The organism is Kibdelosporangium persicum, assembly GCF_013280595.1.
Taxonomy (GTDB): Bacteria; Actinomycetota; Actinomycetes; order Mycobacteriales; family Pseudonocardiaceae; genus Kibdelosporangium; species Kibdelosporangium persicum.
Genome location: NZ_JAAATY010000001.1, coordinates 606590 through 664260 on the forward strand (window position 1 = coordinate 606590; position 57671 = coordinate 664260).

Here is a 57671-nt window from a genome sequence, read left to right on the forward strand (position 1 = left end):
CCATCAGCGCGACCATCCCGCCGTGCACGACGAACACCTGGCCGTTGATCTTCTCCGCCTCAGGTGAGGCCAGGTAGGCGACGAACTCGCCGACGTGGTCCGGGGACAACGGGTCGTCGCCGTCCGGGGCCTCGCCGAAGACGTTGGCGGTCATCGATGTTCTGGCACGCGGGCAGATCGCGTTCGCGCGGACGCCGTACTTGGCCAGCGATCGGGCACTGGTCAGCGTCAACGCGGTGATCCCGCCTTTGGCGGCGGCGTAGTTCGGCTGGCCTTCCGAGCCGAGCAGGAAGGCCTCCGACGCGGTGTTGACGATCCGCGCGTACACCGGCGCACCGGCCTCTTTGGACTGGGCACGCCAGTACGCGGCGGCGTTGCGCGACAGCAGGAAGTGCCCGCGCAGGTGGACCTTGATGACCAGATCCCATTCGTCGTCGGACATGCCGAACAGCATCCGGTCCCTGAGCACGCCCGCGTTGTTGACCAGGATGTGCAGTCCGCCGAACCGTTCGACGGCGGTGTTCGTCAACGCGTCCGCGATGTCCCTTTCGGACACGTCACCCCGCACGAACGCCGCTTTGCCGCCGAGTTCCTCGATCTCCACCAGCACATCGGAGTCGGCGACGTCCCCGAGCACCAGGTCCGCGCCCGCCTTCGCGAGCGCGATCGCCTCGGCGCGGCCGAGTCCGGCGGCGGCGCCGGTGACCACCGCGACCTTTCCCTCCAGTGGCCTAGTCAAAGGTCACGACCTGCCTGATCAGGGTTCCGCCGCGGAGCGCCTGCAGGCCGTCGTTGATGTCGGCCAGCGTGATCCGGCGGCTGATCATGCCTTCGATGTCCAGCCTGCCCGCCTTCCACAGGTCGAGCATCCGCCGGTAGTCCCGGCGGATGGTGGCCGAGCCGTAGAACGAGCCCAGAATCCGTTTCTCGTGCAGGAACAGCTCCTGCGCGCTGAACTGGACCATCTGGTCGGCGCGGCCGGCGCCGACGACGACCACCGTGCCGCCCCGGCGGGCGACGTCGAAGGCGTTGCGGATCGTGACCGGAGCACCCACCACGTCGAAGGCGTAGTCGAAGCCCTCGCTGGCGGTCAGTTGCGCGTTGAGTTCCTGCAGGCCCTCCGGCGTGGTCGCGTGGGTGGCGCCGAAACGCTTTGCCACGTCGTGCTTTTCCACCAACGGGTCGACCGCCACGATGGTCGACGCGCCGGCGACTCGTGCGCCCTGGATGGTGGAGATGCCGACGCCACCGCATCCGATCACCACGACCCGTGCGCCCGGTTCCACCCTGGCGGTGTTGATCACGGCGCCGACACCGGTCAGCACCCCGCAGGCGACCAGCGCGGCGATCTCGAACGGCACGTCGTCGTCGATCTTGACGGCGCCCTCGCGGGGCACGACGAGTTCCTCGGCGAACGTGCCGAGCCCGGCGAACCCGAACAACGGCTGTTCGCCCGCTTTGAACCGGGGCTCCATGAACGCCTTGATCGCGTGCACACCGCACAGGTGCGGCTGGCCGCGGAAGCACGCCGGGCAGTTGCCGCACGGCGGGACGAACGAGACGACAACGTGGTCACCTGGCGCCAGATCTGTGACGGCGGAACCCACCTCGACGACTTCCCCCGCGCCTTCGTGCCCGACGATCCCCGGGGCCAGCGCGGGCAGCGTGCCGTTCATGGCCGACAGGTCGCTGTGGCAGATTCCCGTTGCCCTGACCCGAATCCGTACCTGGTGCGGCTCCGGATCGATGGTCGTGACGTCGTCGCGGAGTTCGAGCTTGTCGTCCCCGATCGCGTTCAGCACGGCTGCCTTCACGGCTCACTCCTCATCGAGCGCGGGTGCGTTGCCGCTCACACTAGAATAGGTTCTCAAAGGTGACAAGGCCGTCAACCAGGCGAATCAGCCGAAGTTCGGTAACAGGTTCTAAGTGGAATGACCGTCGCGTTCACCCGGTTAACGACATTCCCGCGGGCAAGGTGACGGCCAACCTCGGCTACTTGGTCATCACGGCATGGCCGGTCTATGGTGAACTAGAACGTGTTCCACTCCTGGAGGTCGGATGCGCATCACCTACACGCCCGAGCAGGAGGAACTGCGTCGCGAACTGCGCGAGTACTTCTCGGCGTTGATGACGCCCGAACGCAGGCACGCGCTCGCGTCGGACGGCGGCGAGTACGGCGATGGGACCGCGTACAAGGAGGTCGTCCGGCAGATGGGCCAGGACGGCTGGCTGGCGCTGGGCTGGCCGTCGGAGTACGGCGGCCAGGACCGCTCCGCGATGGACCAGCTGATCTTCAACGACGAGGCGGCGATCGCCGGGGCGCCGGTGCCGTTCCTGACCATCAACACCGTCGGCCCGACGATCATGCGCTTCGGCACGCCCGAGCAGCGGGCGCGGTACCTGCCAGGGATCTCCGGCGGGCGGACGCACTTCTCGATCGGTTACTCCGAGCCGGAGGCGGGCACCGACCTGGCGTCGCTGCGCACCCGCGCGGTGCGGGACGGCTCCGACTTCGTGATCAACGGCCAGAAGATGTGGACCAGCCTGATCCAGTACGCCGACTACGTGTGGCTGGCGTGCCGCACCGACCCGGACGCGCCCAAGCACAAGGGCCTGTCGATGATCATCGTGCCGACCAGCGCGCCGGGATTCTCGTGGACACCCGTGCACACCGTCTCGGGCGTGATGACCAGCGCGACCTACTACCAGGACGTGCGGGTCCCGGTGGCCAACCTGGTCGGCACGGAGAACCAGGGCTGGCCGCTGATCACCAACCAGCTCAACCACGAGCGGGTCGCGCTGACCTCGTCCGCGCCGATCCGCAACGCGCTGCGCGACGTGATCGAGTGGGCGCAGAACACCAAGCTGGCCGACGGCAGACGGGTGATCGACCAGGAATGGGTGCAGATGCACCTGGCACGGGTGCACGCCAAGGTCGAGTTCCTCAAGCTGATGAACTGGCGGATCGCCTGGGGCGTGGAGCACTCCCCCAAGCCGGCGGACGCGTCGGCCACCAAGATCTTCGGCACGGAGTTCGCCACCGAGGCGTACCGACTGCTCATGGAAGTGCTCGGAACCAATGCGTACGTGCGCTCCGGATCGCGTGGCGAAATGCTCGGAGGGCGCATCGAGCGATTGCACCGAAGTGCTCTGATCCTGACGTTCGGCGGCGGCACGAACGAGGTGCAGCGCGACATCATCGCGGGCGTCGGCCTGAAACTGCCGCTGGGCAAACGCTGAAAGGGTGCCAGATGGACTTCTCGTTCTCCGAGGCGCAGGTCGAACTGGCCGGGCTGACCCGATCGATCCTCGGCACGCTGACCGGCGAACGGCTGCGTGCCGCCGAGTCCGGCGACGACCGATTCGACCGGGAGCTGTGGGACTCCCTCGGCCAGGCCGGGATTCTCTCGGTGACCGACTTCGGCCTGCTCGAACACTGCAGCGTGCTGGTCGAACTCGGCCGCGCGGTCGCACCCGTCCCGTACCTGCCTTCGATCGTGGCCGCGTCGGCTCTGGCTCGGTTCGGCACGGTGGACAATGCTTCAGCGATCCACACCGCGGCACTGTCCGACGATGAGGTGTACGCGGAGCCGGACGGCGAGACCTGGCGGTTGTCCGGGACCAAATCCTGTGTGCCCGCGGGCGCGATCGCCACGTCGATACTCGTCCCGGCCAGTTCACCGGACGGCGTGAAGGTGTTCGTCGTCGACCCGTCCGAGGTGGCGATCACGCGGCAGCGGATCGTCGACAAGGACAGCGAGGCATGGCTCGACTTCGTGGACGTTCCGGTGGATTCGTCCCGCGTGCTGGGCGGGCCCGAGGTGCTGGACTGGCTGGTCACGCGGATGACGGTCGGACTGTGCGCGCTACAGCTCGGCGTCACCGAACGCGCCCTGGAGTTGACCGCGGAGCACGCGCGTACCCGAGTGCAATTCGACAAGCCGATCGGTGCATTCCAGGCGGTCGCGCAGCGCCTCGCCGACGCCTATGTGGACGTCGAGGCGATCCGGTTGACGTTGTGGCAAGCGGCTTGGCGCGTCAGCGAAGGACTGCCCGCCGACGTCGAGGTGGCCAGTGCGAAGTTCTGGGCCGCCGACGCCGGGCACCGCGTCGCCCACACCGCGGTGCACGTGCACGGCGGCATGGGCATCGACACGGATCACCCACTGCACCGGTATTTCGTCGCGGCCAAACGAAACGAGTTCACGCTCGGCGGCGCCACCGCGCAGCTGCGGAAAATCGGCGCCGCCCTGGCGTCGGCTCCCGTGTGACCCCAACGATCCCGCTCCGGGTGGACAGCGTCACCACTGGGCGGCGTCTGCGGCTGGCCGTGTTCCGGTTGCATCGGTGGCTGCTGACCGTGCTCGTTGGACAGCACGACCGATTCGTGACGCTTGCTTGAAAAGGTGCGCTCCAGGCAACCACGACCGGTCGCTGGAACAAGCACGAAGAGCGAATCCCATGCCCGGGCCGGTCATCGTCGCCCTGCCGAAGCACACCACAAAAGCCAACCACTGCCCCGCAACTCGCCCAGCACCGAAGCCACCCCAAAAACCGCCCCCAAGCATCCCCCACCACTCCCGGGGGGCGACCCCGAACCCAGTCTACCGACGACAAGGCCACAGGGAAGGGCTACTGGTCGGTTGTGGACAACTGGATTTGCGAACGGACCGTTCGTACGGGCAAGGACTCACAGCGCCGAAACTCACAGCACCGAGGACTCACAGCGCCCGAAGCCGCGCCAACGTTTCCTCCGTCTCCTTCAGCAGAGTCGCCATCACCTCGGCCACCGGCCGGATCTCCGACATCCGGCCGACGATCTGACCGACCGGCATCGAAACCACAGCCGGATCATTCGCCTGCTGGATCCGGTTGTGCGCCTCTGCGACCAGCAGGTTCTGCAGTGGCATGGGCAGCGGCTCGGGCGCGTCATCGGCCGTCCACGCCTCTGTCCACTTCGTCTTCAGCAGCCGCGCGGGCTTGCCGGTGTAGATCCGTGTCCGGACCGTGTCACTGGACGTCGCACCGAGCAACGCCTGCTGCATCGCGGACTCGCCCAGCGACTCCGTGTACTCCGCAGTGGTGAGCCAGTACGAGCCCATCCACACACCGTCGGCCCCGAGCGCCATCGCCGCCGCGACCTGCCGACCGCTCCCGATGCCACCGGCCGCGAGCACCGGAACGTCAACAGCGTCGACGATCTCCGGCACGAGCACCATCGTGGCGATCTCGCCAGTGTGCCCACCGGCTTCGTAACCCTGCGCCACAACAATGTCGACACCGTTGGCGACGTGGCTGCGAGCGTGCTCGGCCTTGCCCGCCAGCGCCGCCACCAGCACGCCGTGATCGTGCGCTTGCTCGATGATGTCGACCGGTGGCGAGCCCAGAGCATTGGCGATCAGCTTCACCGGATGCTCGAGTGCGACGTCCACATGCGACCGGGCGACCGAGTGCAACCAGCCGAGAACCCCGGCACGCGTCTCACCACCGATCGGCGGAACACCAAGGCGCTGGAGTGTCCGCTCGACGAAGTCCTTGTGCCCAGGCGGGATCAGCTTGCCGAGGTCGACGGCCGCACCCTCGGTGGGGATCTTGGCGGGCATCACGACGTCGACGCCGTACGGTTTGCCGCCGGTGTTCTCGTCCATCCAGTCGAGTACCTTGGCGAGGTCGGCCGCGTCGTTGAACCGCACGCAGCCGAGCACGCCAAGGCCGCCGGCCCGGCTGATCGCCGCCGCCACGTGTTCGGACGGCGTGAATCCGATGATCGGATGCTCGATACCGAGCTTGTCGCACAGGGAAGTCCGCACTATTTCACCGCTACCGTCGTCTGTTCGGTTGGCTCATGGTCGTTGGCGTACGCCAGCGCCCACCGGTAGTCCGGTTTGCCGCTCGGGGACCGTTTGATCTCGTCGACGATCCACAGGCTGCGTGGCACCTTGTAGCCCGCGATCTCGTTGCGCACGTGGGCGTCCAGTTCGGACAATGTGGGTGTTCTGCCCGGCCGGGGTTGCACGACAGCGGCGACACGTTGCCCGAAGCGCTCGTCCGGCACACCGATGACCAGGGCGTCGAAAACGTCCGGGTGAGACTTCAGCGCGCCTTCCACTTCCTCGGGGAACACCTTCTCCCCGCCGGAGTTGACGCACATGTTGCCGCGACCGAGCAACGTGACCGTGCCGTCTTCCTCGACGCGCGCGAAATCCCCGGGCACGGCGTAGCGCTTTCCGTTGACCTCAGTGAAAAGCGTCTTGGTTTTGGTCTCGTCGTTGTAGTAGCCCAACGGGATGTGGCCGCCTCGCGCGAGCCTGCCGACGACGCCCGGCGGGACCGGCTGGTTGTTGTCGTCGATCACGGTGTTGTCCGCGTCGATCTTGACCCGTGGGCCACCGCGGTGTTCCGCTCCCTTTTGGACGATGCTGAGGCCGGAGAACCCGGTCTCCGAGGACCCGATCGAGTCGGTGATCACCACGTTCGGCAGCGTGGCCAGGTACTGTTCCTTGACCGACGGCGAGAACAACGCCGCTGTGCTGGCGATCGCGACCACGGAGGACGTGTCGTAAGCACGCTCCTGCAACGCTTCGATCATCGGCCGTGCCATCGCGTCGCCGGTGATCAGGATGACCTGCGCCTTGTGTTGCTCGATCGTCCGCCAGACGTCGTGCGGATCGAACTGCGGGACGAAAACGACTGTGCCGCCGGAGAATAGGCTTTGGAACGTCGCCCACTGCGTGGCGCCGTGGATCAACGGCGGGATGGGGAACCGGACCAGGCTGTACTGCAGTCCGGTGTTGGCCTGCTGCCACTCGTCCTCGATCCGGGCACCGGTCATGAAGTCGATGCCGCCGCCGAGCACGCGCCACACGTCCTCCTGCCGCCACACGACGCCTTTGGGATTTCCCGTCGTGCCACCGGTGTAGAGGATGTACGTGTCGTCAGGGCTACGGGCTTCGAAGTCCCGCTCCGGGTGCCCCTGGCTGAGCGCCTGCTCGTACTCGACGCCGGAGTAGTCCATGCCCGAGTCATCATCAACAACAATAACGTGTTTCAGTTTGTCGGTTCGTGCCAGCGCGACCTTGTCGGCGTAACACCGCTCGTGCACGAGCGCGACGAGATCCGCGTCCTCGAAGATGTACCGCAGTTCGCCTGCGACATAGCGGTAGTTGACGTTCACCGCCACGGCCCGGAGCTTGTACGCGGCCAGCATGGCCTCGACCGCCTGGATTGAGTTCCGCGAGTACACACCGACGTGTGCACCCTTGCCGACGCCTTGACCGGCCAGGTAGTGCGCGAGACGATTGGCACGTTCTTCCAGCTGGGTGTACGTGACCCGGCGCTCGCCGCAGATCGCGGCGATCCGCTCGGGCACGACATCGACGGCGTGCTCCACGAGATCGGCGATGTTGAAGGTCACCGACCCAAAGTAGAACATGTTACTGTTCTGGACAATCCCCCGTTCCGGCCGGAAGGAACTCGATGGACTGCCTGGTTGAGCGGCAAGGACACGTGCTCGTCGTGACCATGAACCGCCCCGAAGCGCGCAACGCCCTGTCCGCGGAGATGATGGCGATCATGCGCTCCGCCTGGGACCAGGTGGACGAGGATGAATCGATTCGGGCGTGCGTCCTCACCGGCGCGGGAGGAGCGTTCTGCGCGGGCGCGGACCTGAAGGCGATGACTTCGAGCCATCCCGGCGACACGGCGGCGGACTGGGACCTCTCGGTGATCGAGGCACTGTTGAAAGGCCGCCGGCTGACCAAACCGTTGCTGGCGGCGGTCGAAGGCCCGGCGATAGCGGGTGGAACCGAGATCCTGCAAGCCACGGACATCCGGGTGGCCGGCGAAAGCGCGCGTTTCGGCGTCTCAGAACCGCGCTGGGGCCTGTTCCCGCTGGGCGGTTCGGCGGTCCGCCTGCCCCGGCAGGTCCCGTACACCGTCGCCTGCGATCTCCTGCTGACCGGCAGGCACATCACGGCACCGGAGGCCTTGCAGTTCGGCCTGATCGGTCACGTGGTGCCGGACGGCCAGGCCCTTGCGAAGGCTCTGGAGCTGGCGAACCTGATCGCCGCCAACGGGCCGCTGGCCGTGCGGGCGATCCTGCGCACGATCCGGGAAACCGAGGGAATGGCGGAGAACGACGCCTTCAAGATCGACGCCCGCCTGGGCATGGAAGTCTTCCAGAGCGAGGACGCGAAGGAAGGCCCCCGGGCCTTCGCCGAGAAGCGAACGCCGCGGTTCCGCGGCCGCTGACCGCCGTCGTTCGCCCAAAGAAGGACGCCTGGCACCGGTCGCCCATCGACGAGCAGCCCGACACCAGGTCCCGCACCATCGCTCAGCGCCGCCGCCTCGGATAGCCAGGCACCGGTCTTGCAACACAAGCCCCACCACCCGAGCACACCAACAACCACCGCTCAGAAAACCCAAATCGCCCCCAGACAGCCCCCACCACTCCCGGGGGGCGTCCCCGCTCCAGCCTACCGCCGGGGGAAGATCAACAGGGGTTCGGCCGTGCGCGATGTGGACAACTGGGCGGCTGTGGACAACCTCGCGAGGTGGATCTTCGCGAGGCGGGAACTGTCGGTCCCTTCCGCTACGCTGGATCCCGGGGGGACCCCGGGACCTTTGCACAGGCGGACGTTTCACGCAGGACCATCGCTCCAGACCATCGGCCCTCCGACCTTCACCGCCGCGACTTCACCGTGGAACCTTCAAGCTCACTTACGACAGGTAAGCGTCGCGAAGCTTTCGCTTGTACAGCTTGCCATTGGGGTCACGCGGCAACTCGTCGACATAATCGATCGTGCGAGGCAGCTTGAACTTCGCAAGCCGCGACCGCGCGAACTCCAACAGCTCCGAGGTCAGCGCATCGTCAGGAGTCACACCGGGAGCAGGCTGCACGACGGCCTTGATCTCCTCGCCCCAGTCCGGGTGCGGCAGCCCGAAAACGGCGATGTCGGCGACCTTGGGATGCACCGCCAGTTCGCCCTCGATCTCGGCCGGATAGATGTTCACCCCACCGGAGATGATCATGTCGCTCTTGCGGTCGCAGAGATACAGGTACCCGTCAGCGTCGAGATATCCGATGTCGCCGAGCGTGAACAGGTCGCCGACCCGCGCGGCCAGAGTCTTCGCCTTGTCCTTGTGGTACTCGAAAGTCGAAGCACCCATCTTCATGTACACCAGGCCGGGTTCGCCGACCGGCATGTCGTTGCCGTCCTCGTCCAGCACGCGGACGACCGAACCGGGCCACGCCTTGCCGGCCGATCCCGGCTTGCGGAGCCATTCCTCGGCCGTGATGGAGGTCCCGCCGCCTTCGGTCGCCGCGTAGTACTCGACGACCACCGGCCCCCACCAGTCGAGCATGCGGCGTTTCGTCTCGATTGGACACGGCGCGGCACCGTGGATCATCACGCGCAGCGATGAAACGTCGTACTGGGACCGTACCGGCTCCGGCAGAGCGAGCAAACGGTGAAACTGGGTCGGCACCATGTGACTGTGGGTCACCCGGTGCTCCTGGATCAGCCGGAGCATCTCCTCAGGGTCCCACTTCTCCATCAGGACCACTGTGTGTCCCATTTGGATCGAAATCCCGGCGAAGTTGAGGACTGCCGTGTGGTAGAGCGGGGATCCACAGATGTGCACGTGGTCGTCGAACGGCTTGATCCCGAAGATCCCGAAGAACCACATCGACGCGGCAGGCACTTCGTCCGGGTTGGCCCCGGTCAACGGCCGCCGGACGCCCTTCGGACGCCCGGTCGTGCCGGACGTGTAGACCATCGGCGCGCCCGCCGTCCGGACATCCGGGCGTCCTGATCCTTCGCCCAGTTCGTCCAACGGCCGGAAGCCCGGGATCTCGCCGACCGAGAACTTCGCGTCGACGTCACGGCCGGCCTCGACCGCCATGCCGGTGAACCGCGAGTGGGCGACGAAAACCTTGGCACCGCTGTCCTCGATGATGTACGCGACCTCGGGCCCGACCAGATGCCAGTTCACCGGCACCACGTACAGTCCGGTCTGCAGCACGGCGAAGTACAGCGCCAGCAGGTCCGCCGAGTTGGGCAACGCCATCACGATCGTGTCGCCGGGCTCGAGGCCGCGCGCCTGCAGCCCGCGCCCGAACCTGTTGGCCCGGTCGGCCAGCTCCCGGTAGGTCACCACGGTGCCGTCCGGGTCGACGACAGCCGGATGATCCGGCAGGTCAGCGGCGATGTTCCAGAGCCCTGTCGCGGTCATACCGCAAACTTAGAACGTGTTACAAATCGAGACAACCCCTCGTCGGTCGAACATTGCGACAGTTTCGATAACGTGTTTCACTTCTGACGTGACCACGCTCAGCGCGCCGCTCAACGTCGAATTCGACTACACCCGGTCACTCGGCCCGGTTCTGGGCAGATTCATGACCGGCCTGCGCGACCGGCGGATCGAGGGCATCCGCGGCGACGACGGTCGCGTGCACGTCCCCCCGGTCGAGTACGACCCGGTCACCGCGCGAAAACTCACCGACTGGGTCGAGGTCGCCTCGGCGGGCACCGTGCAGACCTGGGCCTGGGTTCCGGAGCCCGACGAAGGACAACCACTCACGCATCCGTTCGCCTGGGCCCTGATCAAGCTCGACGGCGCGGACACGGCGATGCTGCACGCGGTCGACGTCCCCGGACCGGAGCACATGAGCACCGGAATGCGCGTCCGCGTCCGATGGGCGGCGGAACCGGTGGGGAGCATTCACGACATCGCGTGCTTCGAGCCCGGCGAGGCTGTGGAAACCGAGCCGACACAGGGCGAGCCCGTCACGATGGTGACGACTCCCGTGCGCCTCGGATACACGCACTCCGCGTCCTCGGAGGAAGCACGCTACCTCAACGGCTTACTGGAGGGGCGTCTGCTCGGCCAGCGCTGTCCCGTGTGCCAGAAGGTCTACATCCCGCCCCGCGGCGCCTGCCCGACCGACGGAGTGCCCACAGTGGACGAGGTGGAACTGCCGGACCGAGGCACAGTGACCACGTTCTGCATCGTCAACGTCCCCTTCCTCGGTCAACGCATCACACCGCCTTATGTCGCCGCGTATGTCCTCTTGGACGGGGCGGACATCGCGTTCCAACACCTGATCCTCGGCTGTGACGCCTCAGAGGTGCGGATGGGCATGCGAGTCAAGGCGGCTTGGCGGCCACGCGAGGAATGGCAACGGTCGCTGGCGAACATCGACCACTTCGAACCGAGCGGCGAACCGGACGCGCCGTTCGAGACCTACTCCCAGCACCTGTGAGGCACCGGTGAGAGATGTCGCCGTAGTCGGCTTCGCCCAGGCACCCGCCGTGCGCGAAACGCATGGCACCACCAATGGCGTCGAGATGCTCGTTCCGGTTTTCCACGAGGTGCTCGGCAACCTCGGCCTGGCCAAGTCGGACATCGAGTTCTGGTGCTCAGGCTCGTCGGATTACATCGCGGGGCGCGCTTTCTCGTTCATCGCGGCGGTCGACGCGATCGGCGCGTTCCCGCCGATCAACGAGTCGCATGTGGAGGCCGACGCGGCGTGGGCGTGCTACGAGGCGTGGGTGAAGATCCAGACCGGCGAGGTCGATCTCGCGCTGGTGTACGGGTTCGGCAAGTCGTCAGCGGGCAAACTGCGACGCGTGATGACCATGCAGCTCGACCCGTACACGGTCGGTCCACTGTGGCCCGATTCGGTCAGCGTGGCCGGGCTGCAGGCGCGCGCGGGACTCGACCAGGGCAAATGGACAGAGCAGCAGATGGCCGACGTGGCGGTGCGCAGCCGTGCCGACGCCAAGTCGAACCCGCGGGCGCAGCTGAAGGGCGACTACTCGGCCGAAGACCTGCTCGCCGAGCCTTATCTGGCCGATCCGCTGCGTAAGCACGATTGTGCGCCGATCACCGACGGCGCCGCCGCGGTCGTGCTGGCGGCTTCGGACCGTGCACGGGAGCTTTCCGAGCGACCGGCGTGGATCACCGGCATCGCGCACCGCGTCGATTCGGCGAACCTCGGCGGCCGTGATCTGACCACTTCGCCGTCCACAGTGGGTGCCGCACGGGACGCGGGCTTCGACAAGGTCGACGTCGCGGAACTGCACGCGCCGTTCACCCACCAGGAGCTCCTGCTCAGGCAGGAACTGGGGCTGAACGGGACCAGGATCAACCCGTCCGGTGGCGTGCTGTGCGGCAATCCGATGTTCTCCGCCGGGTTGATCAGGATCGGCGAGGCCGCCCGGCAGATCAGCAGCGGGCAGGCTGACCGTGCGCTCGCGCATGCCACCAGCGGGCCCGCGCTGCAACACAATCTGGTGTGCCTGATGGAGGGACGGGACTGATGGCCGGACAACTGGCCGCGGTGATCGGAACCGGGCAGACAGACCACACCGCCAAACGGCTCGACGTGTCCATGGCCGGGCTGTGCCGTGAGGCGATCGACCGTGCGCTGGCCGACGCGAACGTCGACTGGCCGGACATCGACGCGGTCGTCCTGGGCAAGGCACCGGACATGTTCGAGGGCGTGATGATGCCCGAGTTGTTCCTGGCGGACGCCCTCGGTGCGGTCGGCAAGCCTTTGCTCCGAGTGCACACCGCGGGTTCGGTCGGCGGATCAACCGGCAATGTCGCGGCGAGCCTGGTGCAGAGCGGGGTCCACCGCAGAGTGCTCGCGGTGGCTTTCGAGAAGCAGTCCGAATCCAACGCCATGTGGGCGCTGTCCATCCCGACCCCGTTCACCATGCCGGTGCACGCCGGGGCAGGGGGCTACTTCGCTCCACACGTGCGCTCCTACATTCGTCGGAGCAATGCGCCGGAGCACATCGGAGCAATGGTCGCGGCAAAGGACCGGCGCAACGGAGCATTGAACCCCCATGCGCACCTGAAGCAACCCGACATCACCGTCGAATCAGTCCGCGCGTCCAAGATGCTGTGGGACCCGATCCGGTACGACGAGACGTGCCCGTCGTCCGACGGGGCGTGCGCGATCGTCATCGCCGACGAGAAGTCCGCCGGCGCGAACCCCGCGTGGATCACCGCGACCGCACTGCGCACCGAACCGACCACATTCGCAGGCCGCGACCAGGTCAACCCACGCGCGGGCCGGGACGCGGCGGCCGCGCTGTGGCGGCAGGCGGGCATCGACGACCCGCTCAACCAGGTCGACGCCGCCGAGATCTACGTGCCCTTCTCCTGGTTCGAACCGATGTGGCTGGAGAACCTCGGGTTCACCGCGATCGGCGAAGGCTGGAAGCTCACCGAGGCGGGCGAGACGGAGATCGGCGGCCTGTTGCCCGTCAACCCATCGGGTGGTGTTCTCTCGTCCAACCCCATCGGCGCGTCGGGGCTGATCCGGTTCGCCGAGGCCGCTATGCAGGTGATGGGCCGCGCGGGCGCCCATCAGGTGAGCGACGCGAGGGTGGCTTTGGGTCACGCGTACGGCGGAGGTTCGCAATACTTCGCGATGTGGATAGTGAGCGCGAACAAGCCGAGCTGACCCGAACGGTTCTCGTCACCGGCGGCACGGGTGGCCTGGGCACAGCGGTGACGGCCAAGTTCCTGCACGCCGGGTGGCGTGTCGTGGTGCCGTGGATCGCTCCGGGCGAACTGCCCCGGTTGCCACAGCACACCATGCTTGAGTTGACCGAGACGGACCTGTTCGACGACCAGGCGGTCGCCGCATGCGTCAAACTCGCCGCCAGCCGCGCCGACGCACCGCTGGCCGCCGTGGTCAACCTGGTCGGCGGTTTCCACCAGGCCGGCCGGGTGCACGAGACGTCAATCGACGACTTCACGGCACAGCTGCGCCTCAACCTGCGCCCGACGTATCTGGCGTGTCACCACAGCGTGCCGTACATGCTCGACACCGGCGGGTCGATCGTGTGCGTGTCGAGCCGCTCGGCACTGCGGCCGTTCCCCGGGGCCGCCGGTTACATCACCGCGAAGGCAGGCGTGCTCGCCCTCGTGGACACGCTCGCGGTGGAGTACAAGACCGAGGGCATCCGGGTGAACGCGATCCTGCCGAGCGTGATCGACACCCCGGTGAACCGGGCGAGCATGCCGGACGCCGACTTCAGCCGGTGGGTCCGCCCGGAGAAGATCGCCGACGTGATCCACTTCCTGTGCGGTGACGAGGCAAGCGCCATCACCGGCACCCACCTGGACGTCCCCGGCCGCGTCTGACCCGACTCCCGCGGCCACCCCTCACCTGATCCCCGCGGCCGCCTCCGGCCCGACTCCCACGGCAGCCCGATTCCCACGGCCACCTCCAACCTGACCCCTGCGGCCGCCTGGCCCCCGCGGCCACCCCTCACCTGATTCCGGCGGCGGCCTCCGGCTTGACTCCCGCAACTGCCTCCGGCCTGATCCCCGCGGCCGCCTGAATCCCACGGCCGCCTCCGGCCTGAATCCGGCGGCGGCCTCTGACCCAACCCTGGCGGCCTCCGGCCCCGATTCCAGCCTACCGGCGGAGTCCGACAGTTCTTCGCGCCGAAGATCCACCGGCCCTGAGTTGTCCACATGCGGCAGTTGTCCACAGCCACCGCACCGCCACCCTTCCTCTCCGCCATCCTCCTGTCATAGCCTGAAATCAGGGGTCCCCCTTGCGGGCGGGGAGAGGAGCGGCTTTCGGTGAGAGCGGTTCCAGGGCAACGCGAGGACGCGGTGACGTCGGCGCGTCACTGGCTGCTCAGGCGATGGACGACCACCAGGCGACCGGTCACGCGTAGGTCACCGGGAATTCCTTGATGCCGTTGAGCCAGCCGGACCTCAGGCGCACCGGGTCCGCCGCCTTGGCGATGTTCGGCATGTGGTCGGCGATCGCGTTGAAGATCAGGTCGATCTCCAGGCGCGCGAGGTTCGCGCCGATGCAGTAGTGCGCACCTGTTCCGCCGAAGCCCAGGTGCGGGTTGGGGTCCCGGCCGATGTCGAAGCTGTGCGGGTTGACGAAGACGTCCGGGTCGAAGTTCGCGGAGCTGTAGTAGAGGCCCACTCGTTGGCCCGCCTTGATCTCCGCACCGCCGAGCTCCGTGTCCACTTTGGCGGTTCGCTGGAACACCATCACCGGCGTCGACCACCGGACGATCTCGTCCGCCGCGGTCGCCGGGCGCTCGGCCTTGAATCGCTCCCACTGCTCCGGGTGCTCCAGGAACGCGTGCATGCCGTGCGTGATGGCGTTGCGCGTGGTCTCGTTGCCCGCCACCGCCAGCAGCAGGACGAAGAAGCCGAACTCCTCGGACGTCAGGTCCTCGCCGTCGATGTTGGCGTTCACCAACGTCGTCACGATGTCGTGCGCCGGACAGCGTTTGCGTTCCTCCGCCATGTTCCACGCGTAGCCGAGCAGTTCGGCCGAGGCCATTTCCGGTTGGGAGGCCTCAGGATCGTCGTACGAGATCATCCGGTTCGACCAGTCGAAGAGCCGGTGCCGGTCGTCCTGCGGCACGCCGAGCAGTTCGGCGATCGCCTGCAGCGGAAGCTCGCACGCGACGTCGACGACGAAGTCGCCGGTTCCCTCGGTGAGCGCGGTTTTCACGATCCGTTCCGCGCGGTTGGCCAGCGCGTCGCGCAGGCTGTTGATCGCGCGCGGGGTGAAGCCGCGCTGGACGATCGCGCGGGTCTTGGTGTGCTGCGGCGGATCCATGTTGAGCATGATCATCCGCTGCATCTCGATCTTCTCGCGGGTGATGTCGGGCCCGAACCGGATGATCGCGGTGTTCTCCCAGGTGGAGTACACATCCGAGTTCCGGGACACCTCTTTGACGTCACAGTGCCGGGTGACCACCCAGTAGCCGTCGTCGTCGAATCCGCAGTCCCGCTTCGGCGTCGCGTTCCACCAGACCGGGGCGGATCGGCGCAGTTCGGCGAACTCCTCGTGTGGTAACCGCGTGGCGTAAACGTCGGGATCGGTGAAGTCGAAGCCTTCGGGGATCCTGGGTTCGGCCACGATTGCCTCCTCGGGTCGCCCCCCACAACGGTGTGGAACACGTTCTACGAGCGATTGAAGCATACACCGTTAACTCAACGAAAGACCTGGTTCGCCATCAGTCTTGCTGATGACGGGAACGTGTTCTATTTTTCGATCACGGACAGGCACGGGAGGTGCTCGGCGTGGGGCATGCGGTGATCGTCGAAGCGGTACGGACCCCGATCGGGAAACGCGGAGGTTGGCTGGCAGACCTGCATGCGGCCGAGCTGCTCGGCGCGGCACAGCGCGCCGTGGTCGACCGGGCCGGGATCGATCCGGTGTCGGTGGAACAAGTCGCCGGCGGCTGCGTCACCCAGGCGGGTGAGCAGGCGAACAACATCACCCGCACGGGTTGGTTGCACGCGGGTCTGCCGCACACGACAGGCTGCATGACCGTCGACTGCCAGTGCGGGTCGGCACAGCAGTCGGTTCATCTGATCGCGGGACTGATCGCGACGGGCACCATCGACGTCGGGATCGCGTGCGGTGTCGAGGCGATGAGCCGCGTGCCGCTGCGGTCGAACCTCGGCACGGACGTCGGCAAACCACGCCCCGACGACTGGGACATCGACCTGCCCAACCAGTACGAGGCCGCCGAACGGATCGCGGTGCGCCGCGGCTTCGGCCGCAAGGACGTCGACCAGTTCGGTGTCTGGTCGCAGGCGAAAGCCCGCATCGCCTGGGACTCCGGGCATTTCAACGCCGAAGTCGTTCCGGTCGACGGCGTCACCCAGGACCAGGGGCTGCGCGACACGACACTTGACGGCCTCGCCAAGCTCAAGCCTGTGATGGAAGGCGGCGTGCACACGGCAGGCACGTCCTCCCAGATTTCCGACGGCGCCGCAGCCGTGCTGCTGATGGACGAGGACCGTGCCCGCGCTCTCGGCCTTCGCCCACGCGCCCGTATCCTCGCGCAGACCCTGATCGGCGCCGAGCCGTACTACCACCTCGACGGTCCCGTGCAGGCAACGTCTCGCGTACTCGAACGCAGCGGCATGAAGATCGGCGACCTCGACCTGTTCGAAGTCAACGAGGCCTTCGCATCGGTCGTGATGTCGTGGACCAGCGTGCACAACCCCGACACGGACCGCGTGAACGTCAACGGCGGCGCCATCGCCCTAGGCCACCCCGTCGGCAGCACAGGCGCACGCCTGATCACCACAGCACTGCACGCACTCGAACGCCGCGACGAAACGTGCGCGCTCATCACGATGTGCGCGGGCGGCGCCTTGGCCACGGCCACCATCATCGAACGCCTCTAAACCCCTCGTGAGTGTTTATCAGGGTTAGAACACGGATAAACGCTCACGAGGGTGGGATTGTCGGTGGGGTGTGTCACGGTGTTCGCATGCCCAGCAACGCTCGGTGGTCGGTACCGGACCACCACAAGTCCACATGGGACCTGCTGATCCGTGAGCAGCACGGGGTCCTGTCCATCGACCAGCTACGGAACCACCTCGGCCTCAGCAACGAAGCAGTCGCGGCGAACGTCGCCGCGCGCCGCTGGCGTCGCGTCCTACGAGGCGTCTATGCCACCTTCACTGGTGAACTTCCTCGTGCCGCCAGGCTTTCCGCCGCTCTCCTGTACGGCGGCCCGGAGGCGGTGCTGAGCCACCGCACGGCCGCCGAGGAGTGGGGCATGGTGCCGATCCGGGAAAACCCAGTCGAGATCACCGTGCCCTACAGGTGCTCCGCGACGTCACAACCGCCTCTGGTCGTGGTGCACCGATCCCGGGCGCTGCGCTACACCGTCCGGGAGTACATCCCGCCACGAACCAGTCGAGTTGACACCGTCATCGACCTGGCGACCGCACAGCCGGACTCTGGAAGTGCGGTCGACACGATGATCGATCTGGTCGGCCGGAGCGGCGTCACCGCGACGGAACTGCGCACGGTGCTGGAACGGCGCAGGGCCTACCGCTACCGGAAGGCGTTGGACGAAGCGGTCCAGCTCATCGCCGGTGGCCTGATGTCGGTCCTCGAAGCCGAGTATCTGCGTGAAGTCGAGCTGGCGCACGGAATACCACCGGCCGACCGCCAGGTGCCGTTCACGGTCGACGACCGCGTGCTCTGGGAAGACGCCACGTACGACAGCATCGGCGTTCCGCTGACCGTCCGACTGGACGGCCGGGCGCACCACTCGACCCCTGGTGTGGTCTTCCGGGACCGGCGCCGCGACAACGCCGCCGAACTCGCGGGACGCTCCCGGCTTGTCTACGGCTGGCACGAGGTCCACAAGGACCCCTGTGGTGTGGCGTCCGAGGTGCTGGCGGTGCTCCGAAGGGCGGGCTGGACCGGCGGAAACCCATGTTCCCGCTGCTCAAAGCTCGTGAGTGGTTATGCGGGTTAGAACACGGATAACCACTCACGAGGGGGAGGAGGGGGTGCCGTAGACGGGGAGGGGTGCGGGGGCTTGGGCTAGGAGGTCCTTGACCACGGGGGTGAGTTCCGAGGGGGACCAGCGGGCGGGCTTGGTGGCGGTGGGGCCGGGTTGCCAGCCTGAGGCGAGACAGATTCGGCCACCGTCTACTTCGAACACGCGGCCGGTGACGTCACGGGACTCCACGCTGCCGAGCCAGACCACCAACGGGGAGACGTTCTCCGGGGCCATCGCGTCGAAGCCATCGGCAGGCGCGGCCATTGCCGAAGCGAACGCGCGCTCGGTCATCCGGGTGCGGGCGGCCGGGGCGATGGCGTTGACGGTGACGCCGTAGCGCGCCAGTTCGGCAGCCGCGACCAAGGTCAACGAAGCGATGCCTGCCTTGGCGGCGCTGTAGTTGCCTTGACCGACGCTGCCCAGCAATCCCGCGCCGGAGCTGGTGTTGATCACGCGGGCGTCCGGCGACGGACCCGACTTGGCGACCGAGCGCCAGTACGCGGCGGCGTGCCGCAGCGGGGCGAAGTGACCCTTGAGGTGCACGCGGACGACCGCGTCCCACTCCTCCTCGGCCATGTTCACGAGCATCCGGTCACGCAGGAATCCCGCGTTGTTGACCAGAACGTCCAGCCGGCCGAACGTGTCGACGGCGGTCTGGACAAGGCGGGCGGCGCCGTCCCACGACGCCACGTCGTCGGAGTTGGCGACCGCCGAACCACCGAGAGCCTCGATTTCGGCGACCACGCCGGCGGCGGGGCCGGCGGACGACCCCGTGCCGTCCAGGCCGACGCCGTAGTCGTTCACGACAACGGAAGCGCCCTCCGCGGCGAACGCCAACGCGTGCGCACGGCCGATCCCACGCGCCGCGCCGGTGACGATGACAACGCGGCCGGAACAAAGCTTGCTCAAGGCGTCTCCTTGGTGAAGTAGACGGGCAGTTCACCCCCGCCGTGCACAAGCAGCGTGGCGCCGGTGACATAGGAAGCCAGCGGTGAAGCCAGGAACACCGCGCACGCACCGACCTCGGACGGTTCCGCCAACCGTCCCAACGGGACAGCCGCGGCAGACGAGTCGAGAACGTCCGCGAAGGCCTCGGTGGTGATGTCGGTACGGACCATCCCCACGCCGAGGGAGTTCACGCGGACCTTGGGCGCCCACTCCGCGGCGAGGCTCGCCGCCAGGTTGTTCACCCCGGCCTTCGCGGCGCCGTAGGCGACGGACTGCGGCGCGGGCCGGGAACCGTTGATACTGCTGATCATCACGATCGATCCGCCGCTGTCCTGATTCTGCATCACGGCGTTCACGCGCTGCGACACCACCAGCGGAGCCACCAGGTTCAGCCGGATGACGGCTTCGTGGAAACGCGGGGACGCCGAAGACGTGTCCGCGACCGGCGCACCGCCCGCGTTGTTCACCAGTACGTCCAACTGCCCGTAGCGCTCGACGATCGTGGTGACCATGGCGTCGACCTGCGAGACATCCCGGATGTCACACGGGATGAAGTCCGCGACGAAGGACTCCGGCTCGGTGCGGCCGCAGATGACCACGGTCGCGCCCGCGGACTGGAACGCCCGCGTGATGCCGAGTCCGACCCCGCGCACGCCTCCGGTCACCAGGACGACCGAGCCGTCGAGCGCGAGTTCCACTCCTGACTCCTTCTCATGGGCACCAGGCCCTGATAAGTTACCAAGCAATCGCTAGGTTAGGAAGAAGGTCCATGGGGATCACCAGCAGCCGGGCGGGTCCCGGCGTCACCCAGGTCACCATCGACTTCCCACCGGTGAACGCGCCGCCGGTGCGAGGCTGGTTCGACCTCGCCTCGGCGATCCTGGCCGCGGGTGACGATCCCGGGACCCACGTGGTCATCCTTCGCGCCGAAGGCAAGGGCTTCTGCGCAGGCGTGGACATCAAGGAGATGCAACGCGAGCAGGGACACGAAGCGCTGATCGGCGCCAACCGTGGCTGCGCGGCGGCGTTCGCGGCGGTCTACGACTGCGCGGTGCCCGTGATCGCCGCGGTGCAAGGCTTCTGCCTCGGCGGCGGAGTGGGGCTCGTCGGCAACAGTGACATCGTGATCGCGTCCGATGACGCCTACTTCGGACTGCCTGAAGTGGACAGAGGAGCGCTCGGCGCGGCGACACACCTCGCCCGCCTTGTCCCCCAGCACCTGATGCGAACCCTCTACTACACGGCCAGGAACATCGACGCCCAGCAGCTGCACCACCACGGTTCGGTCTACGAAGTCGTGCCACGCGAAGAACTCGACGAGGCCGCACGCAAGCTGGCCGACGAGATCGCGGCCAAGGACACCCGGGTGATCAGACGCGCCAAGGAGGCGATCAACGGCATCGACCCGCAGCCCGTGCACCGCAGTTACCGCTACGAGCAGGGTTTCACGTTCGAGCTGAACCTGACCGGCGCCTCGGACGAGGCACGCGACGCCTTCATCACCGGAGCGAAAGATGCGTGACAAGCGGATGACGCCCGCCGACGTGGTGGCGGAACTGTCCGACGGGATGACCATCGGGATCGGAGGCTGGGGATCGCGGCGCAAACCGATGGCGCTCGTCCGGGCGATCCTGGACTCCCCGGTGAGGAACCTGACGATCGTCTCCTACGGTGGCCCGGACGTCGGCCTGCTCGCCGCGGCGGGCAAAATCCGCAAGCTGGTCTTCGGTTTTGTCTCCCTCGACACGGTCGCGTACGACCCGTACTTCCAGAAAGTACGGCAACAAGGCGATCTGGACGTCACCGAGCTCGACGAGGGAATGTTCCAGTGTGGACTGCTGGCCGCCGGTCACCGCCTCCCCTTCCTGCCGATCCGCGCCGGACTGGGCTCGGACGTGATGCGGACGAACCCGGAGTTGCGCACGGTTCGATCGCCCTATGACGGTGAAGAACTCGTAGCCATGCCGGCACTGCACCTCGATGTGGCGCTGGTGCACATGAACCGGGCGGACAAGCACGGCAACGCCCAGTACCTCGGCCCGGACCCGTACTTCGACGACCTGTTCTGCCTGGCGGCGAAGCGAAGGTACGTCTCCTGCGAGAAGATCGTGGACACTTTCGAAGGCCCCGTGCAGACCTTGCTGCTGAACAGGATGATGGTCGACGGCGTGGTGGAGACGCCGAACGGCGCTCACTTCACCAGTTGCGCGCCGGACTATCCGCGTGACGAACGGTTCCAGAGGCTTTACGCCGAGGCGAACTGGGATTCCTTCGCCGACCGGTTCCTCACCGGCGGTGAGCCTGGCTACCAGGAGGCGGTGCGGGCATGGCGGTGACCCGAGCGGAAGTGTGCGTCGCGGCCTGCGCGGACCTCTTCGCGGGCGACGGCGAGATCCTGGCCAGCCCCATGGGGTTCATCCCGGGTCTCGGCGCGAAACTGGCCAGGCTGACGTCCGAGCCGGATCTGGTGCTCTCCGACGGCGAAGCGTACCTGCTGACCGCCGACGGCCGGCTCGAAGGCTGGATGCCCTACCGCAAGGTCTTCGACGTGGTGGCGCACGGCACCCGGCACGTGGTGATGGGCGCGAACCAGCTCGACAGGTTCGGCAACCAGAACATCTCGGCGATCGGCGACCACCGCAAGCCGACCAGGCAGTTGCTTGGCTTCCGGGGTGCGCCGGGCAACACCGTCAACAACAAGACCAGTTACTGGATCCCCCGGCACAGCAAGCGAGTCCTGGTGGACGCGGTCGACGTCGTCTCGGGCGTCGGCTACGACAAACCCGCCGGACCGTTCCACCACATCCACCGGGTGGTCACCAACCTGGCGGTGTTCGACTTCGGCACGCCGGATCGCCGGATGCGACTCGTGTCCGTCCACCCGGGCGTCGACGTCCAGGAGGTGTACGACCAGACGGGATTCGACCTGCCGCGGGACGGGGAGCCGGCGATCACCCGCGAGCCGACCGAGCAAGAGCTTGATCTGATCCGGACGGTGCTCGACCCGGACGGCAACCGTGATCGCGAGGTGCGCGGGTGAGAACCGCCCTCACCCGCCTGGCCGGCGTCCAGCACCCGGTGGTCCAGACCGGAATGGGCTGGGTGGCCGGGCCGAGACTGGTCGCGGCGAGCGCGGAGGCGGGCGGCCTCGGCATTCTGGCGTCGGCCACGATGACGTACGAAGAACTCGGCCACGCCATCAAGGAGACCAAAAGCCGCACGGACAAGCCGTTCGGCGTCAACCTCCGGTCCGACGCGGTGGACGCGCCACGGCGGATCGACCTGCTGATCAAGGAGAAGATCCGGGTCGCGTCCTTCGCCCTGGCGCCGAAACCCGATCTGATCAGGAAGTTGAAGGACGCCGGGACACTGGTGATTCCGTCGGTCGGCGCCGTGCGGCACGCCGAGAAAGTCGCGTCCTGGGGCGCGGACGCCGTGATCGCCCAAGGCGGCGAAGCAGGCGGTCACACCGGCTCGGTCGCCTCGACGTTGCTCATCCCGTCCGTTGTGGACGCTGTGGACATTCCCGTCATCGCGGCGGGCGGCTTCTTCGACGGCCGCGGTCTCGCGGCGGCTTTGTCGTACGGCGCCGCGGGAATCGCCATGGGGACCAGATTCCTGCTGACCAAGGAAAGCACGGTCCCCGACGAGGTCAAGCAGCTGTATCTCAGCAAGGGCTTCGATGGGACTGTCGTGACGAAGCGCGTGGACGGCGTCCCGCATCGTGTCCTCAGAACGGAACTCGTCGAGAAGCTGGAGAAGTCCGGGCGGGTGCGAAGCCTGCTGCACGCCGTGGCCAACGCGGCGAAGTTCAGGGCGCTCAGCGGCTTGTCCTGGCGGTCCATGGCCCGCGAAGGCTGGTCGATGCGCCGTGACCTGTCACTGGCCCAGGTGGTCATGGCGGCGAACACGCCGATGCTGCTGCGGGCGGGCCTGGTCCAAGGCCGGACGGACGCGGGTGTGCTGGCCGCGGGACAAGTCGTCGGCAGACTCGACGACCTGCCCACGTGTGCCGAACTGATCACCCGGATCATGGCCGAGGCCGAGGGAATCCTAACCGAGCTCGGGAAGTCTTGTCTGGTGCAGCCAAGCAGTGAATAGGTCGTCCAGCGGTCGCGCCGAGTGGCGTTGCGCGTGTTTCTTGAAGTCCTCGGTGGTCACCGAGCCGTGCCGGTTCTCCGCGGTCCATTCCCGCACCATCGCGAAGAATGCCGCGTCGCCGAGCCGCAACCGCAAGGCGTGCACGGCAAGCGCTCCACGCTTGTAGAGCAGGTCGTCGAACATCCGCTCGACACCGGGGTCGGCGAGCACCAAGTCCTGCGGGAGTTTCGCGAGCCTCGCCCATGCCGCCCTGGCCAGCGCATCGGCGGACTGGCCGCCGGACGCCTGGGACCACAACCATTCCGAGTAGGCGGCGAATCCTTCGTTCAGCCAGATCTGGCGCCAGTCGGCAATGGACACACTGTTGCCGAACCATTGATGGGCCATCTCGTGGGCCACCAAGCGCTCGTAGCCACGGCGGCCGTCGATGTGGTTGGCCCCGAAGATCGACATGCCCTGGGCCTCGATGGGAATGTCCAGGTCGTCGTCGGTGACGACGACGGTGTACGCGGTGAACGGGTACGGCCCGAACATCCGCTCGAACGCGACCATCATGTCCGCCTGTCGCCCGAAGTCGTGCGCGTAGCCGTCCATCAGGCGCAAGGGAAAAGCGGCCCGCAACGGAACCCGGTCATCGGCCCGCTCCAGGTACTCGTACCGTCCTATTTGGACAGATGCGAGATAGGTGGCCATCGGTTCACGCTGGTGATACACCCACGTGGTGGTGGAAGCCGAGACCCGGCCGTCGATCAAGTCACCGTTGGCGACCACGCGGTACGCCGACGGGGCCGTCACCGAGATCCGGTATGTCGCCTTGTCACTGGGATGGTCGTTGCACGGAAACCACGACGGCGCACCGATCGGCTGGCTGGCCACGAGCACACCGTCCTCCAGGTGGTCCCAGCCGAGCTCGCCCCAGTGCCTGGTGTTGATCGGCGACGGATTGCCCACATAACGGACCTCGACGGTGAACTGCCGCCTGGCGGCGACCTTCGCCTGCACGGTCAGCTTGTGCGCGCGATGCGTGAACCGCACCTGCTTGCCGTCCACCAGAACCCGGTTGACCTTGAACGTGCCCAGGTCGAGCGCGAACCGTGTCAGCGCGGTCCGCGCCACCGCGGTGATCTTCGCCCGGCCCGACAGTCTGCCCGCGGCGACCCGGTAGTCCAGCTCGAGGTCGTAGTGCTCAACGTGGTAGCTCGGGTCGCCGTGGCCGGGCAGGTACGGGTCGATCACGACCTGACAGTAGGCCACGCGGAGATCGGATTGCCAAGCCACCTGGTGTCGGCCGGGACACCTTCGCCGCGCATGACCAGCGACGCCGGGCCGATCGTGGTGCGGGCGCCGACCTTCGCGCCGGGCAGGATGATGCCGTGCGGGCCCAGCGTCGAGCCGTCGTCCATGAACACCTCGGACATGCTCATGATCCGGTCGTGGAACAGGTGCGTCTGCAGCACGCAGCCACGGTTGACGCTGACGCCGTCGCCCAGCGCCACCAGGTCCGCCTCGGGCAGCCAGTACGTGTCGAGGTAGACGCCACGGCCGATCTTCGCGCCCATCGTGCGCAGCCAGCCGGTCAGCAGCGGGGTGCCGGTGGCCGAACTGATCAGCCACGGCCCGGCGAGCACCTCGACGAACGTGTCCGCCAGCTCGTTGCGCCACACGAACGAGCTCCACAGCGGATGCTCGACCGCACGGAACCGCCCGACCAGCAACCACTTCGCAGCCGTCGTCACGGCACACGCGACCAGACCGGCGCCCAGCAGAACACCACCGGACAGCAGCGTGGCCACGGCCCAGCCGAACTGGCTGACGAGCCCTTCGAACGCGGCCAGCACGAGCACGGCCAACGCGACCCCGGCCATCACCGGGACGACGCGGCACATCTCGACCAGGGCCCGCGCGATCACCAAGCGACGAGCGGGTTCGAACGTGCGGCTGGTGTCCCCTTCGGCCGCGGTCCGCCGCAGCTTCATCGGCGGCATCCCGAGCCAGGACGACCCGGCCTTCGCCCGTTTGGGTGTCGCGGACAGCACGCCGACCAGGCCGCCGTTCGGCACCGCACGGCCGGGCGCGGTCATTCCGGAGTTACCGAGGAACGCCCGCTTGCCGACCCGTGCTTCGCCGATCCGCACCCAACCGCCCGCCAGCTCGTACGTGGCGACCATCGTGTCGTCGGCGAGGAAGGCACCGTCGCGGATGGTCGTCATCTTCGGGATCGCCAGCACGGTCGACGCCTCGACGCGACGGCCGACCTTGGCGCCGAGCAGACGTAGCCACACCGGCGTGAACAGGCTGGCGTACATCGGGAACAGCAAGATCCGGGACAGGTCCATCAGCCGTTCGGTGGCCCACGCCTGCCAGCCGATCCGACTGTGCACAGGGTGATGCCCGGCGCACAGGCCAATGCTGAGCAGCCGCACCGACACCAGGATCAACGCGGCGAAGCTGCCCATGGCCGCGACTGTCGCGAGCGGCACGGCCAGCAGCACCCCTGACAAGCCGCCGTCGAGGAACGCCGCGAGTACCAGCAGCCCGGGCACCGCACCGAGCACCGGGAACATGCCCATCACCAGCGAGGTGACACCGTAGGCCAGGACCCACCTCAGCTTGCGAGGCGCACGAGCCGACGGCCAGGACCGTCCTGGCTTGCCCGATTTCACCGCGGGCGCACCTGCCCACCGCTGTCCAGGTCGCACCGCGCCCATCACGGCGGAACCCGGCGCGATCTCGGCACGCTTGCCGACACGGGCACCCGGGAACAGCGTGCTGCGCGCGCCGATCGTGGCACCGGCTCCGATCCGGATCTTGCCGATGTGCAGGCGGTCGCCGTCCATCCAGTAACCGCTCAGGTCGACCTCGGGCTCGACCGCGCTGGCCTTGCCGAGCTTGAGCATGCCGGTGATCGGCGGCAGCGAGTGCAGGTCGGCGCCGCGGCCGATCTTGGCGCCGAGGGCGCGCGCGTAGTACGTGATCCACGGCGCGCCGGACAGGTTCGAGACACCGGTCAGACCGGCGATCCGCTCGGCCGTCCACAGTCGCAGGTGGACGCCCCCGCCACGCTTGTGCCTGCCGGGCTTCACACCGCGCAGCAGCAGACGGGCGCTGCCGGCCGCGATGCCGAGGCGGCCGAGCGGGCTGACGAACGCCAGCCAGCCGAGCGCCACCCACCACCAGGAAACCGTTGGCGGCCAGGTGAAGCCGAGCATCGCCATGACGTTGTTGATCGCCGCGAGGGCGACCATCCAGCGCACGCCGACGATCGTGAGCAACGGAGCCGTCAACACGGTCTGCGCCAGCGCGAACCCGCGCGGAGTGGGCTCGACGGTACGGCTCGTGGTCTCGGCGACGCCCAGCTCGTCCAGCCTCCTGGCCATCTGGCCGAGCTTGGAGTTCTGGTAGACGTCGCTGACCGACAGTCCCGGATACTGGCGCCGGACCAGGGAAACGAGCTGCGCGGCGCCCAGGCTGCCGCCACCGCGGGCGAAGAAGTCCTCGTCCTCGTTGTCCACGCCGATGCCGAGGACCTCGGTCCACTGCTCGGCCAGCCAGCCCGCCGTGCCGGACAACCCGGTGACGCCGGCCTTCAACGGCCAGGGCAGGGCGTTGCGGTCGACCTTGCCTGACGTGCGCGTCGGCAGCGTGTCCACAACAGCCAGCAACGGGACCAGAGCCGCGGGCAGCGCGGTACGCAGCCGCTCCACCGCGTCGGCCTCGTCGAAGTTCTCGGCGACGACATAACCCACGAGCACCTGGTTGCCGGCTTTGGTCTTGCGCACGGCCGCGGCGGCACCGGCCACACCGGGCAGCGCCTGCAGGGCGGCGTCGACCTCGCCCAGCTCGATCCGGCGGCCGCCCAGCTTGACCTGCTCGTCGGCGCGGCCGACGAACAGCAGGCCCTCGGGCTCCGCCTTGACCAGGTCACCGCTGCGGTACGCACGCTCCCAGCCGAGCGGCTCCAGCGGCGCGAACTTCGCGGCGTCCTTCTCGTGGTCCAGGTACCGGGCCAGGCCGACGCCGCCGATCACCAGCTCGCCGACCTCGCCCATCGGCACCGGCCGCCCCTGCTGGTCGACCACGGCGAGGTCCCAGCCGTCCAGCGGCAGGCCGATCCGGACCGGGCCTTCGCCCGTCAGCTGAGCGGCGCAGGCGACGACCGTGGCCTCCGTCGGGCCGTACGTGTTCCACACCTCGCGGCCTTCGACCGCCAAACGCTCGGCCAGCTCAGGCGGGCACGCCTCGCCACCGAAAATCAGCAACCTGACCTCGTCAAGCGCCTCGACGGGCCACAACGCGGCGAGCGTCGGGACCGTCGACACGACGGTGATCTCACGCTCCAACAGCCACGGGCCCAGGTCCATGCCGGTACGGACAAGCGCGCGAGGAGCGGGCACGAGGCACGCGCCGTGCCGCCATGCCAGCCACATCTCCTCGCACGACGCGTCGAACGCGACGGACAGTCCCGCAAGGACACGGTCGTTCGGTCCGATCGGCTCGTCTGCCAGGAACAACCGTGCTTCGGCGTCGACGAACGCGGCGGCACTGCGGTGGCTGACGGCGACACCCTTCGGGGTACCGGTGGAGCCGGACGTGAAGATGATCCACGCGTCGTCGGCGGGACCGGGACCAGTGCCGTACCGCAGGGGCGCGCTGACCGGCCTGAGCTCGCCCTGCGAACCGATGACGGCGCAGACCTTGGCCTCGGTCCACACCAGCTCGGCACGCTCGTCGGGGTCGTCCGCGTCGACCGGGACGTACGCTGCGCCGGCCGAGAGCACCGCGAGGATCGACAGGTACAGCTCGGCGGTGCCGGACTCGACCCGGATGCCGACGCGGTCGCCCACACCGATGCCCGCAGCGGCGAGGATGTCGCGCCGGGCCTCCACCTCGGCCATGAGCTGGCGGTACGTCAAGACGACAGTGCCGTCGTCGAGCGCGGCGGCGTTGGGGTGCTGGCGGGCGGTCGCGGTGAGGATGTCGACGAGCGTGCGCGTCGGCGGCGTCGCCCCACCCGAGTAGAAGATTGAGGGGTTCTCAACCGTTCCGGAAGCAAGCAGTAACTGACTGTCGTCCAGGACGGTCATCAATCTCCCCACGTCAAGAGGTAGGCCGACCGGAGAGCATAACGAATAGGTGAACAGAAGACGTACGGATGTGGCGGCTGTCTCGCCGCGTGTCGCGCACTCCACGCATGGAAAAGGGGCAGGCCGCGCGGCCTGCCCCTGTCGGTGTACCACTGGTCAGCGGCGGCGTTCCTTGTTGGCACGCGCCGAGTTGGTGCAGACCTCACCGACGTTGACCGTCTGGCCGCGGTCGACGAAGACGTCGGCGATGCCGACGAGCTTGCCGATCCGGTTGGTGCAGGTCAGGGTGTAGGCCTCCTTGGTGCCGTAGGTCGGCGGGATCGGGGAGGCGAACTCGATCCGGCCGTTGCCCCAGTCATCCGGGTTGGCCGGGTCGACCTGGTCGTAGTTGACCATCACCGCGGTGTAGTCGCCGGGCGGCGGGTCGAACAGGGTCGCCCGCTCGGAGGTCGTGCCACCGGCCGCCGACGAGGTGACGAGCTCACCGGCCGCGTTGTAGACGTACAGGTCCCAGTCGGTGTCCGTGGACGCCCACTGCACGACCACGTCGAACCGGCCGTTGTCCACCTCGGGCAGGCCCTTGATGCTGAACGGCATGCTCTCCGAAACCGGGTTGCCCGGGTAGTTGGTGTTCTCCGCGGGCACGCCCGGCGGGTTCGCCAACGGCAACGTCCCCTGCGGCGGGCCCTGCGGCTCACGGCCGTAGCGGCCGGCCACGTACGGACGGGTCGACGGGTTGACCGACCACGCGAACTGACCGCCGGTCGACGAGTACGTCGAGTCGAGCGTGTCGGTCACGTAGATCGGCGGCTTGGTCGAGCCGTCCGGCTGCAGCACCGGCGAGGTCGGCGTCTGGAACGTCTTGTGCAGCTTGAGCTGGTAGCCGCGCGGCGCCGAACCGATCAGCGTCGAGTGCGCCGCCGGGTCGGCGGCGTTGCCGAGCATGTCCAGGAACGCCGCCCGGTTGCCGCCCTTGCCCGCGCCCGCGGCCGGAGCCATGCCGAGGTACTCGGCCACGACAGCGTCCTGGAACGGCGGGTGGAAACCGGCGGTGTTGATCTCGAAGGTGTAACCGAGGCCGCCGGTGGACCAGAACGACCAGTCCTCGGTCGTGCCGGTGGTGTCGTACAGGCCCCAGCTCGGGATGCTGCGGTATCCGTTGCGCGACGCCATCTTGTCGCCGAGCGCCTTGAGCACCGGCTCGTCCAGCGGCGGACGGGTGGAGGCGATGCCCGGCGGGCGCAGGATCAGGTTGCCGTAGGTGTGCAACGTGACCAGGTTGGTGACCTGACGCGTGGACACGAGCTCACGGATGTTCTGCGTCTCCGGCTCGGAGAACGGCGCGGCGCCACGGAACGTGTCGCCGTTCCCGTTCGGACTGGCGCCCGGGCCGCCCCAGAACGTGGCGTAGTTGCGGTTCGGGTCCGTGCCGCGCTCGCGGCCGGCCGGGTTGGCCTTGCACACGCCGGTGCGCAACTGCGGCGGTGAGTCGGCAGCCTGGCAGTTCTTGCGCTTCATCTCGTAGTCGAACCGGGAGAAGTCACCCTTGGGCTCGGCCTCGCGCGAGATGGAGAAACCGTCCACGTTGACGATCGGCACGATGATGTTGCGGGTCTTGCCGACCAGGGACCTGATCGCCGGGTCCCGCTGGTAACCGTTGACGAGCTCGTACGCCCACTCGATCGCGTGCTCCGACGCGGGCCACTCCCGCGCGTGGTGCACCCCCATGGTGACGTTGACCGGCTTGCCGTCGCCGACGTTCGCCACGTCCGTGGCGATCTCCACACCGATCACGTCCCGGCCCTCGACGGACGGGTTGCTCAGCGTGAACGTCTTGACCAGCTTGGGATTCCTGCGCGCCAACTCCTTGAGTTCGAACTCGTACTCGTAGAGGTGGCGGTAGCTGGTGCGGCCGGACGGCAGGCCCGACGCCTGCGTCCTGGCGGTGTACTCCCGGTCCTTCGCCGCGTCCTCACGGGAGGTCTTCGACAGGTCCGGGTTGACCGTGGTGGACTTCAGGCCGCTGTCGCGCAACGTCTTGCGGTCGGCGTCGTCCGCCAGGACGACCTCGATGCCGGTGTCGTCGCCCTTCTCGGTGACGTCGAGGCCGAGGGCGAGCAGCTTGCTCTTGTCCGTGCGCTCAGGCGTTTCGACACGCACGATCTCCGCGCGTTGCGGCGCTTGCGCCGTCGGGGACGGCGTGCCCTGCGGCGTGAGCGCGAGGAAATCGACGCCCACCACGACGTTGCGGCCCGGCCCCGAGTAGCGGCAGGCCTGGACGACGAGTTGCTGCCCCTTCTTGACGAAGCTCTCGGCGAGTTCACGGCTGCGCAGCGCCGACGACGCCGCGACGACCTTGCCCGTCCCCTTGTCGAACACCGCCAGGTCCCAGTCGCCCTCAGCACCGGCGCCGGGCGCGAGCCGCGCCTGGATCAAGCCGTCGACGGTCGACGTGACCTCACGCTGGTCGATTCCCTGCGCGCGCCGGGACTGCACGGACTCGTGACAGGCGCGAGTCACCGAGGCGTCTGCCCGCAGGATGTTGTCGGCCGCCGTCGCGGACGGAACGGTGACGCCGAAGATCACCAGCCCGGCCGCCCCCAGTGCGATCCCCGTCCGTAACGCCAACGGGGATCTGTGTCTTGACCCCATAAGGTTCGCACCCCACATTCATGGTCCACTTGATCGACTGACCCTAAGTCAACGGCCGGGCGATCGGTTGGGGCCAAAAGTAGGCACTACCCTCGGTGGCAGGACGTAGGTCCGCGCATGCGGCGCTAAAGTCCTAGTGCGAGTCCAGGCGCCTCGCGATTCCGCGCCTGCCCGGTCCACGCGGGAGAACCGGGCAGGCGTGGGCAACGGCTCGCACAGTGCATGGTTGCCGCACAACGGTTGTCACTGTGCTTGTTACAGCGCTTGGGCCGCAACAGATCCGAGCGGCGCACCGAGCACGATGACCACGCCGTTGCCGTAACACGCTGAGGGCGAAACAGCCAGACCGCACCGGGCGGTTCAGTGGCATGTGTTCGCCAACCCGCCCCCTCAGCCGAGGCGCTCGATGATCGTCACGTTGGCCTGGCCGCCGCCTTCACACATCGTCTGTAGGCCGAAACGCCCGCCGGTGCGCTCCAGTTCGTGCAGCAGGGTGGTGAACAGACGAGTCCCGGTCGCGCCGATCGGATGGCCCAGGGCGATGGCGCCGCCGTTCACGTTCACCCGGTCAAGGTCGACCTTGAGTTCCTTCGCCCACGCCAGAACCACGCTCGCGAACGCCTCGTTGGCCTCGAACAGGTCGATGTCCGAGACGCTCATGCCGGCCCGGTCCAGCGCGTGCCTGGTGGCCCGGATCGGTGCGGTCAGCATGAAGATAGGGTCGGACCCGCGCGCCGACATGTGATGCACGCGGGCACGTGGAGTGAGCTTGTGCCGCAGCACCATCCGTTCGGACGCCACGAGAACCGCACTCGCCCCGTCGGAGATCTGGCTCGACAGCGCGGCGGTCACCCGGCCGTCCGGGCGTAACGGCGCGAGCTTGGCCATCTTGGCCAGGTCGGTGTCCCGGCGCGGGCCCTCATCGTGCTCGAACCCGTCCACCGGCACGATCTCACGGGTGAACCGTCCGGCGTCCTGGGCCGCGATAGCCTTGCGGTGACTGGCGAGCGCGAACTCCTCCATCTCGAAGCGCGACAGGTCCCAGCGGGTGGCGATCATGTCGGCCGAGCGGAACTGGGAGATCTCCTCGGAGCCGTACCGGTGGTCCCAGCCGTGCGAGCCGTGGGTCGGTGTCGGGAAGCCGAACCGCTCGCCCACCACCATCGCCGAGCCGATCGGGATCTGGCTCATGTTCTGCACGCCACCGGCCACGACCAGGTCCGAGCCGCTGATCACCGCCTGGGCGGCGAAGTGCAGCGCCTGCTGGCTCGAACCGCACTGCCGGTCCACGGTCACCCCGGGCACTTCCTCCGGGAAACCCGCCGCCAGCCACGCGGTCCTGGCGATGTCCCCGGCCTGCGGGCCCAGTGTGTCCACGCAGCCGAAGATCACGTCGTCGACCTCGCCGGGATCGACCGGGTTGCCCTCGAACAACGCCTTGATCACGTGCGCGCCCAGGTCGGCGGGGTGCATGCCGGACAGCGCGCCGCCGCGCCGCCCGACCGGAGTGCGTACGGCATCGATGATGTACGCCTCGGACACGGGTTCTCTCCCTTCAGGGACGGCGTACCGGCCGGCGGCGGGTGGAGATGCCGTCCAGCAGGATGCCGAGGTACTGCTCCGCCACGTCCTGCGCGGAGAGCTGACCGCCCGGCCGGTACCAGTGCACGGCGACCCACACCGTGTCCCGGATGAACCGGTACACCAGCTCGACGTCGAGGTCGGGACGGAACGCACCGGCTCGCACGCCCTCCTCGAGCACGCCGACCCAGATCTTGCGGAACTCCACGCCACGCTCGGCGATGTAGCCGAACCGGTCGAACGTCGCCAGGTACTTGGCGTCGTTCTGGTAGATCGCGACCGCCGCGTGCTGCTTGTCGACGCTCTCCAGCGAGGCGGTCACGATCGCCTCGAGCGTCGCCTTCGGCGGCATGCCGGACTCGACGATCTGCCGGTACCGGCCGAACAGCTCGTCGAGAAAGCCGGTCAGGATCTCGTCCACCATGGACTCCTTGGAGTCGAAGTGGTGGTAGAGGCTGCCCGACAGGATGCCCGCGGCGTCCGCGATGTCGCGCACGGTCGTCGCGCGGAACCCGCGCTCGGCGAACATCTCCGCGGCGAGCCGCAGCAGCTCCGCCCGGCGCGCCGACACACCGGCCGCCGCCCCTGACTCCTTCTTCACCTGCTGACTCCTCATCATGGGTGCTGACTGCTCACCGACACCACCTCGCCGGTCATGTACGAGGCGTAGTCGCTGGCCAGGAACACCATCACATTCGCGACCTCCCATGGCCGCGCGGCACGCCCGAAAGCCTCCCGCCCGGCCAGTTCGGTCAACAGCTCCTCGCTGGTCACCTTGGCGAGGAACGGGTGCGCGGCCAGGCTCGGCGCCACCGCGTTGACCCTGATCCCGTGTTCGGCCGCGTCCATCGCCGCGCATCTGGTGAACGCCATGACCCCGGCCTTCGCCGCCGCATAGTGTGCCTGACCGCGTTGCGCACGCCAGCCGACGACCGAAGCGTTGTTGACGATGGCGCCGCCGTCCCCCTGCTCGACCATCTGCCGCAACGCCGCCCGCGTGCAGCGGAACGTGCCGTTGAGCGTCACGTCGAGCACCCTGCCCCACTCGTCGTCGGTCATGTCCAGCACCGACCTGGTACCGCCCAGCCCGGCGTTGTTGATCATCACGTCGATCCGGCCGAACGTGCTCGCCGCGCCGTGGACCAACGCCCGCACCTGGTCCTCGTCGGTCACGTCGCAGGCCACCGCGGCGACCCGGCCGCCGTGCCCGGCCTTCAGCGCGTCCAGGGTCTCGGCCAGCCTGCGTTCGTGGTGGTCGCTGATGACCACGTTCGCGCCTTCCTCGAGGCACCGCCGCGCGGTGGCCGACCCGATCCCGGTTCCGGCGGCCGCCGTCACCACGACGGTCTTGCCCTTGAGGAGGTCGTGCCCCTCGGGATAGTTCATCGAGATCTCCCATCGGTGACAGGCCGGACGTTCACCCGGACACCCGGTGCCGAGCGGACCGCCGCCATCAGCCGCCCCTGCTACTCGTGCTCACCTTCGCCGTCCATTCCGCCTGACACGTCTGGCGAGCCGGACGCGGCGGCGTGAACGACATCCCCGCTGTGACGACATCCCCGCCGTCATGCGCGAGGTTCCTTCGGCAGGCCGAGCACGCGCTCCGCGATGATGTTGCGTTGGATCTCGTCCGAGCCGCCGTAGATGGTGTCCGCGCGGCTGAAGAGGAACAGCCGCTGCCACTCGTCCAGGTCGCCGTTCGCGGCCACCATCGACTCCGGGCCGCGGACCTGCATCGCGAGCTCGCCGAGCTCACGGTGCCAGCGTGCCCACACCAGCTTGGACACCGACGCCTCGTAGCCGGGATCCGTGCGCGACAGCGTCCGCACGGCGTGTGCCCGCATCACCTCCAGACCGATCCAGGACCGCGTCAGGCGTTCCCTGATGACCGGGTTGTCCAGTGCCCCATTCCGTTTGGCCAGATCGATCAGCGCGTCCAGTTCACGCCGGAACCCGACCTGTTGGCCCAGCGTCGCCACGCCACGCTCGAACGCGAGCGTCGCCATGGCCACCCGCCAGCCGTCGCCCACCTCGCCGACGACCATGTCCTTGCTTGTCCTGGCTCCGTCGAAGAACACCTCGTTGAACTCCGACGTGCCGGTGAGCTGACGGATCGGCCGGACCTCGACGCCCGGCTGGCGCATCGGCACCAGCAAGTACGACAGTCCTTCCCGCCTGCGCGAGCCGGGTTCGGTACGAGCCAGCACGAAACACCAGTCCGCCTCGTGCGCCAGTGACGTCCACACCTTCTGGCCGGTCACCACCCAGTCGTCGCCGTCCACTGTGGCCGTTGTGGACACCGACGCCAGGTCGGACCCGGCACCCGGTTCGGAATATCCCTGGCACCAGAGTTCTTCGACAGCACGGATCTTCGGCAGGAACCGGGCTTGTTGCGCCGGTGTGCCGAACGCGATCAACGTCGGGCCGAGCAGCTCCTCTCCGATGTGGTTGACACGCGCGGGCGCGTTGGCCGCCGCGTACTCCTCGTGGAAGATCACCTGTTCCTGGGTGCTCGCGCCACGGCCGCCGTGCTCCACCGGCCAGCCGAGGCAGCTCCACCCCGCCCGCGCCAGCGTGCGGTCCCATTCCCGGCGTAACTCGTACTGCTCGTGCTCCCGGCCGGGACCTCCGGCACCGCGCAGCTTCGCGAACTCGCCCCGCAGATTGTCCGCGAGCCAGGCGCGCAGCTGTTGACGGAAGTCGCCGTTCACGTAGGCTAGCCTACCAAGCATTTGCTTGAGGAGGTGAGTGTGCGCCGAGAAACGATTCCCGCCGCGCTCATCGAAGCGGCCGAGCGCTTCGGCGATGCGCAAGCAGTGGTCGACGGCCAGGTCAGGCTGACCTTCCGCGAGTTACACACCCGCGTGATGGCAGTCGCGTACGGCCTGACGGCGAGCGGTGTCACCCGGGGTGACCGGGTCGCCATCTTCGGGCCGAACACGCATCACTGGGTGACGTCAGCACTTGGGGTGCTGTACGCGGGCGCCACTCTGGTGCCGATCAACACCCGCTTCACCACGGCGGAGACCCTGGACGTGATCAACCGCAGCGGTGCGCGAGGGTTGTTCGTGGCAGGCGAATTCCTTGGCGTGGACCGGCAGGCGGACTTGCTGGAAGCCGACGTCACGCTCGCTTCCCGGGTCCGGATCTTCCGGATGCCGCTGGAATGGCCGGAAGCCACGTTCGAGTCACCGGCCGAGCCGGACGACGTGGCCGACATCCTCTACACGTCGGGCACCACGGGGCGCAGCAAGGGCGCCATGAGCGCCCACAGGCAATCACTCGCCGCGGCACGGGCCTGGGCGTCGCGGACCGAGCTGAGCGCGGATGACAGATACCTCATCGTGAACCCCTTCTTTCACAGCTTTGGTTACAAGGCGGGAATTCTGACGTGCCTGCTGACGGGCGCGACCATGGTGCCGCAGGCTGTGTTCGATGTTGCCGAGACGATTCGGCTGACCTCGCTCGAGCGTATCACGGTTCTGCCCGGCGCGCCGACGATCTACCAGTCTATTTTGGACCACCCGGCCGACTTCCCCAGGATACGCCTTGCCGTGACAGGCGCCGCCGTCGTCCCGGTCACCCTGGTCGAGCGCATGCGCAAAGAGCTGTGCGACACCGTTCTCACCGGATACGGGTTGACCGAATGTCCTGTTGTGACACTGTGTTCCCCGCAGGACAGCGCCACGACGGTCGCACACACCGCGGGGCACGCCGCCGCCGGTTGCGAGGTACGAATCGCCGGATCGGGTGAAATCCTCGTGCGCGGCCCGAATGTGATGCTCGGCTACCTCGACGACCCCGAGGCAACGGCCGCGGCGATCGACCAGGACGGCTGGTTGCACACGGGTGACATCGGAAGCCTTGACGCGGCAGGGAACCTGACGATCACCGACCGCTTGAAGGACATGTACGTCTGCGGTGGGTTCAACGTGTACCCCGCGGAGGTGGAACAGGCGCTGGCGCGCCTGCCCGGTGTCGCGGAGGCCGCGGTGATCGGTGTCCCGGACGCCCGCCTCGGCGAGGTCGGCAAGGCGCACATCGTCCGCAAAGCCGGCGCTGACCTGTCCGAACAGGAGGTCATCAGTTTTTGTCGGACCCTGCTGGCAAACTTCAAAGTGCCCCGGCGGGTGGAGTTCCTGCCGGCCCTGCCCCGCAACCCGTCGGGCAAGGTCCTCAAGCGAGTACTAAGGGGAGAGTCATGAGCGTGGTCCGCTACGAGCGGCAAGGCCCGGTCGCGATCGTCACGATGAACCGGCCGGAGTACCGCAACGCGCAGAACTCGGCGATGACGTACGCGTTGGACTCGGCCTTCGCGACCGCGGTCGACGACGCCGACGTGAAGGTGATCGTCCTTGCGGGAGAAGGAAAGCACTTCTCGGCCGGGCACGACATAGGCACGCCCGAGCGGGATGTCGACGTGTCGTTCGAACGCCGGGCCGTGATGTGGTGGGACCACGTCGACCGGCCCGGCGGCGACCAGCGGTACGCCCGGGAAATGGAGGTGTATCTGGGAATGTGCCGCCGATGGCGGGAGATTCCCAAGCCCACCATCGCGATGGTGCAGGGCGCGTGCATCGCGGGCGGGCTGATGCTGGCGTGGGTGTGCGATCTGATCGTCGCCGCCGAGGACGCTTTCTTCTCGGATCCCGTTGTGCGGATGGGAATCCCGGGAGTCGAGTACTTCGCCCACCCATGGGTCCTCGGTCCCCGGGCCGCGAAGGAGGTGCTCTTCACGGGTGATCGGTTCACCGCCCGGCAAGCCCACGATTGGGGGATGGTCAACCGAGTGGTTCCCCGGGAATCATTGACCGAGGAGACGTTACGGCTCGCCGGCCGGATCGCCGAGATGCCGCAGTTCGGGCTCGCCCTCGCCAAACGTGCCGTGAACCAGGCGGAAGACCTGATGGGGCTGCGCTCGGGCATGGACTCGGTGTTCGGACTACACCACTTCGCGCACGCCCACAACGCCGAGGTCTCCACGGACTCCCTCGCGGGCCTCGACGCCCGCTCGATGAAAGAACGCCCATGACCACTCCCCACCTCGCGGTTCTCCGCTTACCGGGCTGACCGTCGGTACAGCCACCCGTATCCACGACGAACCGGTGTGGCTGACCAGGTTCTGGGGTGCGAACGAGCACCCCGCGCCGTTGTGCGCGAACGCCCAGCAATCGCCATGCCGTGGCGCGCCCCTCAGCACCTTGATGCCGTGACGGCACCCTGCTCCGCTTCTCCTGTCCGGAAAGAGAATCCATGGATCTCGACCTCGATCCCGCGACCCTCGGCTTCCAGGCCGAAGTCCGGTCGTGGCTCGCCGCGCACGTCCCGTCCGAGCTGCCTTCGCTGGACACCGCCGACGGGTTCGAGGCCCATCGCGCCTGGGAGAGAACGCTTTTCGACGAACGGCTGTCGGTGGTGTCGTGGCCGGCGGAGTACGGCGGCAGAGACGCTTCCCTGCTCCAGTGGCTGGTCTTCGAGGAGGAGTACTACGCGGCCGGTGCGCCTGCCCGGGTCAGCCAGAACGGGATCTTCCTGCTGGCACCGACCCTGTTTGCGCATGGCACACCAGAGCAGTGCGCGCGACTGCTTCCCGCCATGGCCAGTGCCGAGGAGGTCTGGGCGCAGGCGTGGTCGGAACCGGAGGCGGGCAGTGATCTGGCCGCGATCCGGGCGTCCGCGGCGAAAACCGACGGCGGGTGGTTGCTGAGCGGGCAGAAGACGTGGAGTTCCCGTGCCGCGTTCGCCGATCGTGGCTTCGGGTTGTTCCGCACGTCCGGCGAACGGCACCGCGGGTTGACGTACTTCATGTTCTCGCTGCGGGCTCCCGGGGTCACCGTGCGACCGATCGCGCAGCTCGACGGCGAGCCGGGGTTCGCGGAGATCTTCCTCGACGACGTGTTCGTGCCGGACGAGGACGTGATCGGCGCTGTGGACAACGGCTGGCAGGTCGCGATGAGCACGGCCAGCAACGAACGCGGGCTGTCCTTGCGTAGTCCCGGGCGGTTCCTGGCCACCGCGGGACGGCTCGTCCGCCTCTGGCAGGCGTTGCCTGATCCGGCTTTACGCGATCGCGTCGTGGACGCGTGGATCGGAGCTCAGGCCTATCGCCTGTACACCTTCGGCACGGTCGCCCGGCTGGCCGAAGGCGGCAGCCTGGGTGCCGAGTCCAGTGTGAACAAGCTGTTCTGGTCCGAGTTGGACATCGCCATGCACGAGACAGCACTGGAGCTGCTCGGCGGCGAAGGCGAGGCCGACGGCCCCTGGCTGGACGGCTACGTGTTCTCGCTCGCGGGCCCCATCTACGCGGGGACCAACGAGATCCAGCGCAATGTGGTGGCCGAGCGGATACTGGGGTTGCCTCGATGAAGTTCGCACTCTCCCCCGAACAGGCCCAGTTCGCCGACACGCTCGACGCGCTGCTCGCCAAGTCCGATGTGGCCAGGGCTTGGGCGGCGGGCGACCACGAGCCGGGTCTGGCGGTCTGGCGGCACCTCGCCGACCTGGGCGTCACCAGCGTCGCCCAGGACGGCGAACCCGTCGATCTGGTCGTGGCCATGGAAGCCGTCGGATTTCACGCGCTTCCCGGACCGGCTATCGAAACGCTGGCCGTCCTCCCGGGCCACACCGACGGCGCGTTACTCGCGACGGTGGCCATACCGCCGCACGTGCCCTACGCGGTGGACGCCCACGTTGCGGAGCGAGTATTCGTGCTGCGAAACGGCGTGCTCTTCACGGGAACGCCGGGTCAGCGGATCAGTTCGGTGGATCCGTGCCGGGCGTTGTTCGAAGTGACCCCGGCGACCGAGGTCGGCCCACTGGACGGGGCGTTCGACCGAGGTGTGCTCGCCTGCTCCGCGCAACTCCTGGGCGCGGGCCGGGCGTTGTTGGCCAGGTCGGTCGACTACGTCAAGCAGCGCACCCAGTTCGGCAAGCCGATCGGGTCCTTCCAAGCGGTGAAGCACCAGCTCGCGTCCGTGCACGTCGGTCTCGAACTCGCCAGGCCGGTGGTCTACGGCGCCGCGTTGAACGCCGTACCAGTGTCCGCCGCGAAGATCGCCGCAGGCGATGCCGCCTACCGCGCGGCACGCACGGCCCTCCAGGTCCACGGCGCCATCGGCTATACCGTCGAGAACGATCTCAGCCTCTGGTTATCCAAGGTCCGTGCCCTCCACACAGCCTGGGGCACAGGCTCCGTCCACCGCGCAAGGGTCATGGCGACCTTGACCCGCCCCGCCGGACCTCATTGATCGAGGTCCACGGTTCAGCGACACTCGTCCTCAGTGGACTGTTGTGTGGCTGTGAGCGCTGATTCGTGAAATGGAGGACTGTCCGACGGTACGGTGGCATCATGGCTAGGTACGAGTTCGGTACGGTCACGTGGTCCGCCTCTTACGACAAGGGCACTGTCACTCTGCCCGGGACAGCGGAAACCTCACACAGGGGCGGTATGGAGAAGATCGTCGAGGTCCTGTCCGACCTGGGCAACCAGGGCTGGGACGTCGCCACCTGCGCCACGGGCGGCCGCTGGCTGATCTGGACCGTCCGTCGACAACTCTGAGCCCTGCGGCCGGGCAGATCCACGAATCCCCGCGGCCACCCGGCCACGGACTAAGGTTTCCGCCGTGATCGAACCGTCCGCCCTGCACGACACCAAACATGCCTACGACGCCGTCGCGAGCCTCTACGCCGAGCTTTTCAGTGACGTCCTTGAGGCCTTACCGCTGGAACGGGGGTTGCTGGCCGCGTTCGCCGAACTCGTACAGGCACACAACGCCGGACCGGTCGCCGACATCGGGTGTGGTCCCGGCCATGTGACGGCATACATGCACGCGCTGGGGCCGACGACGTTCGGGATCGATCTGTCCTCCGAGATGGTCGCCTTGGCCCGCCAAGCGCATCCGGACCTGCGGTTCGACGAAGGGTCGATGACTGCCCTGGACCTCGCTGACGGAGTTCTCGGCGGAATTCTCGCGCTCTACTCCACCATCCACACCCCGCCACGGCACCTGCCGATCGTTTTCGCCGAGTTCCAGCGGGTGCTGGCGCCGGGCGGCCACCTGCTGATCGGCTTCTTCGCCGGTGACGATCCGCTGCCGCAGGAGTTCGACCACAAGGTCACGCTCGCCTATCGCTGGTCGCCCGACAGCCTGATGGACCTGTTGCGCCAGGCCGGTTTCGCCGAGATCGGACGGCTGCGGCGCGAGCCTCGCGACGGCGAGCGGTTCCACCAGGCCCACCTGCTGGTTCGCAAGCCCTGATCGCTTCGCGGTATCGCCCGGTAACGGCTGGCTCGTCACCCGGCAACTAACGGGTGTGAGCGAAACGATGGCCGAGGCCGGGCAGCGGCCGGGTGCTTCCGGGCTGGCGGCGGAGTTCGAGCAGATCTACCGCGCGCACGTCCAGGAGGTGACGGCGTATTTCGCCCGGCGGACGGCGGATCCGCAGACGGTCGCCGACCTCACCGCGGACACGTTCGTGCGGGCGATCACGTCCTTCCCCACGTTCGATCCGGCCAGGGGCAGTCCGCGGGGCTGGTTGTTCGGCATCGCCCGGCGGGTCTTCGCTCAGCACTGTGAGCGGGTCAGCCGGGGCCAGGACGTGACGGCACGGCTGGCCGGGCGACGCGAGCTCGGCGTCGACGAGGCCGCCGAGCTGGTGGTCCGGATCGACGCGGAGTGTCGTGGCAGGGAGTTGCTCGACGGCATGGCCGCGCTGGCGCCTGCCGACCGGGAGGCCGTCGAACTCGTCGACATCGCGGGCCTTGAGCGCACGGAGGCGGCGGCCGCGTTGGGCATCTCCTCGGGTGCGCTGCGGATCAGGCTGTTCCGGGCGCGGGCCAAGTTGCGGAAGATCGTAGGTGAAGAGCATGAATAAGTTCGAAGAGCAGTTGCTCGACGACCTGATGCGGGACCACGGCCCGCGACTGGCTGTCGCGCGGCGTCCCGGGCCGCGCCCGGAGAAGCCCACGTGGATCGCGACAGGCGTGGTGGCCTTGGCCGGAGTGACGGTCGGCGCTGTGCTGCTGGTGCCTTCCGACAGTCCGGCCTATGCGGTGACGGACAACAAAGACGGCACCGTCACCGTGTCGGTGGACAACGCCAGCGCCGTGGACGACGTCGACAAGCAACTGCGAGGTCCGGTGCGCGTCAGCGCCGGCGTCCCCGTCCACTGCGACCCGTCCGGTGTGGTCAGGCTGCTGCCGCAACGCGAGTCGCTGGAAGCCGCCCTCAGCGAGGTCGTCGGTGCGGAAGTCCCGACCCGGATCAGGATGCGCAAGAACGACGACGGCTCGTTCACCCTCACCGGGGTGGAGTGCGGGAAGAAGTGATCAGTTCAGGGCGGCCAGCAGCAGGGGGAACGACCGGTGCAGCGCCCGTTCCCAGTAGGGCCAGGTGTGCCTGCCCGGGCCGTAGAAGTCGGTGAGGACGCGGACGTGCTTGGCACGAAGGCGTTCCGCGACGGCCACGGTCTGTTCGCCGAGGAGTTGTTCCAGGCCGTCGAACCCCGAGCCGGCCGGATCGAGCGGTCCGGGTTCGCCGTTGCCGGTGGACAGGTAGACCGGGATGCCGCGAAGCCGCCCGGCCAGGTCGTACGGGTTGTGGGCGGCCCAGGTGCCGGCCTGGGCAACGGGGTCGCCCCACAGCGCGAAGGGGTCACCCGTGGTCTGCCGAACGATCCCGGTCACCAGGTCGGTCGACCGGCTGCCCTGGTAGGTCGTGTGGACGACGCCGCTGTAGGACGCGGCCGCCTTGAAGAAACCGGGATGCCTGGCGGCGTAGGACAACGCGCCGAAGCCACCCATGGACAGGCCAGCCACCACGCGGTCGTGGCCGGAGCGGTACTTGCGCTCGACCAGGCGCCTGAGCTCGGTGAGGTGGAAGGTCTCCCAGGCCGGTCCGTTCAGCCAGTCCGAATAGAACCCGGCCGTGCCGCCTTCGGGCATGACAATGAGGACATTGGTCCGGGCCGTGAACGACTCGACGTCGGTTTTGTCCGTCCACGAGCGATAGCCGGTGTCTCCGTCACAGCATCCGTGCAGGAGGTACAGCGTGGGCCATTTGCGGTACGGCGCGCGTCGCCAGTCCTTGGGCAGCAGCAGCCGGACACCGACCTCGCGGCCGACGGCTTCGGAGCGGACGGTCAGCTCAAGCAGCCGATCGCTCAGTTGCTGCTCTCGTACCACTGTGGCGCCGCCGGTGCCCGCCGAGGCGGGTACTCCGACGAGAACGCCCAGAACAAGCAGCAAAGACAGGAACAGTCCCCGTAAGCGCATCCGGACCTCCGCTGGCCGACACCCTGTTCCCAACTTGGCCGGGGCATGGTTACCTGTCAACCTTGTTGTCCGCTAACGGACATCACGACTTGGGACGGTGTCGCACACGCACTGGTAGAACGCCCATCTGGTTGACACAATCACCGCCAATGTCCGGTTCAGGGAGTGTCCAGTGACTTCATCGTCCGTGGTGACCACGGTGTTCCTGCCGATCGCCCTCGGGGTGATCATGCTCGGCCTGGGGATGTCCCTGACCATGCGGGACTTCAAACGGGTGGCGTCGGTGCCGAAGGCCACTGTGGTCGCCCTGGTCTGCCAGGTCGTCCTGCTGCCCGCGATCTGCCTGGGCCTGGTCGTGCTGTTCGGCCTGGCGCCGACGCTCGCCGTGGGGATGATGCTGCTCGCCGCCTCACCCGGCGGCACGACGGCGAACCTGTTCAGCCACCTGGCCGGCGGCGATGTCGCGCTGAACATCACGCTGACCGCGATCAACGCCGTGATCGCGGTGATCACGCTGCCGATCGTGGTGAACCTGTCGCTGTCGGGCTTCATGGACGGCGGGGAGGAACTCGGCCTGCAGTTCGACAAGATGCTGCAGGTGTTCGCGATCGTGCTGGTGCCGGTGGCGATCGGGATGCTGGTCCGGCGGCGGTTCCCCGCGTTCGCCGACCGCATGCTCCGGCCGCTCAAGATCGCCGCGATCGTGTTCATGGTCGCCACCATCGCGGTGGCGGTGTTCCAGGAACGCGCCAACATCGGCGGCTACCTGCAGGCCGTCGGCGCCATCGCGCTGCTGTTCTGCGTGATCAGCCTGTCGGTCGGCTACGCGATCCCGCGGCTGCTGAAGATCGGCCGCGGCCAGGCGATCGCCTCGTCGATGGAGGTCGGCATCCACAACAGCACCCTGGCTATCACCATCGCCCTCAGCCCGGCCCTGCTGAACAACGCACAGATGGCGGTTCCCGCCGCCGTCTACGGAGTGGTCATGTTCATCCCCGCCGGTGTCTTCGCGTACTGGGTGAGCAGGCGGACCAAGCACCCTGTGCACCAGGAGGCCGCCACGGGCTGATCACCGGACGTCGAAGATCCAGGCGCGCTGCTCGGCGGTCTCCGGCACGGCCCGTCCGCGTACCTGCGAGATCCGGCGGACGGCCTCGTCCGGGGTGATGCCGGTCAGCACCATCAGGCTCGCCGCGAGCAGGGACGAGCGGCCGACGCCTGTCCAGCAGTGGGTCACGACGTGCCTGCCTGCCGCCAGGTCCGCCACCAGTTCGCGAAGGATCGGCATGACCGAGTCGCGGTCCGGCAGACCCATGTCGGTGATCGGCAGGGACACGAACCGCAGCCCGGCGGCGCTGGCCTCCAGTGCCTCGTCCCCCAGGCCGGCCTCGGCCGTTTCCGCCGGGGTCAGCGCGGAGACCAGCACGTCCACACCGTCTTCACGCAGCGCCGCCAGCTGCGTTTCGAGCCAGTCCGCGTCGGGCTTGGCCATGATGCTCAGCTGTCCGGGGCCGTCGAGCGGGACGGTGTACAGCGTCGGTCTCACACAGCCGAGTCAACCGCACATTCGGCGATCAGCTCAACTGGATGCCGGGCCCGGCGTTCGGTGCCGTGCCGGATCTGCTGGCGGCAGGACACGCCGGTCGCCGCCACAATCGTGTCGGCCGGCGACGAGCGGATCGCCGGGAACAGCCGGTCCTCGCCGACCTGCATCGAGATGTCGTAGTGCTCGGCCTCGAAGCCGAACGACCCGGCCATCCCGCAGCAGCCGGCGTCCAGTTCGGTCACGGTGGCGCCCGGGATGCGGCGCAACAACTCGACCGTCGCCGCCGTGCCGACTTCGGCTTTCTGGTGGCAATGCCCGTGGTACAGGATCTTCCGGCCGTCGAACTGCGAGCCGAGGCGGAGTTCGCCCTGGTCGATGGCTTCGACGAGCAGCTCCTCCACCTGCCGGACGCGTGCGGCGACGGACTTGACGGCCGGGTTGTCCGGCAGCAAGGACAAGTACTCGTCCTGCAACGTGTACACGCATGACGGCTCGCACCCGACGATCGGGCCATCCGTGGCAGCGAGTCGCGCGGTCAACGCGGTCGCCTTGGTCTTGGCGTCGTCCAGCAGTCCCTTGGAGATGCCCGCACGGCCGCAGCAGCCGGACGACTCCAGCCGGACCTGCCAGCCCGCCTGCTCCAGCAGCGAGATCGCGGCGCGGCCGACACCGGGTTCGGTGAAGGTGGTGAACGAGTCGGCGAGGAACGTGACCGTGCGGCCGGAAGTGGAGCCGGTGTGACGGCGGAACCAGCGGATCAGGTTCTCCCGCTTGAACTCCGGCAACGGCCGTTGCGCGGCGATGCCCAGCAGCCTGCGGGCGAAGCGGAAGCGTCCGGCCAGATTGGACACCGGGGCCGTCGCCGAGCCGAGCCGGTTCATCGTCCTGATCGCACCGAAGACCCGGGACCGCAGGGGAGTACCGGACTGGGCGTGCTTCTGGGCGAGAGTTTCGCTCTTCAGCGCGGCCATGTCCACGCCGAGCGGGCATTCGCTCTTGCATGCCTTGCACATCAGGCACAGGTCGAGAACCTCGTGCAGCCTCGAATCGCCGAGAGCAGCGGCCGGATCGGCCGAGGACAGCGCCTTGACGAGCGCGTTCGCCCGGCCGCGGGTGGAGTCCTCCTCGTTGCGGGTGGCCATGTACGACGGGCACATCACGCCGGTCGCGCTCTTGCGGCACAGTCCGATGTTCATGCAGCGGTCCGCCGCGCTGCGCATGTCGCCGAGGAACGTCAGGTGTGTCGTCAGCGGTTTGGCCGCAGGCAGTGCCGGGTCCCGCAGATGGTCGGTCATCGCGGGCGAGTCGACGATCTTGCCGGGGTTGAGCACGTTGTCCGGGTCGAAGATGTGCTTGGCCTGGCGCATCGCCTCGTAGAGGGTGTCGCCGAACAGTGTGCGGTTGAACTCGCTGCGGACCAGGCCGTCGCCGTGTTCGCTGGAGTTGGCGCCGCCGAACTCGACCACCAGGTCACGGACTTCCTCCGCGACCGCCCGCATCGCCGCGACCTCGTCCGGGTTGGTGAGGTCGACGAAGGGCCGGACGTGCAGGCAGCCGACCGACGCGTGCCCGTAGAACCCGGCCTTCATCCCGTGCCGCGACAGGATCTCCCGGAACCTGGTGCTGTACTCGATCAACCGGGACGGGTGGACGGCCGTGTCCTCCACGAAGGCCTGCGGCCGCCGTGAACCGACACTCGACGCCATCAGCAGGCCGAGCCCGGCTTTGCGGACCTTGAGCAACGCGTTCTGTTGCGCCGGTGTCTCGGCACGCAGCGTGTGGTAGCCGTGGGAGTGCTTCTCCCACAACGAAGCCAGGCGGTCCAGCTCAGCGACGGCGGCAGCCTGGGTGTCGCCGGTGAACGTGACGAACAGCAGCGCTTCCGGGTCGCCTGCCAGGAAACTGGCGAGCCGCCGGTACTCCAGTTTCTGCCGGGACAGGTCCAGGATCGTCTTGTCGATCAGTTCGACCGCGGCCGGGTCGCACGCCAGCGCGTCGTCGGTCGCGGCGATGGCGGCCTCGATCGAGGTGAAGTGCCCGACCGCGATCACGGTGTGCTTCGGCTTGGGCACGAGACCGACGACCGCGGACGTCGCGACGACCAGCGTGCCCTCGGAGCCGACTACGAACTTGGCCAGGTCGAAGGGACCGTCCGCCAACCGGTCCAGGCGGTACCCGCCCGCACGCCGCCAGAACCGGGGGAAACCGTCGGCGATGGCCGGCCGGTTCGCGTCCACCAGCGCCGTCAACGCGGAGTCGAACCTCGACGGCGTTCCTGGCGCGAAGGTGGCCGTGTTCCCGTCGGAGAGCACGACTTCCAGTGACCGCACGTGGTCGATCGTCATGCCGTACCGGACCGACCCGCTGCCCGCGGAGTTGTTGCCGATCATCCCGCCGATCGTGGCGCGGTTGCTGGTCGACGTGTCCGGCCCGAACATCATCCCGTGCGCCGACGCGGCCCGGTTCAGGTCGTCCTGCACGACACCGGGCTGGACGTGTGCCACCCCGGCTTCGGGGTCCAGCGCCAGGATGCGGTTCATGTGCCGGGAGAAGTCCAGCACCACACCGGGTCCCACGGTCTGGCCGGCCAGGCTTGTGCCGCCGCCGCGCGCCAGCACCGGAACGCCATACGAACGGGCAATGCTGACGGCCGCGACCACGTCGTCGCTGTGCCGTGGGAACACAACGCCCTCAGGCGTGATCGAGTACATGCTCGCGTCGCGTGAGAACAAGTGCCGCGTGTACGAATCGAACGCGACTTCGCCGTCGAGCGCCTTGCGTAGCGCCTCTGCCAGGTCACTCATGCGTCCGCCAAAACCGACAGCGCGGCCGTGACACCGTCCGGCTTCACCGGCACCCCGGCGAGTCGCAGTCCCATTTGGACACCGGACAGCGTGCCCGCGAGGCTGAGGTCGTTGAAGTGGCCCAGATGCCCGATCCGGAAGACCTTGCCCGCGACCTTGCCGAGCCCGGCGCCCAGTGACATGTCGAACCGGTCGAGGATCACTTCACGCAGCTTGTCGGCGTCATGGCCCTCGGGCATCAGGATCGCGGTCAACGTGTTCGAGTACGCCTGAGGATCGGCACACAACAACTCAAGGCCCCAGGCCTGCACAGCCGCGCGGGTTGCCGCCGCGTGCCGGGCGTGCCGGGCGTACACCTGCGGAAGGCCCTCGGCGTGCAGCATCCGCAACGCCTCACGCAGCCCGTACAGCAAATTCGTCGGTGGTGTGTAAGGGAAAGCGCCTCGCTTGTTGGCCTCGATGATCGGTTTCCAGTCCCAGTACGACTTCGGCAGCCGAGCCGACTCGGACGCCGCGAGTGCCTTGGCGCTGACGGCGTTGATCCCCAGCCCCGGCGGGAGCATGAGCCCTTTCTGGGAGCAGGAAACGGTGACGTCCACATTCCACTCGTCGTGCCGGTAGTCAACGGAACCCAGGGAGGACACCGTATCCACCATCAGCAAGGCCGGATGATCGCCCATGGCCCGCCGCACGGCCGCGATGTCGCTGGTCACGCCGGTCGAAGTCTCGTTGTGCACCACGAGGACCGCTTTGACGTCGGGCGTCAGCCGAGCCGGCACCTCGGCCGGATCGACACCGTGCCGCCAGTCCCCCGGCACGAAATCGACCTCCAGGCCGAGTTGCCGCGCCATCGCCTGCCACAGCGTGGCGAAGTGCCCGGTCTCGAAGCACAGCACGCGGTCACCGGGACTCAACGTGTTGACCAGCGCGGCCTCCCACGCACCGGTCCCGGAAGACGGATACAGCACGACGTCACCGGACGTGCCGACCACCGGCTTGAGCGGTTCGACGACCTCGGGCACCAGTGCGGCGAACCGCGGCCCACGGTGGTCGATGGTGGCCGCCGACATGGCCCTGAGCACCTGGTCCGGAACGTTGGTGGGGCCAGGGATCTGGAGAAAGTGACGTCCGCTGGCGAAACTCATACCCCTGAATACCTCTCCTGCTCGTCAACTCTTGACGTGATCCAGACGATACGTCTAATTTCTATGGACGAACAGCTAATTCCGAAATGCGGAATCCCTCGGAGCCGCGTATGTCGGTGGAGATCATCTCGATCCTGGTTCTCGTCGCGGTCTTCGTGCTCGGAACCACGTTGTCGATCAACATGGGTGTGCTGGCGTTCGTCGCCGCGTTCGCCGTCGGCACGCTCGCCGCGGACAAGTCGGCCGACGAGATCGTCGGCGGTTTCCCCAGCAACCTCTTCGTGATCCTCGTCGGTGTCACGTATCTGTTCGCCATCGCCAAGAGCAACGGCACTGTCGACTGGCTGGTCAGCGTCGCCATCCGGATCGTCGGCGGCCGGGTCGTGGCGATCCCGTGGATCATGTTCCTGATCACCGCCGTGCTGACCGCGTTCGGCGCGGTCGTCCCGGCGGCCGTGGCGATCATCGCGCCGATCGCGATGGGCTTCGCCACCCGGTACAAGATCAGCCCGGTGCTGATGGGCCTGCTGGTCATCAACGGCGCCAGCGCGGGCGGGTTCTCGCCGCTGAGCATCTTCGGCGGGATCACAAACGGCGTGGTGGAACGCAGCGACCTGCCGGGCAGCCCGATGACGTTGTTCGTCGCGTCCTTCGTCTTCAACCTGCTGCTCAGCGTGGTGGTGTTCGTCATCTTCGGCGGACGGCACCTGGTGCGCCACAAGGTGACCGACGAGATCGCACCCACCTCCGGCCCGGGCACGGTCCAGGCACCGGTCCGGTTGGACCACAACCGGATTCTCACTCTGGTCGGCATCGTCGGCCTCGCGGTCGGTGCGTTGTTCTTCGACCTCGACGTCGGACTGCTGTCCCTCACCGTGGTCGTGGTGCTCACGCTGGTCTCTCCGTCGACCACGCGGGACGCCGTCGACCGGGTCGCGTGGACGACAGTCCTGCTGATCTGCGGCATCGTGACATACGTCAGCCTGCTGGAGGACATCGGCACGGTCGACTACCTCGGCCACGGTGTGGCGGGCATCGGTGTGCCGCTGCTCGGCGCGTTGCTGATCTGCCTGATCGGCGCGGCGGTCTCGGCGTTCGCGTCGACGACGGGCATTCTCGGCGCGCTGATCCCGCTGGCCGTACCGTTCCTGCAGACCGGACAGGTCGGGGCGATCGGGCTGATCACGGCGCTCGCGCTGTCGTCTTCGGTGGTGGACGCGAGCCCGTTCTCCACCAGTGGCGCGCTGACCGTGGCCAGTGCTCCGCCGGAGTCCCGTGAGCTGGTGTTCAAGCGGTTGATGGCGTGGGGTTTCACCATGATCGCGGTGGCGCCGCTCGTCACATGGCTTGTCCTCGTCGTTCCGGGTTGGCTGTAGGCCATGCCTCTGAGTGGAATCACCGTGCTTGAGGTCGGCGTGTTCATGGCGGGCCCGTACGCCACCATGCAGCTCGCCGACCTCGGCGCGGAGGTGCTGAAGATCGAGAACCCGGCTGGTGGTGACCCGGTCCGCCAGGCCGGGCCGTTCGTGGACGGCACCAGCTCACCTTTCGCCCGGCTGAACCGGAACAAGAAGTCCGTCGCGCTCGACCTGAAGTCACCGGACGGGCGCGCGGCTTTCCGGCGGCTCGCCGACCACGCCGACGTGCTCGTGGAGAACCTCCGGCCAGGCGCGTTGCGTGCGCTGCGGCTGGACTACGAGACCCTGCGGCAGTCCAATCCGCGGCTGATCTACGCCTCGGCGTCCGGCTGGGGCCAGGACGGTCCGCTCGCGGGGCTGCCTGGACTGGACATCATGGCGCAGGCACGCAGCGGGCTGATGAGCATCACGGGCTCGCCCGGCGGGCCCCCGGCGAAAGTCGGCGTGCCCGTGTGCGACCTGGTATGCGGGTTGTACGTCGCCATGGCCGTCATAGCGGCGCTGCGCGAACGCGACCGGAGTGGCGAAGGTCAGTACATCGACGTGAGCCTGCTCGAATCCGGGGTGTCGCTGGCGGTGTGGGAGGCCGGGAAGTACTTCGCCACCGGCGAGGTCGGCGGGCCGCTCGGCACCGCACACCAGAGCCAGGCGCCATACCAGGCCGTGCGGTGCGCGGACGGCTGGCTCACGCTCGGCGCGATCACCCCGAAAACCTGGCTGGGCCTGACGGAAGTGCTTGGCCTGCAAGCGATCGCGAACGACGGTCGGTTCGAGGACGCGTACCGGCGCAAGGAGAACGTGGCCGAGTTGATCCCGATCATCGAACAAGCCACCCAGACGTGGACGGTCGCGGATCTCGTCGCCGCACTGGACCGCGCCGAGGTGCCGTGTGCGCCGATCTCGGACTACGGCGAGGTTTTCACCGCCGAGGCGCTGACCGAGCGGGACTTCTTCTGGGACGCGCCCGGTGGCGTGCGCCAACTGGGCTCGCCGATGCGCTTGTCCCGCACGCCCACCCGGCGCGACGCCGCCGGACCTGCGCTCGGAGCGGATACGCGTGCGGCGCTGCTCGCAGTCGGGTACACCAATGACGAGATCGACTCGCTGGTCGGAGGACAGTCATGAGCCTTGTCGTGGAGCAGGACGGCGCCGTGCTCACGGTCATCTTCAACCGTCCTGACAAGCACAACGCCATGACGTTCGACATGTACGAGCGCCTGGCCGAGGCGTGCGAGCACGCCGACAGCGACGACGGCATCCGTGCGATGGTGCTGCGGGGCGCGGGCCGTCAGGCGTTCGTGTCGGGCACGGACATCACGCAGTTCCGGGAGTTCGAGACCGGTGAGGACGGCATCGAGTACGAACGCCGGATCGCCGAGGTGCTCACGCGCCTGGAAGACGTGACCGTGCCGACGGTCGCGGTCATCCACGGCTATTGCGTCGGCGCGGGCCTTGCCATCGCCGCCGTCTGCGACCTTCGCGTCGCGGGCACGTCCGCACGGTTCGGCGTCCCGATCGCGCGGACACTGGGCAACTGCCTGTCGATGAACTCGTACTCCCTGCTGGTGCAGCACCTCGGCCCGGCACGCGCGATGGACATGCTGCTCAGGGCCAAGATGGTGACCGGCGGTGACGCCAAGACGGCAGGGTTCGTGCACGAGCTGTGCGGCGACGACGATCTGGACCGGACCGCGAACGCCGTGGTCGGCACGGTGCTGCGGCACGCTCCGCTGAGCATGTGGGCCGCCAAACAGGCGATCGCCCGGCTGCGCCGAGCTGCCCTGCCGGATGGCGACGACATCGTCAGGAAGGTCTTCGGCAGCGAGGACTTCCACCACGCGGTGGCCGTGTTCGGCAGCAAGCAGCAGGTCAGGTGGAGCGGGCGTTAGACCTTACGGCCGACGCCGCACCAGCCGAGGTAGTAGGCGGACATGTCGTTGTCGATCGGGTTGTCCGGGCGCCAGTCCGGCGGGTGCACGATGCCCGGCTCCTCCAGCTCCCAGCCTTCGAACAGCCGCTCCATCTCGGCTTTCGTGCGGGTGTGCAGCCGTGTCGTGGTGTTCCGGTACGCGTCGACGAACGCCGCGACCTGGTCTTTCTGCTCCTGCGGCGCCTCGTCGGACGCGATGTGCGACAGCGCGAGCTTGCTGCCGGGCGCTAATCGTGACCGGTAGTGCGCGATCAGCTCGGCCGGCTTGTCCTCGTCGCCGATGAAGTGCAGTAACGCCACCATCAGCAGGCAGACCGGCTTGTCGAAGTCGATCAGCGCACGGGTGCGCGGGTGGTCCAGGATGCCGTCCGGATCGCGCAGGTCCTCCTGGATCATCGCGACCCGGTCGGTGACCCGCTGCTCCTCCAGCCTGATCTGCGAGGTCTGCACCGCGATGGTGTTCGAGTCGACGTAGACCACGTGCGCGGACGGGTTGGCCTTCAGCGCGATCTCGTGCACGTTGCCGACCGTCGGCGCGCCCGAGCCGATGTCGAGGAACTGCGTGATGCCCGAGGCCGCGGCTTCCTGCACCGCGCGCCGCAGGAACGACCGGTTGCTGCGCGCGAGCGGCTTGATCGACGGCAGGATCCGCTCGACCTTGTCGACGAACGCGCGGTCGATCGCCGTGTTGTGCGAGCCGCCGAGATAGGCGTCGTACACGCGGTCGGGCGAGGGTAAGGACGTGTCGATGCCCGCCGCCTCCAGCCACGCGATCACCGCGGTGTCCTGGAATGGGGATTCGTACTCGGACGTGCGGTGGTCGGACGTCATCGGGCTCCCTGTCAGCAGGCCGTCACGCTGGGAAACCGAGTCTAGCGTGGACTACTTGCCGTCTGAAGCGATCTTGAGCTGACCGCCGGTCTTCATCACACGCAACTCCTTGTGCTGCGCGTTTCCCGGTCCGTAGGTCACGTCCACCGGCACGGTCACCGAACCGTCGGCGTTGTTGCGCACGCCGTTGGCGTTGCGGGAACTGAACTGCGGATACTGCGACCAGTACTGGGTGAACGCGTCCAGCGAGCCGAAACTGGCCTGCACCTCGGGCGTGAGCATGGCCCACCGGGTGGCCGGGTCGGCCTGGTTGTAGTACCTGATCACCAACTGGCCCGCGGAGCTCCAGTCGATCGGGCCCTCGTTCTGGCCCTGCGGGCTCGGCGGCGTGACGGACGACGGCGGCTGCTCAGGCGTCTCGGACGGCGTCGCCTGGACGGTCACCGTGGTCTGCGACGGGGTGGTCGGCGGCGGCGGCGCGGCCGAGTTGTTCGAGTCCTGCGAGCTGAGCACGGTCGCGATGACACCGCCCAGCACGGCAGCGGCCACGATCGCGCCGACGACGGCAGCGACGCGCTTGTTCCTGCCCGGTTGTTGCTGTTGCTGCCGCTCGGGCGGCCGCTGCGCCGGTGGCGGCGGTGGCGGTCCCGGCTGCTGAACGGGCGGCTTGGCCGGTGCCTGGACCGCCACGGGCGCGACCAAGGTCGGCTGGGCCGGAGCGGCCTGCTTCGGCGGCGCCGCCGCGGGCACCTGCGTCTTCGGCACGGCCACGGTCGCACCACCGGCGACCTCGCCCAACGTGGCGACCAGCTCGGGCATGGTCGGCCGGTCGGCGGGCTCCAGGCTGAGCATCTGCATCAGGCACTTGGTCAGCGAGCCCGCCTGCTTGGGCTCCGGCACCTTGCCCATGGCCACGGCGTAGAGCTGGGCCAGCGGGTTGTCCTTGAAACCGTACGGCGGCTGCCCCTCGACCGCGTGGTACAGCGTCGCACCCAGCGAGAACACGTCCGACGCCCGGGTCGGGTCCTGGCCGCGGGCGACTTCCGGCGCGAGGTACGCGGGCGTCCCGGCGAGCATGCCGACCGAGGACTGCGTCATCGTGCCGTCGTCGGTCGACCGCGAGATGCCGAAGTCGGTGATCTTCACCTGGCCGCTGTCGTCGATCAGGATGTTGCCCGGCTTGACGTCCCGGTGCACGATCCCGGCAGCGTGCGCCGCGGTCAGCGCGGTGGCCACCTGCACGCCGATCTGGGCGGTCTCCTCCGGGGAGAGCGTGCCGCGTTCGCCCAACAGCCCGGAAAGGCTCAGCGACGGCAGGTACTCCATGATCAGACAGGGATCGCCGTCGTGTTCGGCCACGTCGAACAAGGCGATGGCGTTGCGGTGCTGCAACCGCGCCGCGATCCGGCCCTCCCGCATCGCCCGGCGGCGCGCGTCGGCGGCCTGGCTCTCGGAGAGCCCAGCGCGCATCAACAGTTGCTTGATAGCAACCGTACGGTCAAGCCGCTCGTCGCGTGCCTGCCAGACGATGCCCATCGCGCCACTGCCGATGGTGTCCAGCAGCCGGTAGCGACCGGCGACCAGCTGCCCCTTTTCGATGACGACTCTTCCCTCGCGTGCGTGTACCTGACGGCGTCAACCTTATCGAACCGTGCCCGCCCCGGAACGACACGGCACGGGGTCGACCGATAGCAAACCAAGCGATTGTTTGGTTTGATGAGGGTATGCTGCGCCCGGAACACGACGATCTGCGGGCCGCCGTGCGGCACATGCTCAGCCGCGGCGACGCTTCCTGGACCGGGCTGTGCCGGCAGATCGGCGTCGCCGGTCTCGCGGTGCCCGAGGAGTACGGCGGCGCGGGCGCGACACTCCTCGAAGCCCATGTCGTCCTTGAGGAAACCGGCCGTGTCCTGGCCGGAGTGCCGATGCTGCCGGCCGTCCTGGCCACCCAGGCGTTGCTACTCAGCGGTAATCGGGAGGTCTGCGCCGGCCTGCTGCCCGGGATCGTCGACGGCGGCGTAGTGGCGACCGTGTTGTGGGCGGATTCGGTGTCCGAAACGGTTCGGTACGTGCTGGACGGCGATATCGCCGATGTGCTGATCGTCTCAACACCGGACGGCCTTTTTCTGGGCGATTCCACGCATCGCGTGCATACGCCGACGATGGACGAAAGCAGGCGGCTGGCGACCGTGCGCCTTTCGGGCGGAACGCGGATCGGGCCGCCCGTGCCGCGGCTGCGGGACATCGCCCTGGTGACACTCAGCGCCGAACAGGTCGGCGCCGCCCGGCAATGCCTGGACATGACGGTCGAGTACACGAAGACGCGGGTGCAGTTCGGCCGTCCGATCGGGAGTTTCCAGGCGTTGAAACACCGGATGGCGGACATGCACGTGGCCGTGGAGACCGCGTGGTCGATCTCGTACGCGGCCGTCGGGAACCTCGGCCTGGCGGCCGCCGCGGCCGTCCACTGCGCCGAGACACTGTCCACTGTGGCCGGTGAGATGATCCAGCTGCACGGCGGCATCGCGATCACCTGGGAGCACGACGCGCACCGGTACCTCAAGCGGGCGCACGCGAGCGCGCATCTGTTCGGCCAGCCGCACGAGCACGTCGAGCGGCTCGCCCGGACGCTCTAGATCCAGTCGTCGTGCTTGGACCAGGTGAAGAGGTTGTCCAGCATGGCGTTCGGCTTGCGCTCGGCTTTCACGTCGGTCGCGGTGTACCTGCCCCGGTAGAACAGCAGCGGCTGCGCGTCCCGGCAGGCACCCAACTGCCGGACGCGTCCGATGACGACGTGGTGATCGCCCGCGTCACGCACTTCCTCGACGTCACAGTCGACCCAGGTCAGCGCGCCGTCCAGGATCGGCGCACCACTCGGCGCGGGACGCCACCCGGTCGTGGTGAACTTGTCCGCACCCGCCCGGCCGAACACCGAGGAGATGTCCTGCTGGTCCTCGGCGAGCACGTTGACGCAGAACTTCCCGGTCCGCGAAATGGCCTGCCAGGTTCGGGAACGGCGACCTGGGCAGAACAGCACGAGCGGCGGTTCCAGCGACAACGCGGCAAAGGCCTGGCAGGCGAACCCGACCGGGCCCGCACCGGTGATCACCGTGACGCCCGTGCAGAAGTGGCCCAGCACCCGCCGGAAGTCCGCCGTCGTCCCCGTTGTCACAGTCCCGGCCGCCTCGCCGTTCACTGCTTCGCGCCCACGCTGAAGTCGTGTCCCCAGAGGCTGACCGCGGTGCTTTCCCGCGCGATCCAGTCCTCGTCGTCGACCTGCCTTCCCTCACAGCCGAACTCGACGTCGAACCCGCCGGGTGTCTTCATGTAGAACGACAGCATCAGGTCGTTCACGTGCCTGCCGAGGGTCGCCGAGAGCGGGACTTTCCGGCGCAGCGCGCGGTCCAGCGTCAGCCCGACGTCGTCGCTGTTCTCCACCTCGACCATCAGGTGCACGATCCCGCTCGGTGTCGGCATCGGCAGGAACGCCAGGCTGTGGTGACGCGGGTTGCAGCCGAAGAACCGCAGCCACGCGGGCGGGCCGTCGGCCGGGCGTCCGACGAGCTGCGGCGGCAACCGCATGGAATCCCGCAGCCTGAAGCCAAGGACGTCACGGTAGAACCGCAGTGCCGCTTCGTCGTCGTGGGTGGACAGTACGACGTGACCAAGCCCTTGTTCGGCCGTCACGAACTTGTGGCCGTACGGGCTGACCACCCGGCGGTGTTCCAACGCGGCACCGTGGAAGACCTCGAGGGTGTTGCCGGACGGGTCGTCGAACCTGATCAGCTCCACCACTCGGCGGTCGGCCAGTTCCGCCGGTGTGCCTTCCTTGTACGGCACGCCCGCGGCTTCCAGGCTCCGGCGGACCTCGTCCAGTCCGGCCGCGTTCGCGGTCTCCCACCCGGACTGCGCCAGCCGGTCGTGGTCGCCGGGGAAGATCACCAGGCGGGCCGGGAAGTCGTCCATCCGAAGGTACAACGCGGCGGGATCGTTGCCCTTGCCTTCGACCATGCCGAGCACCTTCAGGCCGTACTCGCGCCACTTCGCCATGTCGGTGGCCTCGATCCGCAGGTAACCCAGCTGCCGGATGCCCATCACGCGCTCCTCAGGAAATCGAGGGTGAGCCGGTTGAACTCGGCGAACTTCTCCAGCTGCGCCCAGTGTCCACATCGGCCGAACACGTGCAGTTGCGCCCGCGGGATCAGCTTCAACGCCAGCAACGCGCCGTCGAGGGGGTTGACGCGGTCCTCACGGCCCCAGACCAGCAGCACGCGTTGCCGGAGTTTGTACGCCTCCCGCCAGAGCATGCCTTCCTCGAACGTATCCGGACTGGTGAACGACCTGCCCATGGACGCCATGGCCCGCAACGACTCCGGGTCGGCGGCCACCCGGTGGCGTTCCTCGATCAGCTCGTCGGTGATCAGCGACTGGTCGAACACGAGAGTTCGCAGGAAGGCCGCAAGCTTCTCCTTGGACGGCCCGGGCGGCGCGGCGAAGTCGTACAGCCGCTTGATGCCTTCGGTCGGATCGGGCGCGAACACGTTGACACCCAGGCCGCCCGGGGCCATCAGCACCAGACGTCCCGCCCGGTCGGGATGCCTGAGCGCGAACCGCACGGCCGTGCCACCGCCGAGCGAGTTGCCGACGAGGTGAACCCGTTCGATGCCAAGGGTGTCAAGCAGGCTCTTCAACGCGTCGGCGCTGTAGGTGAAGAACTGGCCGGTGATCTCCGGCTTGCCGGAGTGCCCGAAACCGGGCTGGTCCACCAGCAGTGTCCGGTGGTGCTCGGCGAAGACCTCGAGGTTGCGGCCGAAGTTGCTCCACGCGGACGCGCCCGGCCCGCCGCCGTGCAGCATCACGACCGGCTCGCCCGATCCGGCTTCGTGGTAGTGCAGCTTCAAGTCCGGTCCGGCTTGCGCGGTCCGTGAGGTGGATTCGAAGGTCGGTGGGTTCGTCACAGCCATGCGTCCTGCACCTTCAGCCCCAGTTCCGACTTTCCGTACATGGCGAGCGCGCGTTCCGGGTCGTTGATCGCGTG

The 57671-nt window shown here is 68.0% G+C and carries 51 protein-coding genes (2 of these 51 running past the window's edge); 26 read left to right on the forward strand and 25 right to left on the reverse strand.

The annotated features are described in order from the left end of the window. Together GC106_RS02800 and GC106_RS02805 are read right to left on the reverse strand one after the other, a co-directional pair. Positions 1–739: the 5' portion of a 3-oxoacyl-ACP reductase gene (locus GC106_RS02800; protein ID WP_173123956.1), read on the reverse strand. Its footprint begins 110 nt before the window's first position; the window shows 739 of its 849 coding nt (coding positions 1–739); it begins with the start codon at positions 737–739; its stop codon lies beyond the left edge, outside the window. Beyond that, on the reverse strand, positions 732–1814 hold the full coding sequence (locus GC106_RS02805) for a zinc-binding dehydrogenase (protein WP_173123958.1): 1083 nt from the start codon (positions 1812–1814) through the stop codon (positions 732–734). The genes GC106_RS02800 and GC106_RS02805 overlap by 8 nt, the downstream gene beginning before the upstream one ends. Before the next feature lie 244 nt (positions 1815–2058). Between GC106_RS02805 and GC106_RS02810 the strand changes: the two genes are divergently transcribed. Together GC106_RS02810 and GC106_RS02815 are read left to right on the forward strand one after the other, a co-directional pair. Next, a complete protein-coding gene (locus GC106_RS02810; RefSeq protein ID WP_173123960.1) occupies positions 2059–3240 on the forward strand; it encodes an acyl-CoA dehydrogenase family protein in 1182 nt (393 codons plus the stop codon). 11 nt (positions 3241–3251) lie between these two features. Next, complete coding sequence (locus tag GC106_RS02815; protein WP_173123962.1) at positions 3252–4271, forward strand: acyl-CoA dehydrogenase family protein; 1020 nt, start codon at positions 3252–3254, stop codon at positions 4269–4271. 450 nt (positions 4272–4721) lie between these two features. On the opposite strand, the gene GC106_RS02820 is transcribed toward GC106_RS02815, so the two are convergent. Both GC106_RS02820 and GC106_RS02825 read right to left on the reverse strand, forming a co-directional pair. Next, positions 4722–5810 (reverse strand): NAD(P)H-dependent flavin oxidoreductase, encoded by a 1089-nt coding sequence (locus GC106_RS02820; protein WP_173123964.1) that lies wholly within the window; start codon positions 5808–5810, stop codon positions 4722–4724. Continuing rightward, on the reverse strand, positions 5810–7414 hold the full coding sequence (locus tag GC106_RS02825; protein WP_312872369.1) for an acyl-CoA synthetase: 1605 nt from the start codon (positions 7412–7414) through the stop codon (positions 5810–5812). The genes GC106_RS02820 and GC106_RS02825 overlap by 1 nt, the downstream gene beginning before the upstream one ends. A 62-nt stretch (positions 7415–7476) precedes the next feature. On the opposite strand from GC106_RS02825, the gene GC106_RS02830 reads away from it, so the two are divergent. Beyond that, positions 7477–8250, forward strand: coding sequence for a crotonase/enoyl-CoA hydratase family protein (locus GC106_RS02830; RefSeq protein ID WP_173123968.1), 774 nt, complete (start codon positions 7477–7479; stop codon positions 8248–8250). Positions 8251–8718: 468 nt separating this feature from the next. Here GC106_RS02830 and GC106_RS02835 read toward each other — a convergent pair whose 3' ends face one another. Continuing rightward, positions 8719–10233, reverse strand: coding sequence for an acyl-CoA synthetase (locus GC106_RS02835; RefSeq protein WP_173123970.1), 1515 nt, complete (start codon positions 10231–10233; stop codon positions 8719–8721). 88 nt (positions 10234–10321) lie between these two features. On the opposite strand from GC106_RS02835, the gene GC106_RS02840 reads away from it, so the two are divergent. Genes GC106_RS02840 through GC106_RS02855 form a run of 4 tightly spaced genes read left to right on the forward strand, consistent with a single transcriptional unit; the run spans position 10322 to position 14163 of the window. Beyond that, on the forward strand, positions 10322–11263 hold the full coding sequence (locus GC106_RS02840; protein WP_312872370.1) for a Zn-ribbon domain-containing OB-fold protein: 942 nt from the start codon (positions 10322–10324) through the stop codon (positions 11261–11263). Between the two features lie 7 nt (positions 11264–11270). After that, positions 11271–12323 carry a thiolase family protein gene (locus GC106_RS02845; RefSeq protein WP_173123972.1) on the forward strand — a complete coding sequence of 351 codons (1053 nt, stop codon included), beginning with the start codon at positions 11271–11273 and terminating at the stop codon, positions 12321–12323. Then, a complete protein-coding gene (locus GC106_RS02850) occupies positions 12323–13477 on the forward strand; it encodes a thiolase family protein (RefSeq protein ID WP_173123974.1) in 1155 nt (384 codons plus the stop codon). The genes GC106_RS02845 and GC106_RS02850 overlap by 1 nt, the downstream gene beginning before the upstream one ends. Next, a complete protein-coding gene (locus GC106_RS02855) occupies positions 13447–14163 on the forward strand; it encodes an SDR family oxidoreductase (RefSeq protein WP_312872371.1) in 717 nt (238 codons plus the stop codon). The genes GC106_RS02850 and GC106_RS02855 overlap by 31 nt, the downstream gene beginning before the upstream one ends. Positions 14164–14698: 535 nt before the next feature. On the opposite strand, the gene GC106_RS02860 is transcribed toward GC106_RS02855, so the two are convergent. Next, positions 14699–15922, reverse strand: a complete 1224-nt coding sequence (locus GC106_RS02860; protein ID WP_312872372.1) for a cytochrome P450 — start codon at positions 15920–15922, stop codon at positions 14699–14701. Positions 15923–16086: 164 nt separating this feature from the next. Between GC106_RS02860 and GC106_RS02865 the strand changes: the two genes are divergently transcribed. Together GC106_RS02865 and GC106_RS02870 are read left to right on the forward strand one after the other, a co-directional pair. Beyond that, the gene (locus GC106_RS02865; protein WP_173123978.1) at positions 16087–17205 is read left to right on the forward strand and encodes a steroid 3-ketoacyl-CoA thiolase; all 1119 of its coding nucleotides are present in this window, start codon (positions 16087–16089) and stop codon (positions 17203–17205) included. Between the two features lie 86 nt (positions 17206–17291). Then, positions 17292–18293: a hypothetical protein gene (locus GC106_RS02870; protein ID WP_173123980.1), complete on the forward strand. Its 1002-nt coding sequence runs from the start codon at positions 17292–17294 to the stop codon at positions 18291–18293. A 15-nt stretch (positions 18294–18308) separates the two neighbouring features. Here the strand turns inward: GC106_RS02870 and GC106_RS02875 are convergent, their stop codons facing one another. Further along, positions 18309–19229 (reverse strand): SDR family oxidoreductase, encoded by a 921-nt coding sequence (locus tag GC106_RS02875; protein ID WP_173123982.1) that lies wholly within the window; start codon positions 19227–19229, stop codon positions 18309–18311. Further along, positions 19226–19966 (reverse strand): SDR family oxidoreductase, encoded by a 741-nt coding sequence (locus GC106_RS02880; protein WP_173123984.1) that lies wholly within the window; start codon positions 19964–19966, stop codon positions 19226–19228. Before GC106_RS02880 ends, GC106_RS02875 begins: the two co-directional genes overlap by 4 nt. A 71-nt stretch (positions 19967–20037) precedes the next feature. Here GC106_RS02880 and GC106_RS02885 point away from each other — a divergent pair, with 71 nt between their 5' ends. From GC106_RS02885 to GC106_RS02900, 4 genes are read left to right on the forward strand one after another with little or no spacing between them, the layout of a single operon-like run. Beyond that, positions 20038–20790 (forward strand): enoyl-CoA hydratase family protein, encoded by a 753-nt coding sequence (locus tag GC106_RS02885; protein ID WP_173123986.1) that lies wholly within the window; start codon positions 20038–20040, stop codon positions 20788–20790. Beyond that, positions 20783–21604, forward strand: coding sequence for a CoA transferase subunit A (locus GC106_RS02890; RefSeq protein WP_173123988.1), 822 nt, complete (start codon positions 20783–20785; stop codon positions 21602–21604). The genes GC106_RS02885 and GC106_RS02890 overlap by 8 nt, the downstream gene beginning before the upstream one ends. Next, positions 21595–22308, forward strand: coding sequence for a CoA-transferase subunit beta (locus GC106_RS02895; RefSeq protein ID WP_173123990.1), 714 nt, complete (start codon positions 21595–21597; stop codon positions 22306–22308). The genes GC106_RS02890 and GC106_RS02895 overlap by 10 nt, the downstream gene beginning before the upstream one ends. Then, positions 22305–23369 (forward strand): NAD(P)H-dependent flavin oxidoreductase, encoded by a 1065-nt coding sequence (locus GC106_RS02900; protein ID WP_173123992.1) that lies wholly within the window; start codon positions 22305–22307, stop codon positions 23367–23369. Before GC106_RS02895 ends, GC106_RS02900 begins: the two co-directional genes overlap by 4 nt. Here the strand turns inward: GC106_RS02900 and GC106_RS02905 are convergent. The 7 genes from GC106_RS02905 to GC106_RS02935 form a co-directional block, all read right to left on the reverse strand. Continuing rightward, on the reverse strand, positions 23322–24605 hold the full coding sequence (locus tag GC106_RS02905; protein WP_312872373.1) for a M1 family metallopeptidase: 1284 nt from the start codon (positions 24603–24605) through the stop codon (positions 23322–23324). The genes GC106_RS02900 and GC106_RS02905 overlap by 48 nt on opposite strands. Further along, positions 24602–28453, reverse strand: coding sequence for a Pls/PosA family non-ribosomal peptide synthetase (locus GC106_RS02910; RefSeq protein WP_173123996.1), 3852 nt, complete (start codon positions 28451–28453; stop codon positions 24602–24604). Before GC106_RS02910 ends, GC106_RS02905 begins: the two co-directional genes overlap by 4 nt. Positions 28454–28609: 156 nt before the next feature. Further along, entirely contained in the window at positions 28610–31105 is a 2496-nt protein-coding gene (locus GC106_RS02915; RefSeq protein ID WP_173123998.1) for a M14 family zinc carboxypeptidase, read from the reverse strand. A 390-nt stretch (positions 31106–31495) separates the two neighbouring features. Then, positions 31496–32647 carry an acetyl-CoA C-acetyltransferase gene (locus GC106_RS02920; protein WP_173124000.1) on the reverse strand — a complete coding sequence of 384 codons (1152 nt, stop codon included), beginning with the start codon at positions 32645–32647 and terminating at the stop codon, positions 31496–31498. A gap of 13 nt (positions 32648–32660) precedes the next feature. Further along, a complete protein-coding gene (locus tag GC106_RS02925; protein ID WP_173124002.1) occupies positions 32661–33302 on the reverse strand; it encodes a TetR/AcrR family transcriptional regulator in 642 nt (213 codons plus the stop codon). Then, positions 33302–34072 carry an SDR family oxidoreductase gene (locus GC106_RS02930; RefSeq protein WP_173124004.1) on the reverse strand — a complete coding sequence of 257 codons (771 nt, stop codon included), beginning with the start codon at positions 34070–34072 and terminating at the stop codon, positions 33302–33304. Before GC106_RS02930 ends, GC106_RS02925 begins: the two co-directional genes overlap by 1 nt. Before the next feature lie 179 nt (positions 34073–34251). Further along, entirely contained in the window at positions 34252–35397 is a 1146-nt protein-coding gene (locus GC106_RS02935; protein WP_312872374.1) for an acyl-CoA dehydrogenase family protein, read from the reverse strand. Between the two features lie 39 nt (positions 35398–35436). On the opposite strand from GC106_RS02935, the gene GC106_RS02940 reads away from it, so the two are divergent. The 8 genes from GC106_RS02940 to GC106_RS02975 all read left to right on the forward strand — a co-directional run bounded on the left by GC106_RS02940 (position 35437) and on the right by GC106_RS02975 (position 42014). Continuing rightward, positions 35437–36891 carry a FadD3 family acyl-CoA ligase gene (locus GC106_RS02940; RefSeq protein ID WP_312872375.1) on the forward strand — a complete coding sequence of 485 codons (1455 nt, stop codon included), beginning with the start codon at positions 35437–35439 and terminating at the stop codon, positions 36889–36891. Beyond that, positions 36888–37718: an enoyl-CoA hydratase gene (locus GC106_RS02945; protein WP_173124010.1), complete on the forward strand. Its 831-nt coding sequence runs from the start codon at positions 36888–36890 to the stop codon at positions 37716–37718. The genes GC106_RS02940 and GC106_RS02945 overlap by 4 nt, the downstream gene beginning before the upstream one ends. A gap of 221 nt (positions 37719–37939) precedes the next feature. Then, entirely contained in the window at positions 37940–39052 is a 1113-nt protein-coding gene (locus GC106_RS02950; protein WP_173124012.1) for an acyl-CoA dehydrogenase family protein, read from the forward strand. After that, complete coding sequence (locus tag GC106_RS02955; RefSeq protein WP_173124014.1) at positions 39049–39933, forward strand: acyl-CoA dehydrogenase family protein; 885 nt, start codon at positions 39049–39051, stop codon at positions 39931–39933. The genes GC106_RS02950 and GC106_RS02955 overlap by 4 nt, the downstream gene beginning before the upstream one ends. Positions 39934–40034: 101 nt before the next feature. Next, positions 40035–40244, forward strand: coding sequence for a hypothetical protein (locus GC106_RS02960; RefSeq protein WP_173124016.1), 210 nt, complete (start codon positions 40035–40037; stop codon positions 40242–40244). A gap of 64 nt (positions 40245–40308) precedes the next feature. After that, positions 40309–40944: a class I SAM-dependent DNA methyltransferase gene (locus GC106_RS02965; protein WP_173124018.1), complete on the forward strand. Its 636-nt coding sequence runs from the start codon at positions 40309–40311 to the stop codon at positions 40942–40944. A 55-nt stretch (positions 40945–40999) separates the two neighbouring features. Further along, on the forward strand, positions 41000–41560 hold the full coding sequence (locus GC106_RS02970) for an RNA polymerase sigma factor (RefSeq protein WP_173124020.1): 561 nt from the start codon (positions 41000–41002) through the stop codon (positions 41558–41560). Beyond that, on the forward strand, positions 41553–42014 hold the full coding sequence (locus tag GC106_RS02975) for a hypothetical protein (RefSeq protein WP_173124022.1): 462 nt from the start codon (positions 41553–41555) through the stop codon (positions 42012–42014). Before GC106_RS02970 ends, GC106_RS02975 begins: the two co-directional genes overlap by 8 nt. Here GC106_RS02975 and GC106_RS02980 read toward each other — a convergent pair whose 3' ends face one another. Beyond that, positions 42015–42959 carry an alpha/beta hydrolase gene (locus GC106_RS02980; protein ID WP_173124024.1) on the reverse strand — a complete coding sequence of 315 codons (945 nt, stop codon included), beginning with the start codon at positions 42957–42959 and terminating at the stop codon, positions 42015–42017. Positions 42960–43131: 172 nt separating this feature from the next. Between GC106_RS02980 and GC106_RS02985 the strand changes: the two genes are divergently transcribed. Then, complete coding sequence (locus GC106_RS02985) at positions 43132–44028, forward strand: bile acid:sodium symporter family protein (protein WP_312872376.1); 897 nt, start codon at positions 43132–43134, stop codon at positions 44026–44028. Here the strand turns inward: GC106_RS02985 and GC106_RS48665 are convergent, their stop codons facing one another. Genes GC106_RS48665 through GC106_RS03000 form a run of 3 tightly spaced genes read right to left on the reverse strand, consistent with a single transcriptional unit; the run spans position 44029 to position 48454 of the window. Continuing rightward, the gene (locus tag GC106_RS48665) at positions 44029–44505 is read right to left on the reverse strand and encodes a protein-tyrosine phosphatase family protein (RefSeq protein WP_173124026.1); all 477 of its coding nucleotides are present in this window, start codon (positions 44503–44505) and stop codon (positions 44029–44031) included. It abuts the gene before it with no gap. Beyond that, complete coding sequence (locus GC106_RS02995) at positions 44502–47309, reverse strand: FAD-binding and (Fe-S)-binding domain-containing protein (RefSeq protein WP_173124029.1); 2808 nt, start codon at positions 47307–47309, stop codon at positions 44502–44504. The genes GC106_RS48665 and GC106_RS02995 overlap by 4 nt, the downstream gene beginning before the upstream one ends. Next, positions 47306–48454: a pyridoxal-phosphate-dependent aminotransferase family protein gene (locus GC106_RS03000; RefSeq protein WP_173124031.1), complete on the reverse strand. Its 1149-nt coding sequence runs from the start codon at positions 48452–48454 to the stop codon at positions 47306–47308. The genes GC106_RS02995 and GC106_RS03000 overlap by 4 nt, the downstream gene beginning before the upstream one ends. A gap of 110 nt (positions 48455–48564) precedes the next feature. Between GC106_RS03000 and GC106_RS03005 the strand changes: the two genes are divergently transcribed. Genes GC106_RS03005 through GC106_RS03015 form a run of 3 tightly spaced genes read left to right on the forward strand, consistent with a single transcriptional unit; the run spans position 48565 to position 51761 of the window. Next, complete coding sequence (locus GC106_RS03005; RefSeq protein WP_173124033.1) at positions 48565–49830, forward strand: SLC13 family permease; 1266 nt, start codon at positions 48565–48567, stop codon at positions 49828–49830. Positions 49831–49833: 3 nt separating this feature from the next. Continuing rightward, on the forward strand, positions 49834–50997 hold the full coding sequence (locus GC106_RS03010; RefSeq protein WP_173124035.1) for a CaiB/BaiF CoA transferase family protein: 1164 nt from the start codon (positions 49834–49836) through the stop codon (positions 50995–50997). Continuing rightward, positions 50994–51761 carry an enoyl-CoA hydratase/isomerase family protein gene (locus tag GC106_RS03015; protein WP_173124037.1) on the forward strand — a complete coding sequence of 256 codons (768 nt, stop codon included), beginning with the start codon at positions 50994–50996 and terminating at the stop codon, positions 51759–51761. Before GC106_RS03010 ends, GC106_RS03015 begins: the two co-directional genes overlap by 4 nt. Here the strand turns inward: GC106_RS03015 and GC106_RS03020 are convergent. After that, positions 51758–52633 carry an SAM-dependent methyltransferase gene (locus tag GC106_RS03020; RefSeq protein WP_173124039.1) on the reverse strand — a complete coding sequence of 292 codons (876 nt, stop codon included), beginning with the start codon at positions 52631–52633 and terminating at the stop codon, positions 51758–51760. The genes GC106_RS03015 and GC106_RS03020 overlap by 4 nt on opposite strands. A gap of 51 nt (positions 52634–52684) precedes the next feature. After that, on the reverse strand, positions 52685–54232 hold the full coding sequence (locus tag GC106_RS03025) for a serine/threonine-protein kinase (protein WP_312872416.1): 1548 nt from the start codon (positions 54230–54232) through the stop codon (positions 52685–52687). A 125-nt stretch (positions 54233–54357) separates the two neighbouring features. Here GC106_RS03025 and GC106_RS03030 point away from each other — a divergent pair, with 125 nt between their 5' ends. Continuing rightward, positions 54358–55269: an acyl-CoA dehydrogenase family protein gene (locus GC106_RS03030; RefSeq protein WP_173124041.1), complete on the forward strand. Its 912-nt coding sequence runs from the start codon at positions 54358–54360 to the stop codon at positions 55267–55269. Here GC106_RS03030 and hsaB read toward each other — a convergent pair. The 4 genes in view from hsaB to hsaA are tightly spaced (at most 20 nt apart) and all read right to left on the reverse strand, a layout consistent with a single transcriptional unit that may run on beyond the window. After that, positions 55266–55805 carry a 3-hydroxy-9,10-secoandrosta-1,3,5(10)-triene-9,17-dione monooxygenase reductase subunit gene (gene hsaB, locus GC106_RS03035; RefSeq protein WP_312872377.1) on the reverse strand — a complete coding sequence of 180 codons (540 nt, stop codon included), beginning with the start codon at positions 55803–55805 and terminating at the stop codon, positions 55266–55268. The two genes, GC106_RS03030 and hsaB, sit on opposite strands and share 4 nt — an antisense overlap. Before the next feature lie 20 nt (positions 55806–55825). Continuing rightward, on the reverse strand, positions 55826–56728 hold the full coding sequence (gene hsaC, locus GC106_RS03040) for an iron-dependent extradiol dioxygenase HsaC (protein WP_173124043.1): 903 nt from the start codon (positions 56726–56728) through the stop codon (positions 55826–55828). Beyond that, positions 56728–57597, reverse strand: coding sequence for a 4,5:9,10-diseco-3-hydroxy-5,9,17-trioxoandrosta-1(10),2-diene-4-oate hydrolase (gene hsaD / locus GC106_RS03045; RefSeq protein ID WP_173124045.1), 870 nt, complete (start codon positions 57595–57597; stop codon positions 56728–56730). The genes hsaC and hsaD overlap by 1 nt, the downstream gene beginning before the upstream one ends. After that, a protein-coding gene (gene hsaA, locus GC106_RS03050) for a 3-hydroxy-9,10-secoandrosta-1,3,5(10)-triene-9,17-dione monooxygenase oxygenase subunit (RefSeq protein WP_173124047.1) crosses the window boundary here: on the reverse strand, positions 57588–57671 show its 3' portion. Its footprint extends 1077 nt past the window's final position; only the last 84 of its 1161 coding nucleotides appear in the window; its start codon lies beyond the right edge, outside the window; its stop codon occupies positions 57588–57590. Before hsaA ends, hsaD begins: the two co-directional genes overlap by 10 nt.

Bases quoted from the DNA above. Each gene is read 5' to 3' on its own strand.
- GC106_RS02885 (WP_173123986.1), top strand. From the start codon at position 20,038: ATGGGGATCACCAGCAGCCGGGCGGGTCCCGGCGTCACCCAGGTCACC.
- GC106_RS02815 (WP_173123962.1), top strand. From the start codon at position 3,252: ATGGACTTCTCGTTCTCCGAGGCGCAGGTCGAACTGGCCGGGCTGACC.
- hsaD (WP_173124045.1), bottom strand. From the start codon at position 57,597: ATGGCTGTGACGAACCCACCGACCTTCGAATCCACCTCACGGACCGCG.
- GC106_RS02930 (WP_173124004.1), bottom strand. From the start codon at position 34,072: ATGAACTATCCCGAGGGGCACGACCTCCTCAAGGGCAAGACCGTCGTG.
- GC106_RS02950 (WP_173124012.1), top strand. From the start codon at position 37,940: ATGGATCTCGACCTCGATCCCGCGACCCTCGGCTTCCAGGCCGAAGTC.
- GC106_RS02870 (WP_173123980.1), top strand. From the start codon at position 17,292: ATGCCCAGCAACGCTCGGTGGTCGGTACCGGACCACCACAAGTCCACA.
- GC106_RS03000 (WP_173124031.1), bottom strand. From the start codon at position 48,454: ATGAGTTTCGCCAGCGGACGTCACTTTCTCCAGATCCCTGGCCCCACC.
- GC106_RS02975 (WP_173124022.1), top strand. From the start codon at position 41,553: ATGAATAAGTTCGAAGAGCAGTTGCTCGACGACCTGATGCGGGACCAC.
- GC106_RS02955 (WP_173124014.1), top strand. From the start codon at position 39,049: ATGAAGTTCGCACTCTCCCCCGAACAGGCCCAGTTCGCCGACACGCTC.
- GC106_RS02915 (WP_173123998.1), bottom strand. From the start codon at position 31,105: ATGGGGTCAAGACACAGATCCCCGTTGGCGTTACGGACGGGGATCGCA.
- hsaC (WP_173124043.1), bottom strand. From the start codon at position 56,728: ATGGGCATCCGGCAGCTGGGTTACCTGCGGATCGAGGCCACCGACATG.
- GC106_RS02850 (WP_173123974.1), top strand. From the start codon at position 12,323: ATGGCCGGACAACTGGCCGCGGTGATCGGAACCGGGCAGACAGACCAC.
- GC106_RS02830 (WP_173123968.1), top strand. From the start codon at position 7,477: ATGGACTGCCTGGTTGAGCGGCAAGGACACGTGCTCGTCGTGACCATG.
- GC106_RS02925 (WP_173124002.1), bottom strand. From the start codon at position 33,302: ATGAGGAGTCAGCAGGTGAAGAAGGAGTCAGGGGCGGCGGCCGGTGTG.
- GC106_RS02810 (WP_173123960.1), top strand. From the start codon at position 2,059: ATGCGCATCACCTACACGCCCGAGCAGGAGGAACTGCGTCGCGAACTG.
- GC106_RS02945 (WP_173124010.1), top strand. From the start codon at position 36,888: ATGAGCGTGGTCCGCTACGAGCGGCAAGGCCCGGTCGCGATCGTCACG.
- GC106_RS03015 (WP_173124037.1), top strand. From the start codon at position 50,994: ATGAGCCTTGTCGTGGAGCAGGACGGCGCCGTGCTCACGGTCATCTTC.
- GC106_RS02960 (WP_173124016.1), top strand. From the start codon at position 40,035: ATGGCTAGGTACGAGTTCGGTACGGTCACGTGGTCCGCCTCTTACGAC.
- GC106_RS02995 (WP_173124029.1), bottom strand. From the start codon at position 47,309: ATGAGTGACCTGGCAGAGGCGCTACGCAAGGCGCTCGACGGCGAAGTC.
- GC106_RS02835 (WP_173123970.1), bottom strand. From the start codon at position 10,233: ATGACCGCGACAGGGCTCTGGAACATCGCCGCTGACCTGCCGGATCAT.
- GC106_RS02910 (WP_173123996.1), bottom strand. From the start codon at position 28,453: ATGACCGTCCTGGACGACAGTCAGTTACTGCTTGCTTCCGGAACGGTT.
- GC106_RS03005 (WP_173124033.1), top strand. From the start codon at position 48,565: ATGTCGGTGGAGATCATCTCGATCCTGGTTCTCGTCGCGGTCTTCGTG.
- GC106_RS03030 (WP_173124041.1), top strand. From the start codon at position 54,358: ATGCTGCGCCCGGAACACGACGATCTGCGGGCCGCCGTGCGGCACATG.
- GC106_RS03010 (WP_173124035.1), top strand. From the start codon at position 49,834: ATGCCTCTGAGTGGAATCACCGTGCTTGAGGTCGGCGTGTTCATGGCG.
- GC106_RS02890 (WP_173123988.1), top strand. From the start codon at position 20,783: ATGCGTGACAAGCGGATGACGCCCGCCGACGTGGTGGCGGAACTGTCC.
- GC106_RS03020 (WP_173124039.1), bottom strand. From the start codon at position 52,633: ATGACGTCCGACCACCGCACGTCCGAGTACGAATCCCCATTCCAGGAC.
- GC106_RS02895 (WP_173123990.1), top strand. From the start codon at position 21,595: ATGGCGGTGACCCGAGCGGAAGTGTGCGTCGCGGCCTGCGCGGACCTC.
- GC106_RS02980 (WP_173124024.1), bottom strand. From the start codon at position 42,959: ATGCGCTTACGGGGACTGTTCCTGTCTTTGCTGCTTGTTCTGGGCGTT.